Source organism: Pedobacter sp. R20-19, from assembly GCF_000708265.2.
In the GTDB taxonomy this organism is placed as follows: domain Bacteria; phylum Bacteroidota; class Bacteroidia; order Sphingobacteriales; family Sphingobacteriaceae; genus Pedobacter.
The window spans coordinates 230,685-288,355 of sequence record NZ_JCKI01000007.1 but is presented as its reverse complement, the minus strand read 5'-3'; the positions used below and the strand labels follow the sequence as shown (position 1 = coordinate 288,355).

Sequence of the window (57,671 nt, the reverse complement as noted above, 5' to 3'; positions counted from 1 at the left end):
TTGTGTAGACAATAAAAATAATATACAAACACATGAAATCATTAAAAGCCTGTATATGTAAATTAGCTTAGCTTTTAATAGTTTCACAACCATTAAAAAACAATATACAAACACATGAAAAAAATATTAGGGATTACCGTGTTAGCTGCTTTTATAGGTGGAGCAGCAGCGATTGGAGGTTATAAGCTCTTTGAGCGTAACCAAACTGGAAACACTATTTCAGAAAAACAAAATTTATATTTTGCAAATAATCCGCTGAAGGTAACTTCAGCCGGTGCAGCAGATTTTACACAAGCGGCAGCTGCTGTTGCCCCAGGTGTAGTTCACATTAAAACAACCTACTCAACATCGGGGAAAAGTGAGGGAAGTTCTTCTCCGTTTGATATGATGGAAGATTTCTTTGGAGGTGGCGGTCGCCAGATGCAACGTCAACCCAGAGCGGCATCAGGATCAGGTGTGATTATTAGTCAGGATGGTTATATTGTAACTAATAATCACGTGGTTGAAAATGCAGAGAAAGTTGAAGTGGTTTTAACTGATCGACGTAAAGTTGAGGCCAAGGTAATCGGTCGCGATCCTAATACAGATTTGGCATTAATTAAAGTAAATGCCACAGGTTTACCTGTTGTAAAAATGGGTAACTCTGATAATGTGCAGGTTGGAGAATGGGTTTTAGCTGTTGGTTTCCCGCTAGATTTACAGACTACAGTAACCGCAGGGATTGTGAGCGCGAAAAACCGTAGCATTGGTATTATAGGTAGAGAACAACAAGGAAACGAAATAACTGAAGAAGAATATAGAGAATATCAACGTACAGGTAAAAGACCTGAGCGTCCGGCAAATACCAGTATCGAATCTTTTATTCAAACAGATGCGGCGATTAATCCGGGTAACAGTGGTGGTGCATTGGTAAATGCTAACGGCGAATTGGTAGGTATCAATTCTGCTATTGCTTCTCAAAGTGGTTATAACCAAGGTTATGGTTTTGCTATTCCGGTTAACCTGGCACGTAAAATTGTAGATGATTTTATGAAATACGGTTCAGTTAAACGTGGCTATATTGGTGTAAACTTTGTTCCGCTAAGTGGTGATGAAAAACCAGAAGGAATTAAAACCAGCGAAGTAAGTGGCCTATATGTGAATGATGTTGTGGCAAAAGGTGCTGCAGAGGCTGCTGGTTTAAAATCTGGTGATGTAATTAAAAAAGTTGATGGCATAGTTATCAATGATTCTCCAGACTTACAGGAAAGAGTTGGTCGTTTAAATCCTGGTGATAAAGTTAAATTAACGGTATTAAGAGATGGTGCATTAAAGGATTATACTGTTACTTTAAAAGGAGAGGCAAGTATAAATCCTAATGCGAATACCGCTGCTACAAAATCAGCAGAGGTATCAAAACTTGGGGCAACGTTCGTGCCTGCAACTCCGGCTCAGAAATCTAAACTAGGAATTAATAGTGGGGTAGTAGTTACTTCTGTTACCACAGGAAAAGCTTTTGATAACATTGGTGTAGAGAAAGGTTTAATCATTACGAAAGTGAATGGACAGCCTGTAAACAGCGTAACTGATGTTCAGAAAGCCTTACCTCAAACTAGAAATGGTATGGTTTATATGTCAGGAGTAACCGGGCAAGGTACATTTAACTTTAGCTTTCCGGCGCAATAATCTGCCAGATTGATTAAATATAAAGCCGTTCTGAAATTGATTTTCAGAACGGCTTTTGTTTTTTACTAGCATTGTGCTTGATGGCTGATTAATTAAGGATCAATGCATTTAAAAGCTAATGATTTGATTTCTTCAGCAAGAAGCATGTTAATCTATAGCCCATAAATGAATTATGAATTCATAATGTCTTCTATTTCTGCTGCTTCTAATGGAATGTCTCCCATTAAGTCAATGTTTCCATTAGCCGTTATTAAGATATTGTTTTCTAAACGAATACCTAAACCTTCCTCAGGAATATAAATACCTGGCTCTACCGTTAAAATATTTCCTTCGGCAAATGGCGTGTATCTTCCTGCAAAATCATGTACGTCTATACCCAAATGATGAGAAGTTCCGTGCATAAAGTATTTTTTGTATGCAGGGTAAGAGGTGCTTTGATTTTTTACATCATCAATAGAGATTAATTTCAAATTAATCAATTGTTCGGTCATTAACTCGCCAACCACTTCATGGTAAGTGTTCCATACAGTACCTGTGCGTAATAATTTTGTAGCCTCCTTCATCACATGTAAAACAGCATTGTAAACATCTTTTTGCCTGGCGGTAAAACGGCCACTTACCGGAATTGAACGGCTCATATCTGCATTGTAGTTGGCATATTCCGCACCAAAATCAAAAAGAATAACATCGCCTGCGTTACAAGTTTGGTTATTATCATTGTAGTGCAGAATATTGGCATTGTGTCCGGATGCAATAATTGGGGTATAAGCATGGCCGGTTGCTCCCTGACGAATAAATTCATGAATAATTTCTGCTTCTATTTCATATTCCTTTACACCAGGCTTTGTGAACTTTAATACCCTAACAAAAGCATCCCGTGTAATTGCACAAGCTCTTTTGGTTAGCTCAATTTCAACATCAGATTTATGGGCTCTTAAGTTCCGCATAATTGGAGCAGAACGTTCGTAGTGATGTAAAGGATATTTAGAACGCATTTGATCAATAAACCTCAGGTCGCGATGTGGCACCGTATGGGCATAGCGATCATTTTCATTAGAATTGAGGTAAATATGATCTGCATAATGTACAATGCTGTGCAGTATATTATCAAAATCTTTGAGCCAGTAAATGCTGGTGATGCCAGATGCAGATTTCGCCTGGTCTTTTGTGTATTTGTATCCTTCCCAAACTTTGATATAATCATTGGTCTGTCTTAAAAACAGGACTTCTCTATACAAAGGATTAGGACAATCCGGATAAATGATCAGGATTGTTTGCTCCTGGTCAATTCCGGATAAATAAAATAAGTCTGGATTTTGCTTAAAGACGAAGTTTTGATCACCACTTCTAGGGAATTCATCATTGGCATTAAAAATAGCTAAAGAGTTGTTTTTTAAGTGTTTATTGAATTCTTTTCTGTTTAATATGAAAAGGGATTGATCAATTTGGGGATATTTCATAATTTGTGCCTTTATAATTATATAGGGATCAAATGTAATAAAATCCCTTTTTCTCCTGAAGTTTGGAACGGAGTTTGTGTAAATGTTTGAAAATTTAAAAATTTGTTTAATTTTGCGGTTACAAAAAATTAATCAATTAAATTGTTTAACCCTTAAAAAAGAAAAAAAGATTATGAATTATTCTACTTTAAAGAAAAGTGTTGCGCTTTCTTTAGTGGCATTAACAGGAGTTGCTTCTCTTGCTGTCGCTCAGGATGCTCCTGCAACTACTTCTTCAACCAAGGTATTTGGTGGAAGAGGACAGTACAGAACTTGGTCAATTGGTGTTAACGCTGGTGTATTAGCTCCAGTAGTTGCAATTGGCGGTTCTAATGACTTCAACAAATGGGACGTTAACTTAGGTTACGGTTTAAACATCCGTAAACAATTAGGTCACTCTTTCTCATTAGAGTTAGCTGGTGTACGTGGTAAAGTTTCAGGTTCAAATGATGCAACTGCTGGACCAGTAGCTTCAACTGCTAGCGAATTCGAAACTGAATTACAATATGCTGTAGATTTACGTGGTGTTGTTAACTTAGGTTCTATTGATTTCTTACGTCGTGAAAACGCTGTAGGTTTCTTCTTAACAGCTGGTGCTGGTTACTTAGCTTATGCTCCAAAAGTAACTACTGGTGGTCAAACTATTGACTGGAAAGGTAGTGCTATCGGACCAGTAGGTGATAGACACGAAGCTAAAGATTACGTAAAAGGTTTCTACATTCCAGTAGGTGCTGGTGTTAAATTCAAAGTTTCTGAGCGTGTTAACTTTAACTTAGGTTACACTATGAACTTTGTTGATGCTGATAACTTTGATGGAGTTTACGCAAAAGGTACTACTAAAGATAAATTCTCTTACGGTTATGCTGGTTTAGAGTTCTCTTTAGGTTCTTCTGCAAAACCAAGCTTAGAGTGGTCTAACCCATTAGCTACAATGTATGATGAATTAAAAGATCCAACTTTGCGTCAAGAAGTTGAAGCTTTGAAAAACCGTGTATCTAACGTAGAAAAATCTGTTGAAGATTTGAAAAAAGATACTGATGGTGATGGTGTTGCTGATCAATTCGACAAATGCCCAGGAACTCCTGCAGGTACTGCTGTTGATGGTTCAGGATGTCCACTTCCTAAATTCACTGCTGATTCAACTAACACTAACGTAACAGGTTTCGAAAAAATCGGTTTCGATTTTAACTCATCTGTATTAAAAACTGAATCTTATCCAACTTTAGATAAATTATCTTCAGTGTTACGTGAAAACGGTGGTAAAGTAACTGTAAACGGTTATGCTTCAAGCGAAGGTACTGCTGCATATAACATGAAATTATCTAAAGACAGAGCAAATTCTGTTAAAACTTACTTAGTAAACTCTGGTGTTAACGCTAGTCAAGTTGCTACTAAAGGTTTAGGCGAAGCTAATCCAATTGCTTCTAACGATACTGAAGAAGGTCGTATCCAAAACCGTCGTGTTGAAACTGCTAGAAACTAGTCTTTCAATATAAAGTTTAAAAAAAGTCCCGATGCAAATCGGGACTTTTTTTGTGCCTTTTAGTTTTTGATGTTAGGCTTTTTAATTAAGTTTGTGTCATGTACTTCTTCCGGAAAAAAGATCCAAACCGACCTGACAATATTAATATCAGGATTATGCATTTTATTAATGCACTGGCCATCATCATCTTCCTTGCAGGAATCATCTACAAGCTTATACAATGGCTTGCTAAATAAATCTATTTTATGAAACAAATTATTACAACAACCAATGCGCCTGCACCAATCGGGCCATATAGTCAGGCTGTAAAAGCAGGAAACTTTCTTTTTGTTTCTGGCCAGGTAGCCATCAACCCTGAGAACGGTGAATTAAATATCGGAAATATTGAGGATGAAACCCATCAGGTAATGCGGAATCTTAAAGCTGTTTTATTAGAAGCAGGCTTAAATTTTGATCATGTGGTTAAATCAACCATCTTCTTAAGTGATATGGGCACCTTTGCACAGGTAAACGAAATTTATGGTCAATATTTTACAGCAGATTTTCCTGCACGTGAAACGGTACAAGTATCGGTATTGCCTAAAAATGTAAATGTAGAAATCTCAGTTATTGCCATCGTAGAATAATTGGAAAAAGGCAAAAGCAAATTTTTTATAGCAGGTATTGTTCCCTATATCATATGGGGAACAATGTCTATCCCTCTACGTAACCTTAAGGGATTCCCTCCGCAGGAAATCTTATACTATAGAATATTTGCTTCTATCATTGTGGTATGGGCAAGCATATTGTTGTTTAGAAAAGAACAGCTGCAAAAAGATTTTGTGCATTTCAAAGTGCTGCCATCTGGCAAAAAAAAGAGACTATTACTCTTAACTATTCTCTCCGCTTTTTTAATTACCGGGAATTGGTTTACTTATATCTATGCAGTAAATAGTGTGAGTTTAAAAGCTGCGGCATTTGCTTATATGGTTTGCCCGCTTATTACTGCACTATGTGGTTTTGTTTTGTTAAAGGAACAACTTACAAAAATTAAAATCATAGCGCTTGCTATTGCGCTAATCAGCATCATTTTGCTGGCAACAGGTTCTTTATATGAAGTTTTATGGGCAATATTGATCGCTTCATTTTATGCGGTATATATTATCTTACTGAAGGTTATTAAGGATGTAGATAAATTTAACTTATTAGGGATTCAGCTTATTTTATCTGGTGCGATTATTTTACCAGGATACCTGATGAGTTCGGGACCATTTCCGATAGTAACATCCTTTTGGTTGCATATTTTTCTTATTGCAATAGTGTTTACCATTATTCCACTTTTTTTAAATGCTTATGCACTGGTAGGGATGCCCTCATCTGCATTGGGTATTTTAATCTATATTAATCCTATCGTTGCATTTGCTGTGGCATTTTTTTATTTCAAGGAGAATATAGATATCCATCAGCTTTTTGCTTATTTGCTTTTACTCTTATCGATTGTTATTTTTAATGCACATTTGTTAAAAGGCATGATCGCTAAAAAAGTATAAAAATTTTGTCGAATCCGATCTTAGATACACCTATTGAGTTTATAAAAGGCGTAGGGCCAAGTCGGGCAGATGTTTTGAAAAAAGACCTTGGTCTGTTCACTTTTCAGGATATGCTGTCGCACTATCCTTTTCGCTATATTGACCGTACAAAGTATTTTAAAATCAACCAGATTAATCCCGACTCCTCCTATATTCAAATTATTGGGCGGGTGATTAATAAAAAGGTAATTGGCGATAAACGAGCCAAACGGATTGTGGCAGCTTTTAAAGATGAAACCGGAATCATGGAACTGGTTTGGTTTCAGAGCTTAAAATGGGTGGATGAAAATATTATCGTAGGGACAGCTTATGTAGCCTTTGGCAAGCCAACACTGTTTAATGGAACATTCAGCATTTCACATCCTGAAATGGAACTGTATCAGCATAAAACTGTCGGCAGGGGTAACCTCACCTTACAACCCGTTTATCACTCTACAGAAAAGCTTAAAAAATTTACACTAGATTCTAAAGGTATCCAAAGGCTTATTGCCGGATTGCTGGATCAAGTGATTCCCCAGGTTCAGGAAAACTTACCAACCTATATTATCGATAAATATCAACTGACTGATAAAAGAAGGGCTTTGCTGAATATTCATTTCCCCAAAAACCAGCAGGAATTAAATGATGCGGAAAGAAGACTGAAGTTTGAAGAATTGTTTTTTATTCAGCTTCAGTTATTGCACAATAAGCAACTTCGCCAGTTGAAATTTAAAGGCGCCAGTTTCGGAAAAGTAGGAGAAAAGGTAAACCGGTTTTATAAGGAGTTTCTTCCATTCGAACTTACAAATGCTCAGAAAAGGGTAATTAAGGAAATTCGAATAGATACGCAAAGAGCCGTTCAAATGAACAGGTTGGTTCAGGGCGACGTTGGCAGTGGAAAAACTGCAGTTGCATTGATGAGTATGCTCCTGGCGAATGATAATGGTTATCAAGCCTGTATGATGGCGCCAACAGAAATTTTGGCCCGCCAACATTATGCGTCTATAATCGAATTGGTTACTGATGATTTGGTTAAGGTTGCCATCCTCACTGGAAATACAAAAAAGAAAGAGCGGATTATTTTACATGAGCAATTAGAAAATGGCGAAATCGATATCTTAATTGGTACGCATGCTTTAATTGAAGACAATGTTAAATTCAATAATTTAGGCTTGGTGGTCATAGATGAGCAGCATCGTTTTGGGGTGGAACAACGGGCTAAGTTGTGGCGAAAAAATATTATCCCGCCACATATTTTAGTGATGACTGCTACACCGATTCCTCGTACGCTGGCGATGACGTTATATGGTGATCTGGATGTTTCTGTGATTGATGAACTTCCAGCAGGAAGAAAGCCTATTGAAACACGTCACCTTTTTGAAGGGCAACGGCTCCGTATGTTTGGCTTTATGAAGCAGGAAATTGCTAAAGGCCGTCAGGTTTATATTGTTTACCCCTTAATTAAAGAAAGCGAGAAGCTTGATTTACTACATCTTGAGGCTGGAGTGGAGCAGCTCAGCTATCAGTTTCCCCGGCCAGATTATCAGATCAGTATTGTACATGGACAGATGCCTAATGCCGACAAGCAATTTGAAATGCAGCAATTTATTGATGGTAAAAGTCAGATCATGGTTGCTACAACAGTTATTGAAGTTGGGGTAAATGTTCCTAATGCCTCGGTAATGGTGATTGAAAATGCAGAGCGCTTCGGGCTTTCTCAACTACATCAGTTACGTGGTCGTGTAGGTCGCGGAGCGGAGCAATCTTTCTGTATTTTAATGAGTGGAAACAAGTTAAGTAAAGAAGGTAAGGTCCGTTTAGAAACCATGGTAAGAACCAATAATGGTTTCGAAATTTCAGAAATTGATTTACAACTTCGTGGCCCCGGCGATATTACAGGAACACAGCAGAGTGGGGTTCTTGATTTAAAATTAGCAGATTTGGCAACAGATCAGGCTATCCTGGCTGAAGCAAGAAATACGGTTATCGAACTTTTTGAAGCTGATCCAAAATTAGAAAAGCCAGAAAATACCATCCTGAAAACTCATTTGCAAAAGTTGGAGAGGGGCATTTCCTTTGATAAGATTAGTTAATAAATTATCACCAGTTATTCTATTCTTGGGCACTATTTTACATAATTAAGTTTCTGTGTATGATTAATTTGATCATTTTTTATCGTGATTCCCCATTCTTATTTCTTAGCAAAATAGTTACGATTTCTATCTCGGTTTTATATATAATATGTTTATCTTGCATTAAACCAAATATGAACTATTAGTCGGTAATTTGATGTAAATACCAACGTATTTATCTTCTTTCCTACCCAAAATACAGCTTAAAGCTGTCTGCAAATAAATCATATTGGTTGAATGATTATTGATATAATTCGATAGGGGGCCTTATTTTTTGGTAGTGTGATGTAAGTAATTATATCAGTTAGTTATAATAGCAAATAGCTTAATAACAAGTCATTCATAATAGATTGCGTTGTAACTAATCCCTAACCAAATAAATCAAATCCCATGAAAAAAAATCTATGGAAGAATTTTGCCAGAAAAAGCATGTTTCTTGCGTATGGTAGCTGTTTCGTTTTTTTACCATTTGTGACCTTTTCTGCTGAAGCATTGCCAGGAAAAAGATCTCTCTTTTATAAGCCTCAACTTCAGGATATTGTTGTGAAAGGGCAGGTTAATGATGCCAAAGGGCCTATTCCAGGCGTAAGTGTTAAATTAAAGGGAGGAACCGCAGCTACGGTAACAGACGGTGCCGGTAAATTTAGTATCAAAGTTCCTGAAGATGCCACCTTGATCTTTAGCTACGTAGGTTACACAGATCAGGAAGTGCAGGTTAAAAATCAAACCAGTATTACCGTTCGTTTATTAGAAAACAATCAAAACTTATCAGAGGTGATTGTTGTAGGATATGGAACACAAAAGAAAGCTGTTGTTTCCGGAGCCGTAGCATCCGTAAAAGGTACGGAACTTGCCAAATCATCATCTGTAAACTTATCAAACTCATTAGCCGGGCGTTTACCTGGTGTAACTGCTTTGCAGGGCAGTGGTGAGCCAGGATATGATGGGTCTACCATCCGTATTCGGGGGATTAATTCATTAGGAAATAATAATGCGCTTATCGTTATTGATGGGATTCCTAACCGGGCTGGTGGAATTGAACGGATTAACCCCAATGATATCGAAAGTGTATCTGTTTTGAAAGATGCATCTGCAGCTATTTATGGTTCACAGGCTGCAAATGGGGTAATTCTCATTACCACCAGGTTAGGAAAATCAGGAAAGCCACAGTTTTCTTATGATTTTAGCTATGGTTTGCAACAACCTACACGGATTCCAAAAATGGCCAATTCCACACAATATGCTGAGATATTAAATGAACTGAATATTTTCGGCTCTGATCTTAACCCAAATGAATGGTCGGCTGCCTGGAATAGTTTTAAATCAACAGGTACTTATCAATCTCCTTCAGGAAAAACCATCAATGCAACTTACAAACCTGATGAAATTCGAAAATTTGGTGATGGTTCAGATCCTTTGCGTTATCCTAATACCGATTGGTTTGATACTACTTTTCAAAAATGGTCTCCGCAACAAAGGCATAACGTTCAGATTAACGGCGGTACAGAAAACGTGAAATACCTGGTTTCATTAGGTTATCTTAATCAGGATGGTTACTATAAAAATTCTGCTACAGGTTATAAGCAATATGATATGCGCTTTAACCTGGAAGCTAAATTAAATAAATACATCACTACGACATTAGGCGTAACCGCACGAGAGGAAAACCGAAACTTTCCAACGGTTAGTGCAGGTGATATCTTTAGGTTTTTAATGCGGGGTAGACCTACAGAAATTGCCGTATGGCCTAACGGATTGCCAGGCAGAGATATTGAGTATGGCTATAATCCGGTGGTGTCTACTACAGATTTAACAGGATACAACAAAGATGTAAGGGATTACTTTCAGACTACAGGAAAGGTAGAAATCAAAATACCTGGAGTGGATGGTTTAAAAGTAACCGGAACTGCTGCGATTGATAAATATTCAGGAAGACAGAAAAACTGGCAATTGCCATGGACCCTTTACGATTGGGACAAGAAAACATTTGAGGCTGATGGGGTAACTCCTGTTTTAACCGGATCGGTTCGTTCTCAATATACTGACCCCAGATTAAGGGAAACTGCAGGTGGCCAGCTCGCTACTAACTTAACTGGAATGATTAACTATGATAAGAAAATAGGCGAGCATACCATTGGTTTAATGGCGGGTACAACACGAGAACAAGTTGCGAACGATGGTTTTACAGCTTTCAGGAGATATTTTCTTTCCTCAGCCATTGAGCAGTTATTAGGCGGTGATGAAAAGGAGCAGTCGTTAGGGAATAATCCTGGCGATCCAAATAATTTGTACAATAGGGCTCGTTTAAGTTATTTTGGAAGAGCAGGATATAATTACAAAGAAAAATACCTGGCAGAATTTCTATGGCGTGTAGATGGTTCTTATATATTTCCAACTAACAGGCGATTTGGTTTCTTCCCTGGTGTATCAGTAGGTTGGCGTTTATCAGAAGAAGACTTTTTTAAAAACAATGTGAGCTTCATTAATAACTTAAAAATAAGGGCTTCGTATGGTCAAATGGGGGCTGAGGCTTACTTCGGCGATGCCCTGCAAGAATACCAGTATCTGAGTTTAATGAATTTTGGAAGTTATATTTTTAATGATGCAGTTACCAAATCTATTTATGAAGGCAAAGTCCCAAATCTAGACTTTGGATGGGAGGTTGCGAATAATACCAATATTGGTTTAGATGCGTCTTTTTTAGATAATAAATTAGCGTTGGAGTTTGACTATTTCTATAACAAAAGAACAAATATTTTAATTAGTCGAGGTAGCTCCGTTCCAGAAAGTTCGGGTATTACGGATCAGTTGCCTCCTGTTAATTTAGGGAAAGTAAATAATAAAGGTTTCGAATTTAAATTAAGTTACAATGATCAGGTAGGTGATTTAAATTTTGGTGTAAGTGTAAATGGCGGTTATGCCAAAAACAAAATTATTTTTTGGGATGAAACACCAGGTGCTCCGGAATGGCAACGCACGACTGGGAGAGTAACCAATGCCTGGTTGGTATATGATTATGACGGCGTATTTAGAGATCAGGCAGAAATTAATGCGAATACGCTTAATTATAGTGCATTAACTAATAATCTGCGCCCGGGCGATATGAAATTTAAAGATATTAACGGAGATGGAAAAATTAATGCTGATGATAAAATTCGTTTAGATAAGAATGGAACGCCTACGTTTACCGGTGGTTTTAATTTAAACCTTCAATATAAAGGTTTCGACTTATCGATGCTTATTCAGGGTGCTACAGGTGGGATGCAAATTGTAGGTGTAACGGAATCTGGTGATATAGGGAATTTCTTAGAATGGTCTTATCAAAACCGTTGGAGTATTGATAACCCAAGTTCAGTAGATCCACGCTTATCAAACAGAGGATCTAGCTATTATACAGATAGCAACAATGCTTTAAACAATACCTATTGGTTAAGAAGCAATAATTACATCAGGCTTAAAAATGTGGAGCTGGGTTATACTTTACCAAACAAGCTGGTCGAAAAAATTGGATTAAATGCCGTAAGGGTGTATGCCAATGGACTTAACCTGGCTACCCTTGACAAGGTTAAAGTTTGGGATCCTGAATCAACGAATTCAAGTGGACAGTATTATCCTCAGGCAAGGGTAATTAACATGGGTATTAAAGCCTCTTTTTAGTTATACTGTTTATCAATAATCATGAAAAATATGAAAGCAATAATTCAATATAAAACTTTATATATATTAGTTTTGATCACCTTTTTTGCAATGTCTTGTAAAAAAGATTTTATGGATGTAACTCCGCCAGATAAAATATCTGCTGATCTGGTATGGAAAGATCCGGCGCTTGCCCAGGCCTTTGTTAATGATATCTACAATGGTTTAAGTAATGGTGGCTTTTCTGAGCAAATGCTGGCATCGGTATCAGATGAGGCACTGTTTACACACCCCACCCGTGGTATTGATCTGGTTAATAATGCAACCATAAATCCTTCTACATTAGGTTGGGTAGATGATACCTGGGGGTATAAACAAATGTATAATCGGATCAGAGCCTGTAATATCACTATTGAAAGAATTACTGGTGGAGATAACGGATTGAGTAGCCAAAGTTTAAAAGATCAGTTATTGGGTGAAGCTTACTTTTTGAGGGCTTATTTTTACCAACAACTATTACGTTATTATGGTTCTGTAGCCATTATTACAAAAACCTACGGTTTGAGTGATGATTTCAATGTTAAACGTAATACCTATGAAGAGTGTGTTAACTTCATTGTTAAGGATTGTGATGAAGCCAGTAAATTACTGACTGGAAAAACATTGGATAAGGGCCGTACAAATGCTTTAGCTGCTCTTGCGTTAAAATCCAGGGTATTAATCTATGCGGCAAGCGACCTTCATGACCGGGCAAAGATTACAGCAAAAATTAGTGGAATACCGGCCCAGAAATTAGATTTTCTATCCTATGCATCAGGTAATCAAACAGAGCGTTATCGTTTGGCACAAACAGCTGCCAAAGCAGTGTTGGATGCGGGTACAGGTTACAAACTAACACTTTCTGCACCGGCTACTGACGGACAGTTAAACTTTAAAAGTATTGCCATGGGTGGTGGTAGTAAGGCACCAGGTATTGATGCCTCTGCCGCTTCCGAGTTAATTTTTGGAAGGTATTTTATCACCTTGAGTAATAACAGGCATGCACAGCAGAATGGGCCTAACGGTTACCACAACTGGGCGGGCAATACCCCAATTGGTTTGTTGGTTGATGATTACGAAATGAGTGATGGAAGTAAATTTAGCTGGAACAATGCTGCACAAAAAGCAAACCCTTATCAAAATAGAGATCCACGCTTTTATGCCACAATCTTATATGATGGTGCTGGCTGGAAACCACGTGATAAAGCATCAGGTAATGTAGATCCGGCAAATCAGATTCAAACTGGCGTATACGATTTATTGAGTAATGGTAGTGTAACCGATTTTAAGGGTTTAGATACCAGAGCGAGTTCAATTGAAAACTGGAACGGTAGCTGGACGGGTTATTATTACCATAAATTTATTGATCCGGATCCAAACATTGTAGATGCATCTGCTCCTCAAACCATTCCATGGCCATTTTTCAGGTACACCGAAGCTGTATTTAATTATATTGAGGCTAGTATTGAACTTGGTGAACTAACCAATGCTACTACTTGGTTAAATAGAATCCGTTTTAGGGCTGGAATGCCTGCTGTAACCGCAACAAGTCAGGCAGATTTAAGAACGGCTTACCGTCATGAGCGCCGTATTGAAATGGCTTACGAGGAACAACGCTATCATGATACCCGCCGATGGTTAATTGCAGAAGAAACATTGGGTAGAAAAGTTACCTATATTAAAGTTACCGGCAAATTTAAGGCAGGTAAAACCATGTCTGCTCCTTACCATTATGATGCTACGGTATACGATTACGCTTATACTCCAATTACAGAAAATGCGCAGGAAAACCGCAGTTGGGACAATAAACTTTATTTCAGGCCATTTAGCCGCGATGAGGTAAATAAAAATAATTTACTTGAGCAAAATCCGGGATACTAGGAGTGTGATCTAAAATTTGACCCGATGGATGGTGTAATGCTATCCATCGGGTTTTTTGTTTGGGAAGGTGAAAAGGTTAGTGGTTTAGCGGATTAGGTATTTAGGCGGTAAGTTGGTGATTTGGTAAGAAGGCAAAATGGTTAGGAGTTTAGAGGGTTAGGCGTTTAGGTTTATAGGGGAGAGTTGTTAAGGTAGCGATCTGTATTAAATTAGTAATTAATACCGTTATTTGAATTTACATAATTAGAGATTTAATTGCCCGTCTCACTCATATTTACCTCACCTATTCTAAACTTATCCAACAACTCATCAGCTTTTCGCCTCACCAACTTACCAAATAATCCATCTTAAGTATTTATCTATTCCTATTATTAATTTTCAAAGCTTAATTTTGCAGATAAACTCTTTTAAGTGGCAAATTCAGATTCCAACTCCGTAATCGTTAAACAAGATCCATTCGCAGCGTTGCGGTATAAAGAATTTCGTTCCTTTTTAGGGATGAGGTTTTTCTTTACCCTTGCTTATCAAATGCAGGCGGTAGTGATCGGATATCATATTTATGATTTAACCCATGATCCGTTAAAGTTGGGGTTGGTTGGGTTATGCGAAGCCATACCGGCTATAGGAATAGCACTTTACGGTGGTTACATCGCAGATAAAAGTGAAAAGCGTGGCTTACTGATTAAAATATTCTCTGGCGTTTGGCTTGCATCGGTTTTAATGTTGATTATTACCAGCCAATACCTTCACCTTAAAGAGGATTTGATTGTGCTCGTGATGTATGGTCTTGTATTCTGCATTGGTATTGCACGAGGTTTTTTTGGCCCGGCAACATTTTCATTAATGGCGGAAATTGTACCTAAGAAATTGTACCCCAATTCAAGTACCTGGAGCAGTAGTACCTGGCAGTTAGCCACTATTATTGGTCCGTTAACAGGAGGTTTGGTTAATTGGTTATGGGGTATTACGGCTGCATATAGTGTAATTGTTATCCTGGTTTCTATCTCCTTAATTTGCATCTTCACATTAAAAAAACATCCTTCAAAATATATTCCAAAGGAAAATATTTTTCATAGTTTAAAAGAGGGAATCCAATTTGTGTTTAAAACCAAGATGATGGTTTGGGCGATGAGTCTTGATCTTTTCTCTGTGTTTTTTGGTGGTGCAGTAGCCCTGTTACCGATTTTTGCTAAAGATGTATTTCATTTAGGATCATTTGGTCTGGGGATGATGCGTGGTGCGGCATCTTCAGGGGCAGTAATTACCATGCTTCTGATGACCAGATTTTCGCCTATGGGAAAACCCTGGCGTAATTTGTTGATTGCTGTTACCGGATTTGGCCTCAGCATTATTTGTTACGGACTTTCAAGAAACTTCTACTTAACACTCTTTTTCTTGTTTTTAGAAGGCTCATTTGATAGCGTAAGCGTAATCATCCGTCAAACCATTATGCAGTTACTTACACCTGATGAGATGCGTGGAAGGGTTTCTGCGGTAAACAGTATGTTTATTGGTTCATCTAATGAAATTGGTGAATTTGAATCTGGTTTGTCAGCCAAGTTATTAACGCTGGTTCCTGCAGTTGTTTTTGGTGGCAGCATGACGATTGGAATCGCATTTATCACGTGGTTAAAAACGAAATCATTAACGAAGTTGAGTTTGCAGGATATTAATGAACAAACTGCAAATGCAGCTTAGTTTTTGAAAGACTGTATTATATCAAGACTTGTAATGTTGAGGGATAATTTATTTCATAAAAATCAATGTACGTTATGTTTTTATAATTAATTGACTTTTGGTTGTTTTGATAATCACGTCAATGGTAGTTACCTTAACTAATTCATGCCATATTTAATGAAATCCAATAATTATATTAGGGTATTTTGATCCATTTCCGTCATTGCGAGGTAAGAAGCAATCTTAATGCTATCGCTAGAGACAACTGATACCATGCTGAAGCACGAAGTATCTGCAAGCTATAAAATTTTGAACGATCAATTATCGAATGACATCATATCCGAGGTTTCTAAAATTTCAATTTTATTTTGTCCTGGCCGGACGGGCTCATTTTCTTTTGGCACCAAAAGAAACAAAAGTGCCGTCTCGCAATTTTTCTGTGGAAGTCAGTAGGTGGGCTTGATCAGTGCCATCCCGAAAAATTGACCATGCCGGTCTAAGAGCAGAACGAGGAAACAGTGGTTTGGCCTTGTAGGGAGACTAAGGCAATTGCTATGACTTCTCGCTATGTTGAGGGATAATTTATTTCAGCAGTTACGTCAATGATAGCTTGTCGAAACACTATTAAAGACGTTTTTCATAAGTCCTTCAACAGGCTCGGTATAACATTTCAAATTAATAATACAGCCTCTTGAAATCAATCGCAAAAAAAAATTAAAACTTTCTGTTCTTGCCCCAAACTAAGTAAGCGATTGATCCTATGAAAGGAGCGAACAGGATGATAATAAACCAAAGTACTTTAACAGGAAAAAGCATATTGGTATTTCTTGATAAGTGATATAAGGTTATGATTATAAATGCCAACCACAGTATTGCGGCAATAATAATAATGATTGCAATCTGATTGCTTTCTATTTGTGCTAATAACATGTAATGAAGATTTATTAAACTTCAACAATCCTTTCGCCAATTTGTTGGCGCCACATGGCCTGGTATAAACCGTTTTGTGCAATTAGTTCTTCATGTTTGCCTTGTTCAATGATATGGCCTTTCTCTAAAACGTAAATCACATCAGCATGTTTAATGGTTGATAACCGGTGGGCAATTAGAATGGTAATGTGATCTGTTAAAATTGAAACTGAACGAATCGTTTTAGTAATTTCTTCTTCTGTAATAGAATCCAATGAAGAGGTGGCTTCATCAAATACCAAAATATCAGGTTGGCGTAATAATGCTCTGGCGATTGATAAACGTTGCTTTTCACCACCGGAAACCTTCACTCCACCTTCACCAATTAATGAATCCAATCCTTTATCTGCCCTGGCCAGTAAAGTTTGGCAAGCCGCCTGATTTAACACCTTAAAGCATTCTTCATCAGTTGCCGTTGGGTTAACAAAAAGTAAATTCTCTCTGATTGTACCTGAAAAAAGTTGAGTGTCTTGTGTTACAAAACCAATTTTTTCTCGCAGGGCATCTAAATCAATGTTATTGCTTGGTGTGCCATTATATAAAATTTCGCCATCTTTTGGCTGATAGAGGCCTACCAACAATTTAACTAAAGTTGTTTTGCCAGAACCTGATGGCCCAACAAAAGCAATGGTTTGTCCGTTAAAAGTTTTGAATGAAATATTTTCTAAAGCATTTCTGTTAGCCGTTTGATGTTTGAAACCAACATTACTGAAGGTTAAATCTTTAATCTTATGGATAGAAATGGGATTATCAGGTTTTTTATCAATAGGTGTACTTAAAATATTTTTGAAATTTCCTAAAGAAACTTCAGCTTCACGCCAGGCTAAAATTACATTTCCCAATTCCTGCAATGGCCCGAAGAGGAAGAAAGAGTAAAATAAGAAAGTTAAATATTGTCCGGCAGTAATGGCGTTATCGAAGATAAGTAATAATAAAACCAAAATCATGGTGCTTCTTACTAAGTTTACTGTGGTACCTTGTACGAAACTCATGCTCCGCACATATTTTACTTTCTTAAGTTCCAGTCCTAAAATTTTGTACGTGGTTTTGTTTAATCTTTCAATTTCCTGATCGGCCAAGCCTAAACTTTTTACCAGCTCGATGTTTCTCAAAGATTCTGTAGTAGAACCTGCAAGCGCTGTGGTTTCGCCAACAATAGAGCGTTGAATGGTTTTAATTTTCCGACTTAAATACCAGCTTACAAAACTAATAATTGGAATGGCTGTAAAATAAACCAAAGTAACCTTATAACTGATGGAAACGGAATAAACGATTACAAAGATCATCCCGATTAAGCTTACAAATAAGATACTGATGAAAGATGTGATAAACTTTTCAGAATCTAAGCGGACTTTCTGTAAAATCCCCAGTGTTTCACCACTTCGCTGATCTTCAAAAACCTGGTAAGGCAGTTTCAAAGAATGCTGCAAACCATCGGCATACATTTTTGCGCCAACTTTTTGTACGATTACACTGGTAAAGTAATCCTGAAAGTTTTTGGCAATACGCGAAACCATAGCTGCCCCAATGGCTAAACCAATTAAGCCCAGTGAGCCCCAAAGGTATTGGGCATAGGTTAATTTATCTTTTTGGTTGATGAAGCGATCTAAAATTCTTCCGGTGATATATGGATCTAAAAGTGAAAAGCCAATATTGAAACCCGCCAGCAATAAAGCCAAAGTCACAATCCACTTGTGGTTTTTCAGGTAGTCTAATAATAATCCCATTAAAGTTTTGTTGTTTATTGTACAAACATAAAAAAAGGGAACGGATTAAAATCCATTCCCTTTTTTTATGACTTTTTAGAAAGATACAGGGTATCTTTCAATAACTAAAATCCGTATCTCAAACCGATTTGTGCTTGCCAAGGGTTACCTGATGGCGTTACAATACCAGTGTTGTTTACGCGGTAATTGTAATTAGAAGTTGCAGCGTCAAAGCCGGTAACAGCATATAATGCCTGCGTACCTAGAGTTTCTGTAATACCCCAGGTTTTCTTAAATAAATTGGCTACGTTAAACAAATCGCCAGAAATTTCAATGCTTTGTTTTTTACCGCGTCCGAATTTAATCTGATAAGCTAATCTTAAATCAATTGTGCCATAGAAACCATTTATACCGCCATTACGCTCAGCAAATGTACCTTCGTACTTAGTGATATAATCTTTCAAACTTTGGCTTGCAGCACCATTATCTAATAAGGTTTGTAAACCTGTTCTAAGTGCCGCAGGTACATTTGTATTTGATCTGTTAAAGATGTAAGCCAAATCGTTTGTTGCTACGAAATCACCATTGGTATTTCCACCAGATAGTAAACTATATCTTGTGCCGCCAATGCCCGAATAGCGAATACCGGCTTTAATTCCATAAAATGATGGTAAGGTTCCATAAACTACCACTTTGTTTCTAAATTGACCATTTGAATAAGTCATGTTGTTCAAATTTCTCGGATCATCTATAACTGGTAATGATAATGTAGCTGAGTTGGCCACATTACCATTGTATGATGTGTTATCTTTTGTATCATTCCAGGTAAAACTGGCCGAAATCTCTCCGTCTTTAAAGTATCTCCAGGTTCCATCTACAACAACCGCAAATTGATTTACCTTCCCTTTACTGTTCATTTCCAATACTCTACCAAACTGATTAGTTAAACGACCTCTTTTCCAATCGGTAGTTCCATTACCAGTGATGATACTGTTTGCAGGTACATAAACTCCCCTGTTTCCTTCATTTGATAATCTGAAAAAAGGATCGGCAACCATATTTCTGTCTACATACATATAATTATTCCGTGCCAATGTTGCATAACCCGTAATACCAACTCTTATTCTATCATTTATTAATTTGTTATAAGATAAGTTTGCTTTATATACTACTGGTATTTTAGCATCGTCAGCATAAGTATTAATAGTAGGGATTTGTTGTGCTGGTAGCGTTGGTGCTGAAGCAGTTCCGTTTCTGTAGCCAATAAAGTTAGGAGTAGGCACTCCTGTACCTGTAACATCAACAGTTGCAAAATGTTTACCATCAAATGTTAAGTTATTAATGGTTACATAATTGTTTACATCTGAGCCAAAAATTCCGGCGCCTAGACGAACGTAATCGGTATGGTTTTCGTTCACATCCCAATTAAACTGGATACGTGGTTGAATCAAAAATTGCTTTAATTTGTGATCTGTTCTTACACCGATGGCATCAAATAATTGCTGATTTAATGGTGACGTTGGGTACTTGCTATAATCCAAGCGTAAACCACCCGTAAAATCTAAACCTTTACCCAGTTTAGTTTGCATTTGGCCATAAATTGCAGTATTCCATAACTTGCCAACAACAGTTGGATCAGCAACTAAAGGAACTTCTCTATAATAACTGATTGGTATTAAATTATCGAAATTTTGTAGAGCAGTTGGATCGTTTGTTCCTGTACCTGATCTGTTAAAAGTAAAACGACCATTTACTTCACTGCCATACAATGATTTTGCATGGGTGTACATGATATCTACACCAAAAGTGTATTTAATTTTATCTGTGTTATAGTAAAAATTATCTACCAATTGCAACACATTATTGGTAAAACCTTCTTGTCCGAAGCGGTGTCCACCAATTTGAACAGCTGTTAATAAACTGCCAGTTGGGGTAGTAGATTGTAAGTTAGAAACAACCGCTCTTGGGATGGCAAAACCTAATTCGTCATTTTGCGTACTGGCTTGGTAGGTGTACAAATGCTGCAACTTTAATTCATTGGTAACTTTGCTGCTGATGGTAGAACGTAACGTAGCCAATAAGCTATTATCCACGTTTTTATCATTTCCATAACTTTCATAAAAGTTGATGGCCGTATTGTCAGCTAATCCCAATGGGTTTCTATCGTTGGTATAATTATCCCTAACCGTTAATAAATTTTTATCATCAATTTGCCAATCTAAACGAAGGAAACCGGCATCAGTTCCTCTTTTTTTATCAAAAGAACCATACTGAGGCGTATTGGCTACACCATATTTGTTTCTGGCAACAGCTAAAAAATTATTTAATGTGGTGTTCGTAATGTTGAAACGGGCTACATCCGCATCCGAGTTAATATCAGCAATAATTAATGGGCGAGAATCTCTCTGATGATCCCAAGCGGCAAAGTAATGTAATTTATCTTTTATGATTGGACCACCTAAGCTAAAACCATATTGGTAAGTAGAGAAATCGTTAACTCTTTTATTCCCTCTGATGTCATATTTGCTTGCCAAGAAATCAGCCCGGTTATAAGCAAATGCACTACCTGTAATTTCGTTCGTTCCTGATTTTGTTACCGCACTGATGGTACCACCACCTGAACGACCTAAACTTACGTCGTATTGGTTAGTTACCACTTTAAACTCTCGTACACTTTCTATCGAGATGGAATATGGCGCACCACTACGGCTGGTTGTACTGCCCGCTGATGTAGGGTTTTTTGCCGTCATACCATCAATAGTAAAGTTAGTGGAAGAGCCTAACTGACCGGAGATTCCACCTGGACCAGATAATGGAGATAAATCTGTTAAGCTGGAGAAATTACGTCCGTTTACTGGTAGTAAGTTCATTGTTTTTGATGAAATCTCTGTAGATGCCCCAAATTGCTGCACTTTATTTCTTAATGAAGACCCGTTAACTTCTACTCCACCTAAGTTTTGGGAAGTTTCTTGCATGTTAATGGCTACTGATACTGCATCGCCCTGGTTAAGCATAAAGCCTGTTCTATTTTGTTCAGAATAGCCAATGTAAGCTGCCTTAACGGTATAAGGACCACCTAAAGGCAATTCTTTAAAAGTGTATTCTCCTTGAGCATTAGTAGATGTTCTGGTGGTAAAACCAGTTGAGTTGTTTTTAATCTGTACGGAAACACCTGGAATGGGTTTCTTTAGATCATCCGTTACAATTCCTGAAATTGATGCTTGTGTGGTTTGTGCCATGGCCGAATTGGTGGCATAGCATAAAAACAGCATCACTGCAATAAGTAAATTTTTCATCATGATTAGTTCTGATTTTTTATGATGCAAAGGTGTTATTGTAGTGTTAAGCCGATTTAGGTTTTATGTTATGAAATGGTTTAGAAATTGTTCAATTTTTGAATAGATGTTAAATTAAAGATTTCTGATTGATTAATATTTTAGTTGAGGTTTACGGATATGTAGGAGGATATTTCGGTGGGTGTATCAAGAATGGGTGGTTGGATATTTCGGTTGGTGAGACACCAACCGATAGGGGAAGCAACATAAGCTATGCAGTAAGCCGTATCATACAGTAATAAAGTAGGTTTTATCGGCTGGTGAGACTCCAACGGATAGGTAAATGACTTAACATAATACAAGGCTTTGTCCCGCAGATCAGAGCAAATTTCGCAGATTTTGCTACTTGCTTCTGCGAAAATCTCCTGAGTCTGCGGGATGAATATTTCAGGAATAGTTATTATCTTTTTAAAACTAAAAGCAGCCAATAAACTAATATTGGCTGCTTTGTTAGCAATGTCGTCATGCTGAATTTATTTCAGCATCTTTTTGTTGCGACTTATATAAGATGTTTTTGTTAATAAGGCCCTGAAATAAATTCAGGGTGACGATCGTTCATGACCAGTGTGCAAAAATTAGGAAGAGATTTATTTATTCTTCAATATTTCAACTTTCTCATGTTCACTTGCTAACAATCTTCTCTCTATCGGTTGGTGTCCCACTAACCGAAACCTAATCAATCATACAACACCCAGTCTCAATTAATCTCTAAAATGAGTAAGTATTTTAAAATTATCAATCCCGGTTTCATAAAAACTAGCACTACTCCAAATATAATCTTCTACTGATTCGCATAGATTCCATTTCTCCTTAGTTGGATTTTCATGTATATAATCTAATTTCTGAATTAATATACCTTCAGAACTTAAGGGGATAGCCAAAGGGTCTCGTTTCCAAAACTGATAGCTACGATCTTCTTTTATTGATCTATATTTCTCAAGTAAATTTGGTGAATGAGTTATTAAATGTTTTCTAAATTGATGGGCGGTAAATTTTGTGAAACTTGCCGCAGGACTTTCTTTCCCATTTAGCTTTAACATATTCCAGATGAGATGAATATGATTAGGCATAATAACATAGCCATAAATCTCTATTAATTTCTGTTGAGTTAGATACTGAAGAGAATTAATAACAATCATCTTAAAATGATCATCTGCCAATAAGTGATCAAAATGGCATATAGTGTCTGTGTAGAAATATGGATAATTATAATCCATTTGTCCCTGTCTTTTGTGAAATATACTCATAATATTTTTTTAGGTTGCAGGGACGATAAAAGCAATATAGGATTTTTCAGGTTAATATTTTGGTTGGTGAGACACCAACCAATAGGGAAAAAATGTCGTCATGCTGAATTTATTTCAGCATCTTTTTGTTGCGACTTATATAAGATGTTTTTAATAAGGCCCTGAAATAAATTCAGGGTGACGATCGTTTATGACCAGTGTGCAAAAGTCAACATGGATTAAATGCACATTACTTCATCTCAGCAGTATACCTTATCGCTAAACTTCTAATATTTCGGTTGGTGAGACACCAACCGATAGGAATGATACGGGTATGGGGAACTCTTCCTCCCAGTCAACAGGAGCATCTCTTTAATATTTCGGTTGGCGAGACACCAACCGAAAGGGAAAAGTTTAATCTATTGGTTGGTGTCTCACCAACCAAAACAAAATGACTTAACAAAATGCAAGGCTTTGTCCCGCAGATCAAACCAAATTTCGCAGATTTTGCTACTTGCTTCTGCGGAAATTTCCTGAATCTGCGGGATAAATACCTCAGCAATAGTTATGCTCTTTTTAAAACAAAAAGCAGCCAATAAACTAATATTGGCTGCTTTTTCGCAATGTTGTCATGTTGAATTTATTTCAGCATCTTTTTGTTGCGACTTATACAAGTAGTTTTTGTTTGTTAATAGGCCCAAAAATAAATTCAGGGTGACTACCGTTCATGAACAGTGTAAAAAAAGTTTTCATTAACTAAAGGCATATTACTTTTTCTCAGCAGCATATTTATCGCTAAACTTCTTATCCAGTTGCTTGTGCAAATTATCTAGATTAATATCTCTGCCCTGAATAAAAGCTTGCTCTACTTTGTTTGTTCTCATATCCAAAGCATCGCCAGCAGAAATAAAGAAAGTAGCATCTTTTCCTGTTTCGATACTTCCAGTAGTTTTATCAACCCCCATTACCTTTGCGGCGTTTAAGGTAATGGTAGATAATGCCTTTTCTTTATCCAGTCCCCAGGCGGTAACCGTACCAGCCATGAAAGGCAGGTTGCGTTGTTGCCAGTAACCATCGATGCTTAAAGCTACATTTAAACCTGCGTTAGCCAAAATGGCTGCATTTTTATATGGCATGTTTACATCATCATCATTGTTGTTTGGTAGGGCATGCGGTTGTTTAACCACTAAACTGATGTTATTCTCTTTTAAGAAATCGATAATCAGATAGGCTTCATCAGCACCTGTGATTACGGGTGTAATGCCGTATTTCTTGGCAAAGTTTACTGCCGCTACAATATCCTTCTGACTATCAGCCGTGATAAATAATTTTTCCTCACCAGAAAAAACCCTTCTCATGGCTTCGAAACGAGTATTAATTACTTCAGGCTTACCCATGTCTGCATAAGCCTTTGCTTCAGCGAAGAAAGAATTTAACTGATTAATGGAATTTGCCGTTCTTTCTGCCAGTGCTTCAGGCGACATTTGCGGTCTGCCGAAGCCACCAAAACCACCTCTAAAACGTGGCGTAACTGGCCAGGTCATGTGCATGGCATCATCTTTTCTCAGGGCTGCATCCTCCCAGTTCCAGGCATCTAATTGTACTACGGATGAACTTCCAGAAATGATTCCGCCTTGCGGAGTGGGTTGCGCCATTAAAACACCATTGCTCCTTAAAGTTGCAGGCACTTTAGAATCGGTATTGTATGCCACAATAGCGCGGATGTGTGAATTGAAATCTCCTATTTCCTGAAAATCAAGGGTTGCTTTCACAGCTTCAATTTCTGTTAATCCTAAATTGGTGGTAGCAGCTATAAAACCGGGATATATATGTTTTCCAGTGGCAGAAATCTTAGTGACATCACCTTGTGGTATTTGCCCGTTGGCTGCAACAGAAACAATTTTTCCGTTACTAAAAATAATGGTTCCATTTTCGATGACGGTTCCATTGCCAACATGTACAGTTGCACCTGAAATAGTAATGGTTTTGCTTTGTTTTTTAGCTGGCGAAATGTTTGCCTGCGCAAAACACATCAGGCTTGTAGCCGAAAAAGTCAGACTTAATAAATAGGTTTTCATATTAGTGTGCATGTTCGTTCTCGGTTAGTTCTGCTGAATAATTTTCTAATGTTTCGCAATTGTATAAGCGTGGGGCATCACCTGTAGGGCGTTGCATTTTTCCGCCTTTACTTTTACTTTCCAGCATTTTCTGGATTAAACGTGCTTTTTCAGACTGTTGAGATTTAATGATCTGTGCATCTTTTTCAATGTCCCAGTAAGCAATCCCATCTACAAAGGTTTTTTCTGCTTTGGCATAAATAGAAAGTGGATTAGCCGTCCAGATCACCACATCTGCATCTTTGCCTACCTTTAAGCTGCCTACTTGATCATCAATATGAAGCATTTTTGCCGGGTTCAAGGTCACAAATTTCAAAGCATCTTCTTCCGGAACGTTACCGTATAAAACTGATTTTCCGGCTTCCTGATTTAAGTGACGTGCCATCTCTGCATCATCAGAGTTGAAAGCCGTGGTTACACCAACATTGTGCATAATTTTTCCATTGTAAGGAATAGCTTCTGCAACCTCATTTTTATAAGCCCACCAATCTGAGAAAGTAGAGCCTGCAATACCATGTGCCTTCATTTTGTCGGCCACTTTGTAACCTTCCAAAATATGCGTAAACGTGTTGATTTTGAATCCTAAACTATCGGCAACATGAATTAACATATTAATTTCGCTTTGTACGTAAGAGTGACAGGTAATAAAACGTTTGTTGTTCAATATTTCTACAATCGCATCCAATTCCAAATCTCTGCGAACGCTATTGCCTTTAACCGACATTGCTTTTGCGTACTCTTTAGCTCGGGTAAATTCATCAACGAAAGTTTGTTCTACACCCATCCGCGTAACCGGGAAACGGGCACCTGTACCGAAGTTACTTTGCTTTACGTTTTCACCCAAAGCGAACTTGATGAAGCCATCAGCACCGGCAAATTTTAATTCTTCAGGTGATTTACCCCAGCGAAGTTTAATTAATTGTGATTGACCACCAATCGGGTTTGCCGAGCCATGTAAAATATGTGAAGTGGTTACACCACCAGCCAGCTGGCGATAAATATTTACATCTTCAGAGTTGATGATGTCGGCAATGCGAACTTCTGCAGATACCGATTGGGCGCCTTCATTAATCCCGCCACTGCCAGCAATGTGTGAGTGTTCATCAATAATGCCCGCCGTGATGTGTTTGCCTGTGGCATCGATTACTTTTGCACCACCAGCAGAAAGATTTTTACCTACTGCCTTGATTTTTCCGTTTTCTAAAAGTACATCGGCATTTTGAAGAATACCGTCTTTTTCATTGGTCCAAACGGTACCATTCTTAATTAAAACAGTTTCTTGTTTAGGCAATGCTGTAGCACCAAAGGCTCCAAAAGGATAAATTACCGAACCGACAGCAAGGCTTGGTTTAGGCTCATCTTTCTTTGGCATCTCTTTGCCCGCCTCTTTATAAGTAGCCGTAAATTTCCCTGTTGATCCATCAGCCAATGCAGATTCACCTTTAATAGTAATTGGATTTGCAGAAGTAATGTATCCACTTAAACGAACATCGCCTTTAGGATTTTTCTTTAAATTGAAATTGATGCTGACCCAATCGCCATTTCTAGTGAAAGTGGCTGTAGTTTTAACACTGTCTGTACCAATTCTCTCTATGGCTGCGGTTGATCCACCGCCAGTTCCGGTTATTTTTAAGGTTAAGGCACCCACGCCATCAACATTCAGATTATAAGTTCCACGAACATCACTTACATCCATTTTATTCACAATAAAACGTTTGCCCTGTACCCAGTTTTCAAATATGATGTTTCCGTTTTTGAAAAGGTTATCTGATGAGATTAAAAAGTTGGCCACTTTGCCTTTTTCTAATGAGCCAACTTTATCGTTGATGCCTAAAAGTTCGGCAGGAACAGTGGTTACCGCTAGTAGCGCTTGTTTTTCAGTTAAGCCATTTTCTATCGCTGTGCGGATATTCGCCCAGAAATCACGGCTGTTTTCTAATCCAAATGCGGTTAAGGCAAATTTAACGCCCGCTTTTTCTAAAGCTGCCGGGTTAGTAGGTGCCAGTTCCCAGCCTTTCATTTGAGATAAAGTTAAATTTCTGGCTTCAGCAGGATCTTCCACATCATAAGCTTTAGGGAAAGCCAGTGGGATAATTAAACTTGCACCTGTTGCTTTTACCTCATTAATGCGTTGATATTCGTCTCCTCCGGATTTAATGATGTACTTTTTGCCAAATTCTTTTCCAATTTTATCTGCTCTTAGTACGTTTGCCCAACCATCTACCTCAAATAATTGTGGAAGGGTTTGCTGTTTAGCGAACTCATCTAAAGAAATGTTGTATTCTTCTTTTTGCTTGCTGTACCACTGCGAATCATAATAGGTTTGGCGCAGTAATGCAATTGAACCCATTAAAGAAGTTGGGTAATCATTTGATGATGTTCCTTTATTGAAAGAATAATTTGCTGCGGTTTGATCTTTTAAAATTAAGCTGTTGTCTGCATCTTCATTTAAGGTTACGGCTGCAGAAACACCTCTGGCAATCCCATCACGGTTGATGACGTTAACACTGCCGAAGCCTACTTTGCGTAATTCATCAGCCTTTTTGCTGTCAGCAGAAAAAACATTCTTAACATAAGTTTCAGGCCTGATGGCTTCATTCCATCCATAAGCCCCTTTTTTAGTCGAAACAAATATAGATTGTCGCTGTCCGCCGAAACCGCGAGCCTGGGCAGGTGCTTCTGTAATGCCATAGCTTGAAAAGGCATCAATTAATGAAGGATAAATAAATTTTCCTTTCAAATCTACAATCACGTATCCTTTTGGCACTGATAATCCGGCGCCTACAGCCTGAATGGTTTGGCCTTTAATTAAAAGTGTAGCATTTGTTAAAGTTTGGTTGGCATTAACTACGATTGTTGCGTTGGTAAAGGCAAACATTCCAGGCCTGGTATCGTATGAACCATTTACGGGAAAGGAGGTTTGCTGTGCAAATACGAATGTAGTAGAAAATACCAGCCCAATGGCGAGTAAAATTTTCTTCATAATAGTTTAGTTGGTTTATTTTGTTTAAAACTAATATAAATAAGCGTTGATTATGTTCAATAACCTATTTTTTACAATTAATGTCTATTTTTGAAGAAACATATTTGAATTAAAATGTATAGTATCTTAAAATCTGCGCACTCCGGATGGCGCTACATCGTATTAATTTTATTATTGGTGGCTGTTATCAATGCATTATCTGGCTGGTTAGGTAAAAAAACGTATACTGAAGGTAATCGTAAGTTGAATGTATTTACACTCATTAGTGCACACATCCAATTTTTATTAGGGTTAGTACTATTCTTTTTAAGTCCCTTAACTAAATTGCCAATGAGTGATACTATTGGTAGATATTTCAAAGCAGAGCACACTTCTATGATGCTTATTGCTATTATTTTAATTACAGTAGGTAATGCTAAATCAAAAAAAGTGACTGATGCTGTTGCAAAACACCGCACCATTGCTATTTTCTTTGGCCTGGCATTGGTTATTATTATCGTATCAATCTTAATGATGACTAAAAGTGTTCCGGGCAGATCATTTTTCGGGGTTTCTTAGTTGGTTTTAACCGCAAAGAGAGCAAGGTTTTCGCAAAGTGGCGCAAAGGTTTTTTACCACCGAGCGCACAAAGATTTTTACAGAGAACATAGAGGCGAAGTAAAAAACTTGGTGTAAGCTAAGCCTTTACTTCGTGATCTCTGTGGTTAAACATTTTAAACTTGGTGTTCCTTGTGGTTAAATGTTATCATGCTTAATGATCTTGGTGAACTTCATTGTTAAATCTATTTTTAATTTATTTTCATAAAAATTTCCATTTTTCAAAATTCTTTATATTTTTGCTCCTCATGATCAGCAATATACATACATGGCTTTGGCAAAGTAATTCGAAAACGGATTGCGCTGGCTGCGTATGAGAAAAATATAGTTTATCAACCTAAACCTTAAAAGAACCATTAAAGCCCGGCGTAGAACCACACGCCGGGCTTTTACTTTTTAAAAAAAATATAAAGAGGAGATTGCTTCCTTGTATTTCCTCACAATGAAAAAAGAACATGTATAAAATTAATACCACTTATAAAAAAATGCTTGCTGATACCACAACGCCTGTGAGCATTTATTTGCGCTTACGCGATGTATATCCGAATAGTATATTACTAGAAAGTTCTGATTATCATAGTCGGGAGAACTCAATGAGTTTTGTTTGTGCAGATCCAGTGGCCGGAATCATTTTGAAAGGATCAAGGTTAGAAACTTATTTTCCTGATGGATCTGTTGAAATAAAGGAAAGTAAAAACCTCATCGAGGAAATAGCCGATTTTAAGGATAAATTTAAAGAAACAGATTTGCCTGAGATTAAATTTATTTCAAGTGGTTTATTCGGTTATTTTACGTGGAATGCGGTGCAGCATTTTGAAGATATTAAATTCGTTTCTGAAACTCCGGAGAGAGAAGAGATTCCGGAAATGCAGTATCATTTGTATCGCTATCTAATTGCAATTGATCATTTTAAAAATGAAATTACACTCTTCAAAAATACTTTTGAAGGGGAGGAGGAGAGCGGTCTTGAAAAAATGGAATACCTCATCCAAAATAAAAATTACCCTGAATATAAGTTTCAGATCAGAGGTGAAGAATCATCTAACTTAACTGATGAGGGCTTTATGAGTTTAGTTGAAAAACTTCAAAAGCATATTTTTCGGGGGGATGTATTTCAAATTGTTCCTTCCCGTGCATTTAAGCAAGCTTTCTCTGGAGATGAATTTAATGTTTACCGCTGCCTGCGTTCCATCAATCCATCGCCTTATTTATTTTATTTTGATTATGGCAATTTCAAGCTTTTTGGCTCATCACCTGAAGCACAAATTACCATCAAAAACAATGCTGCAAATATTTTTCCAATTGCCGGTACCTTTAAACGGAGTGGAAACGATATTGAAGATGCGGAACAAGCGAGAAAATTAGAGCAGGATCCAAAAGAAAGTGCAGAACATGTGATGCTGGTTGATTTAGCTCGGAACGATTTGAGCAGGCATTGTAACCGGGTAGAGGTAAAATCATTTAAGGAAGTTCAATATTATTCACATTTAATTCACTTGGTGAGTAAGGTAACCGGGCAATTGCAGGAAAATGTGAGTGCATTTAAGGTTGTTGCAGATACGTATCCGGCCGGAACATTAAGTGGTGCCCCAAAATACAAGGCCATGCAACTCATTGATGAAAATGAGAAATTAGGACGGAATTTTTATGCTGGTGCCATTGGGTTTATGGGTTTTAAAGAAGATTTTAACCATGCCATTATGATCAGAACTTTTATGAGCAAAAACAATGAACTACATTACCGCGCAGGTGCTGGCATTGTAGCTGATTCTGTTCCTGAAATGGAAATGCAGGAAGTGAATAATAAAATTGCAGCATTGCGTAAAGCGGTGCAGATGGCAGAGGGGATTTAACTGAAGGAGAAAATGATAAGTTCACCAGAAAGCTGTAAAAACATAGATGAGATCCGATCTGTAATTGATGCTATCGATTTACAGGTTATTCAATTGATTGGAAAAAGATTTAAATATGTAAAGGCTGCTTCTAAATTTAAATTAAACGAAGAGGCTGTTAAAGCTCCTGAAAGATTTAAAAATATGCTTTTAAAAAGACGGGATTGGGCAAGGATAGAAGGTTTGAATCCTGATGTTATAGAAAAAGTATACAGAGATCTGGTAAACTATTTTATCAGTGAGGAAATAAAAAATTGGAATACCGAAAATGGAAACAAATAATAAAGTTCTGGTAATTGATAACTACGATAGTTTCACTTACAATCTGGTTCACTTAATTAACGAAGTTGGTTATGAAGCCGAAGTTTGGAGAAACGATAAATTCGATTTAGCAGATGTAGATAAATATAATAAAATTTTACTTTCACCAGGTCCGGGAATCCCAGAAGAGGCGGGTTTATTACTCGATGTAATTAAAACCTATGCACCTACGAAAAGTATTTTTGGCGTCTGTTTAGGGCAGCAGGCTATAGCTGAGGCCTTTGGTGGTACACTGTTAAACTTGGGCAGACCAATGCATGGTATAGCAACACCTGTAACGGTTGTAGATGGTGATGAACCTTTATTTTGGGAATGTCCGCAAACGATTAATGTTGGCCGCTACCACAGTTGGGTGGTAAACAAAGAAAACTTTCCGTCGTGTTTAAAAATTACGGCGAGAGACCATAAAAGTGAAATAATGGCGTTAAGACATGAAACACTAGATGTTCGTGGGGTGCAGTTTCATCCGGAAAGTGTGTTAACTGAACATGGCAAACAAATGCTGGAGAATTGGTTAACTTCTTAAACATATCTTCATTGTGAAGCACGAAGCAATGACAACGAATAGATAATCATGAATATTTTAGATAAAATCGTATTAAGAAAAAAAGAAGAGGTTGCTGATGCAAAGCAATTGATTTCTATACAGGATTTGGAGAAAGCGGATCACTTTAAAAGAACGCCTTATTCTTTTAAAGATTTTTTGCTGGCTGAAGATCGAACAGGTATTATTTCAGAATTTAAGCGTCGCTCACCATCCAAAGGTTTAATTAATGGTACCGCTGATGTGGCCGAGGTAACAAAGGCCTACAATGAAGCTGGAGCTTCTGCACTTTCTGTGCTAACTGATGTAGATTTCTTCGGAGGTAAAACCGATGATATTTTAGCGGCCAGGGCTGCGAATAATATCCCCATCTTACGAAAGGATTTTATGATTGATGAATATCAGATTTTGGAAGCCAAAGCCTGGGGCGCAGATATCATACTTTTAATTGCTGCCATTTTAACCCCAAAACAAATTAATGATTTCGGCAAATTTGCACATGATCTGGGTTTAAACGTGTTATTGGAAGTGCATAATCTTGAAGAATTGGAAAGAAGTATTTCTCCTAATCTGGATGCCATTGGTGTAAATAACCGCAACCTGGCAGATTTTACTGTTAATATTCAAACTTCTTTTAATTTGGTGAATGAAATTCCTTCGGAGTTTTTGAAAATTTCTGAAAGTGCTATCAGCGATCCAAAAATAATTAAAGACTTAAAGAACGCTGGCTTTAACGGCTTTTTAATTGGTGAAAACTTTATGAAAACGAATGATCCGGGAGCAGCAATAAAGGATTTTGTAGCGCAAATTTAAAAATCTTCATCGGATGAATACTAGTAAGTGCGCTATATTCATCCGATGAAGATGACGCAAACAATCGCTAAAGCTTGTTGTTAATTTAGAGAACCTCGGTTCAAATTAACCAACAAATTTTTATGCAATATCTTGACTATATTTTCGGTTACCCTATTCCTGTTTTTGTTAAGAATTTAATTGTTGGTATTGTTGCCATATTATTGGGCATACTCATCAAATTCATTATTCACAAAATCTTTATTTTACTTTCACGCTGGTGGGATTCTATTATTATAAAATCGACAATTAAGCATCTGCGTAATCCCATCGCTGTTTTTATACCGCTGTTGTGCCTTAATTCTTCGCTGGATTTAATGATAATGCCCACTTCGCTACGGATACATATAGATAAAACCTTAGAAATAGCATTAACGGCAACCTTTGCGCTCATACTGATCAGGTTGATTAATGTACTTGAAGACTTTTTGTTTTTAAAATACGATCTTAACAAGGAGAATAATTTAAAGGAAAGAAAGATTCGTACGCAATTACAATTTATCAGGAAATTTATTGTTTCGCTAATCATTATCGTCACCGCTGCTATTATTTTATTGAGTTTTGAAAGTATGCGTAAAATAGGTGCAGGCTTACTTACCGGGGTGGGTATTGGTGGAATTATTATTGGTTTTGCTGCTCAGAAGTCACTGGGAAATTTGCTGGCAGGTTTCCAGATTGCCTTTACTCAACCCATACGCATTGATGATGTGTTAATTGTAGAAGGCGAATGGGGGAGAGTAGAAGAAATCACACTCACTTATGTTGTGGTGAGTATCTGGGATCAGCGAAGGTTGATTTTACCCATTACCTATTTTATAGAAAAACCTTTTCAAAACTGGACCCGTGTATCAGCAGATTTGCTTGGAACGGTTTTTCTATATATGGATTATACCATTCCAATTGAACCACTACGGCAAGAACTGACCAGGCTTTTAACCAGCAATCCGCTGTGGGATAAAAGGGTAAATGTGGTGCAGGTAACGGATACCAATAAAGATGGTTCCATCGAAATCAGGTTTTTAATGAGTGCATCAAATTCCTCAAGGGCTTTCGATTTGCGCTGTAACGTAAGGGAAGCGATGATTACTTTCATTCAAAATAATTACCCGGAAAGCCTTCCGAAAACAAGGTTGGAGTACAAAGATAAATTTGCAGGTTTGTAATTTTACCATCTAAGACACCTTTGGATAACGAAGATGTCTTAGGTAGTAAAAATTATTTGAACATGCTTTTCAGTTTATCTGGTTGCTTACTTATATCTCCATTTTACTTTAGAAATATTTGACAGCTTTTAATTTATACCTAAGAAACCTTTGCGTTAACTTAGGTGGTAAAAAATTATTTAAACATTCCTTTCAATTTTGCTAATTTTTCCTGCAAATCACCATCAGCATCTTTTTTTTCTTGCTTTGGTTTGAAAGTTGATTTTCCTGCCTGAGGCTTAAAATCTTGTTTTGGCTTTTGCTCTTTAGACTTCGGACTCCTGACTTCAGACTTTTGACCAACCTCAGTTTTCATCGATAAGGAAATGCGTTTGCGGGCTGTATCAACCTCCATTACAGTTACTTCTACTTTTTGATGAACTTTAACAATATCATTTGGATTAGCCACAAAACGATTCGCTAATTGACTGGTATGCACCAAGCCATCCTGGTGGACGCCAATATCTACAAATGCGCCGAAATTAGTAATGTTGGTTACAATTCCCGGTAACTTCATGCCCACTCTTAAATCGGCAATTTCATTTACCCCTTCAGTAAAGCTGAAAGCCTCAAACTGCTCTCTTGGGTCGCGACCTGGTTTAGCCAATTCCTTTAAGATATCATTCAAGGTGGGTAAACCGATTTCATCCGTAACATATTGTTGTGGCTTAATCTGCTTTTGCAATTGCGGATCTTTCATTAATGCCGAAACCGAAGTACCTAAATCTTTAGCCATTTGATCTACAACCGCATAACGTTCAGGGTGAACACCACTAGTATCTAAAACATTTTCGGCGTTGCGAATACGTAAGAAACCCGCTGCTTGTTCATAAGCTTTATCGCCCAAACGGGGAACTTTTTTCAAGCTTGCCCGGTTTTTAAAAGCACCATTTGTGTTCCTATAATCTACAATATTTTGCGCCAGTGTTGGTCCGAGGCCAGAAACATAAGCCAGAATTTGTTTTGATGCTGTATTTAATTCCACGCCAACAGCATTCACTGCACTAATTACGGTATCATCTAAGCTGGCTTGCAGCTTGCTCTGGTCTACATCATGCTGATACTGGCCTACACCAATTGATTTTGGATCGATCTTTACCAATTCAGCTAATGGATCCATCAAGCGGCGACCAATAGAAACCGCTCCCCGAACGGTAATGTCTTGGGTAGGGAACTCTTCTCTTGCCACTTCTGATGCAGAGTAAATAGATGCACCGCTTTCATTGACCATTACAATGGTAGCATTTGGGATATTTAAACCACGAATAAATGATTCTGTTTCTCTACCTGCCGTTCCATTACCGATAGCAATGGCTTCAATATGATGTTTTTCGCAAAGCTGTTTGATGGTGGCTTCTGCATTTTTTACATTGCCTTGTCCGGTGTGCGGATAAATGGCCGTGTTTTCTAAAAGCTGACCTTGTTTATCCAAACACACTACCTTACAGCCGGTACGAAAACCTGGGTCGATGGCCAATACATTTTTTTGTCCCATTGGGGCAGCCAACAAAAGTTGACGTGCATTTTCCGCAAAAACTTTAATGGCTTCTTCATCGGCTTTTTGTTTAGTTAGCACCCGAAGTTCAGTTTCCATGGCTGGTTCCAGCAATCTTTTATAACCATCTTCTAATGCTTGCTGAACTTGTTTCGATGCGGTATTTTTGCCAGTTACAAATTGATTCTCCAGGATAACTAAAGCATCTTCAGCTGGAGGTAAAGCATCTAACCTTAAAATTGACTCTTTTTCTCCCCGGCGCATGGCTAACACCCGATGTGAAGCAGCAGTTTTAACAGGTTCATTCCATTCGAAATAATCTTTGTATTTAATGCCTTCCTCTTCTTTCCCTTTAATCACTTCTGCTTTAAATACCGCTTTTTCCTGAAAATAAGAACGCATTTTAGTTCTGGCTTCCACATTTTCCGAAATCATTTCAGCTATAATATCTCTTGCTCCGGCCAGGGCTTCATCCAGTGTATTTACACCTTTTTCCGCATCAATAAATTTGTTGGCTTCAGCATCCAGATCGAAATGTTCCTGATCAAAAATTTGCAAAGCCAAAGGTTCCAAACCTTTTTCTCTGGCCACTGAAGCACGAGTTTTGCGCTTCGGTTTAAAAGGAAGATAGATGTCTTCTAAAAGTGAAATGGTTTCTGCTTCATTAATTTTTTTCTCCAGTTCCGGTGTTAGCTTTCCAAGTTCCGTCATTGATTTTAAAATCGCTTCACGGCGCTTATCCAGATCACGTAATTGCAATGCCCTGTCACGGATAGCGGCAACTTCAACTTCATCCAAGCTTCCTGTTAATTCTTTCCGGTATCGGGAAATGAAAGGTACAGTGGCACCTTCATCTAATAAATTTAACGTAGCGGTTACTTGTTTTTCTGCGATTTTTAATTCAGCAGCTATTATTTTATGATGAGCTAACATATTCTTTTTTAAAATTTAAAGGGAGCAAAGCTAGTCAGGATTTGCGGGATTTAAGGATTTTTAAGATCAAGTTTTCCACCGAAAAGTGTGGGAAAATTTTTAGAATACTTATCTTTTTTGATTTAAAAAGCAACTGAAATACATCATCATAGTTGGTCTCGTTTTTTAGAGATCTTTCTTACGATTGTTTTTAGGCCGGTATGATAAGAATATTTTGGCGTACAGTTTCAGGTAACTTAATGGAAAAAATGGTCTGTGAGACACAGACCATTAATGATTTAATACAATAAAAATATAGTAGGCTTTTTATGAAGGTCTATTTCTTCTTTCCGCCAGTTGTAAACGCTTTGAGTTTTAATATATTCATCTTCTGAAGTTAAATTGCTTGCTACGCAAACCTGTGTATTTGGTTTACAGCTTTTTAATACCTCTTCAAATAATTGATTATTGCGAAAGGGTGTTTCGATAAAGATTTGCGTTTGCTTATAGCGACTGGCAGATAAATCTAAATCTTTAATGCGCTTGGTGCGTTGTTCTTTATCAATTGGTAAATATCCCCAGAAAGCAAAACTCTGGCCGTTAAAACCCGAAGCCATTAAAGCCAATAGAATTGAGCTTGGACCAACCAATGGCACCACTTTAATTCCACGTTTATGTGCTTCGGCCACAATATCTGCGCCCGGGTCTGCAATGCCTGGGCAACCTGCTTCACTCATCAGGCCAACATCTTTCCCTGCAACGAGCTCTACAAAAAACTGGCCTAAATCGGTACGGTTATGTTTTCCGTAATCATGAACGATTAAATCTTTTTGAGGTGTTTTTAAGCCAGCTTCTTTTAAAAACCGACGGGCCGTTTTACTATTTTCAACAATATAAGTGTCAATTTGGTTAATGGTGTCAACCAAAAAAGGAGTAAAGGTTTTATGTGCTGCCTCTTCTGCCAGAGGAACAGGAATAAGATATAATGTGCCGTTTTGCATAGCACAAAAATACTTACAATAAATAGGATTTAAGTTCTAAAATTTGCGATGCCTGCCGTATAATCTTTTTTATAAACAATGGTGTAGCAAATTTTATTTCAAAATGACTGGTTTTCAGCACAATTATGTCAGGTGTAAAACGTTAAATAAGTGTTAAATATGGTCTTAATATTCATATTTCAAAGAAAATAGGGAAACTATGCTAGCATATTAAACCATGAGCGTTTTTGGTGCTCTAATTGATACACACAAGTTAGGTTATTAAATAAACACACAAATGAAAACACTGAAAAAATCGGCAATTGTGCTGGGGCTTTTCACGCTCCTCGCCGGAACCACCACCTTAGTCAGGGCACAGGACTATCAAAATGATTACCAGAATGAGGGTTACAGCACTGGTAACGTTTCTTTGCAAACCTTTTACGATGAACTTACACCTTATGGAACCTGGATTCAGGATCCGCAATATGGTTATGTATGGCGTCCGGATGTAGATCAAAATGAATTCCGTCCATATTATACCAATGGACGCTGGGCGATGACAGAATATGGTAATACCTGGGTTTCCAATTATGATTGGGGATGGGCACCTTTCCACTATGGCCGCTGGGTAATTAACAGCTATCGCCAGTGGATTTGGTTACCTGATACCAATTGGGGGCCGGCATGGGTAGATTGGAGAAGTGGTGATGGCTATTATGGCTGGGCACCTATGGCACCTAGCATTAATATTAATTTAAGCTTTGGACGTAGGTATTCAGTACCAGAATTTTGCTGGAACTTTATTCCACAACGCAATATCTATATAAATACTTTTCCGAGATATGATTATGGCAGAAATAACGTGTACATCCGTAACACTACCATCATTAATAATACTTATGTTTATAATAGAAGAAGTTATTACGGTGGTCCAAGGGTGGAAGACATCAGACGTGCCACTAATCGTGACGTAACTGTTTATCGCTTTGATCAAAGCAGCAGACCAGGAGCTAGTAGAATTGGTGGCAGGGAAGTGTCGATTTACAGACCAAGACCAGAGCGTAATGCTGTAGATAACCGCAACGCTGCACCAAGAAGATTTGAACAAGGAAATGCAGGAATTGGTCGTGGCGGAAGAAATGAAGGATTGGTTAATCGCGATCAACGTGGTGGAACGAACAATGACCAAAATGGGAATAACCGTGTTGGGGTAAACAATGATAATCGCAATGTAAGGCCAAACAGAGGTAATGATGCTGGCCAGGGCAATACGGTTAATCAACCCAATAGAGGTGAAGCTTATGATCGAAATGCCAATGGCAGAATCGGGCGTGGAAATACTAATGGAATTGATCAAAGAAATGCGCAGGAAAACATAAGCAGAGGTCAAGTTCAACAGCAAACAGATCAAATCCGTCAGCAACGTGCGCAACAAGATCGCATGAATATGGATCAGCAACGTGCTCAACGTGATATTCAGGTTCAGCAACAACGCGGTCAGCTTGAACAGCAGCAGCGTTCACAACAAATGGAACAACAAAGAGCTCAACGCAATGAGCAAATGCAGCAACAACGTTCACAGCAGGTAGAACAGCAAAGAAATCAGCAGTTACAGGCGCAGCAACAAGAAAGGGCTCAACGTAATGAGCAGATGCAGCAACAACGTTCACAGCAGATGGAACAGCAAAGAGCTCAGCGTAATGAGCAAATGCAGCAACAACGTAATCAACAGATGGAACAACAACGTTCGCAGCAAATGCAACAAAGACAGGAGCAAAGAAGAACAGAGTCTGCTCCGCAACAACAACAACAACAAAGAGGAGGTGGTGAAAGAAGTGGTGGTGAAGGAGGAAGACCATCCAGAGGAGGTAGAGGATAAAATTATAAGGTCCCGATTTTCATCGGGACCTTTTTTATACTTACTGGCCGGCTGCTAATTTTAGATTACTCAAGTCAGTACCTTTATAGGTAGTTTCTGCATTAGGAAATCGATTTTCCGGGTCTAACAAAAAAGTTTCTATTCCAAGTTCAAGGCCAAATTTAATTTCCGAATCGGCATCATCGCCAATAATTAAAATTTCTGCTTTATTTAATTTATGTTGGTCTATCAGTTTTTGAAAGGCCTCTTTTTTATTAGAAACGGTTACATCTACCACACATACTTCTTCAAAATCATTGGCAATTCCAAGCATTTTTACCTTCGAGGTTTGCTGCTTGTAAAAGCCAGCCGTTACTATAAATTTTCTTCCCTTTAATGCTTTTATCAAATGATAATCATCTGAAGGTTTTAAGGGTTTGGTTACTTCCCTTGAATTTAAAAATGCAATAATATTTTCCATGGCTTCGGGCCTGAAACCGTATTTCTCTGCCACCTTTTGGAATGGAGTGCGTAGCATTTCGTTTTTTGCCGCCTGATATTGTGCTGCGGAAATGCCCAGATGCTGCTCGTCCAGAAATTGGTACAAAGCACTCATCAACTGTTCTTCGTTAGGTTTGGTAAAGTATATGGTATTGTCCAGGTCTATAAAAAATATCTGCTTCATTGTGGATTGGTTTTTGTAAGATAAAAAAAATAAAACACCTTATCGTTAAATATGTTTAATTAGATAAATAACTAAAACCATGAAAAAAGAGACGAAAATCATAGTAGGCGTGTTAGCAGGAGCAGCATTAGGCGCAACAATCGCATTGGCATTATCTTCAGATTCTTCTAACGATCTTAAAGGTAAATTATCAGACTTTTTTGCTGATCTATTAGATGCTTCAAAAGATAAATTAGCAGGTTTAGCCGATAGAGCATCAGATGTGGCTGACAAGGTGAAAGATAAAATATCAGAAGTAAAAGCTTAATATTAAAATGCCGGATATTCCGGCATTTTCTTTTTGTATTTCTAACCACACCTTAATGAAGATTGCCTTTCATGGTGCTGCCCGTACGGTTACAGGTAGTAAACACCTCATTACATTAGATAATAATACCCAAATACTATTAGATTGCGGCCTGTTCCAGGGAATGGGGCATGTAACTGAAAGGCTAAATGACTTTTTTGGTTTCGATGTTAAATCAGTTAATTATGTAATTCTATCTCATGCACATATAGACCATTGTGGCTTATTACCTAAACTGGTAGCAGATGGCTTTAATGGAAAGATTTTCTGTACGGCTGCTACAATGGATTTAGGACGAATTTTAATGATGGATTCTGCTAAAATTCAAATGCAGGATGCTGAATTTTCTAATCGCCATCGCCGGGAAGGGGAAGAAATGGAAGAAGCACTTTATACGGATGAAGATGTTGCGAAAACATTAAGCCTGATGAAGATTGTAGACTACGAAGAGGATTTTGAAATTGATGAAAACATTCGCCTCCGATTAACTGATGATGGTCATATCTTAGGCAGTGCAGCCGTTCATTTAACCATTAAAGAAAATGGCAAATCTACACGTATAACCTTTTCTGGTGATGTGGGCCGCTATGGCGATTTGTTGCTAAAAAGTCCGCAACATTTTGATCAGGCAGACTATATTTTAATGGAATCTACCTATGGCGATTCTTTACACAAAGACCTCGATCCAATTGAAAATATGCTCCTGGAAATTATCCAGAACACCTGCGAGGTTAAAAAAGGAAAAGTGATTATTCCTGCTTTTGCTGTAGGAAGAACGCAGGAATTGCTTTATGCATTAAATGGTCTGGAATTAAAAGGTAAGTTACCAGATGTTCCCTATTATGTAGATAGTCCACTATCCTCAAAAGCGACTGAAATTTTAAGGAATCATCCAGAAGTTTATAATAATGGTGTAAAGGAGATTTTAAAAGTAGATCATGATATTTTTGGTTTCAAAGGATTGCGGTTTATTGAAAGTGTAGAGGAATCTAAAGCCTTAAATGAAGACCCAAGACCTTGCGTGATTATTTCTGCTTCGGGTATGGCTGATGCGGGACGTGTAAAGCACCACATCAGAAACAATATAGGAAACCATAAAAACACCATTTTGATGGTAGGCTACTGTGAGCCCAATTCATTGGGTGGACAATTAATTGCAGGTAAAAAAGTAGTAGAAATTTTCAAGGATGAGTATGATGTGAAAGCAGAAATTCAATCCATTAAATCGATGAGTGCGCATGGCGATTACGATGATTTATTGAAATTTCTTTCCTGTCAGGACCCTGCAAAAGTGAAGCAATTGTTTCTGGTTCATGGAGAATATGAAGTGCAACAAAGCTTTGCAGCGCGTTTAAAAGATCATGGGTTTAAGCATGTAGCCATTCCGGAGTATCACCAGGAATTTGATTTATAGGCTGACTTTTCAAGTTCTACCAAAATGAGAAGGGATTATTAGATACATTTTTCTAAATTATTTATTAATTCAGGCAAGTATATATAGTCAAATATACTTGCCTAAATAATTTTATTGATACAAATTAATTACGAAAATATCTTTTTATATATTTCACTATAAAATATATTACAACTACGAAAATAATTGTAATGGCTATCTTAAGCGCTAAGATCTGCCATATAAAATGCGTTGTTTCCAGGTCTTTCATAACATTTTGATATATTATTTTACTTTAGTAGCTACAAATTCACCCGATCGATTATTTATATCAATGGTAAATGTTATTCTCATACTATATATCCGTCCAATGTCTTCTAAAATAAAATTCATACTTAAATATCCTAGTACTTCTAATCTTGTAATATTATCTGCATTTACATTTTGGCTAAAATCACTTTGACTCCAGTCCATAAAAGGCGCTAAACCCCAAATTCCAGAAGTAACGTTTTCAACTTTATAGATTGAGTTTTCCGTATTGCTTAGTTTAACATTAACGTCAATACCGGAAATGCCATCTACATTATATCTAATTCTTCCTGTTTTTTCTGCTACTATATTTTTTGATATTTCTTCGCGAATCTTATTTACATAATCGTTAAGCTCTTTAACTGAAGAGAACTTTTTAGCTTTTGTTTTATCTATATTGTTATTTGTAACAAATGTATCTCCATCATTTATATTAACACTTCCATTTCCTGCACCAGGTACAGGCCCGCTAGGACCTGATCCAGAACATACTGGTATACATGTCATGCCTAAAAGCTCGGTTTTACAGAATCTATCTTTATCTTGAGGCCCATTGCCTCCGCCTGGTCCAGCACAAACCGTTCCATATCTTGGCGTACATATGGATGTACAGCCCGTTGCCACGGAAAGTTTATTTACACTAGCTGTTTTTTCACTCCCTTTTTGATTTAATTTTTCTCTAATGGCTGTATTTGTTTCTTTTTGATCAAGAGAAAAATTTTCCTTTTGTTTACCATTCTCTATACGAAAGAGTGAAATGGTTTTTCTATTCAGCTCCCTATATTCAATAAAACCTGTAAAACTAGATTTTTTTGTATCAAGGGAGATGTTGTTATTGTTTGACTTGTAGCTTCTTACAAAGCTTTCATCAGGGATATAAGTAATAATTTTTGATTCTATTGTCTTTCCTATTTTATCTTGGTATATCATAAGTCTAGAAAATGAATTCTCTATCCGGATATCATCAATCTGCCCATTTGTAAAACCAAGATTATACAACATAACTGATCTATGTTTATTTGCAACGGGAACTTCTACTACACTGTATTCGGAAATGGTATTGATTTGACCTTTTTCCCACATTATAGTATCCTCAGTGTTCTCATTAAAATCCCCCTCGGAAAATAATAAACTACTTTTAAAATAAGTTTTTTTATTTTCAATATAATATTCTTTTGCTTTACTGACGGTAAATTCATTATTTGTAGTTGTCTCTTCATCCTTTCTGCAGCCATATATCCCTACGCAAAGGATCAGAAACAGGATAATCAATTTTAAATTAGCTTTTTTCATAAGTTTTTAGTTTTTAAAGATGTGATAAAATAGTTTGAGAATATTTTTTTATTACAAATTTTGTATTTTTAAATAATATACAAATATAGCAAATTAGATTATTTAGTTTTATTCTAAATAATTTAATGTAAAAAATATATGTTTATTAAATAAGGCAGGGATTTACTCGGAATACAAATTATTTCGATCATTCTTGAAGTATGTTTGATCTTAAATATCATAAAGGAATCAGTATTTATAATTTAATTTCCTCTCGCCTTTCTTCCTATCTTTGTATCATGGATGTTTTTGGTCAGGCACTTACTGATATTTATAAAACCGGCGAAGCCGATACACTTTGGTTACACAATTCTTATGGCGAACCGGAAGAAATGCCACTCGAATTTTTCTTTCGTGATGATGAAGAAATGCCGGTTTTAGAGTTACAAGCACTGCATATGTGTACTGGAAAAGTTTTAGATATTGGTGCAGGGGTAGGGAGTCATGCTTTACTCTTACAGGCTTTTAATATTGATATAACCGCTATTGATGTATCAGCAGCTGCGGTTGATATTATGAAAGATCGTGGCGTAGAAAAAGCCATGCTTCAGGATGTCTTCACTTACCACGAAAAGTTTGATACCATCTTAATGTTAATGAATGGCATTGGCTTAACCGGAACACTTTCTGGCTTTAAAGATTTCCTGATCAAAATAAAAGACCTGCTCAATCCGGGCGGACAAGTGATTTTCGATTCATCTGATATTTCGTATTTATATGAAGGTTTGGCTAAGCCGCTTTATCATTATTTTGGTGAGGTTTCCTATCAATATGAATATCAAGGCAAAAAAGGCGGTTGGTTTAATTGGGTTTATATCGATGAAGAAACGATCAAAGCCATTGCAAAGGAAACTGGCTGGAATTGTGAAATGATTTTTGATGATGGTGAAGACCAGTACCTGGTGAAATTAACATTAGCATAAATTCGTCAAGGCGAAGCACGAAGCAATCTTAATCGCAAATGAGATTACTTTGTACCTGATAATAAAGATCTGACAAATTTAAAAACTAAACATGGTTTGCCTGCCACCAACTTTCTGCCCAAAGTTCTGGATATTATAAGTTAGGGTTAACATACCGTATCTGCCTAAATTATTGGTTTGATAATCCACTACACTGTTTCCTGTAATTTCAATAGACCGACGCACATTGCTCTGCAATATGTCATTCACTGCAAGTTTCAGCTGAAGCTTATCATTCTTCATAAAAAGATAGGTGATGGCTGCATTCCAAAGTTTGATGTTGTTGTTATAGCCTGCAATTTGTTGCGTATTTGCAGTCAGGGCAAAATTGGTTTCAAGAACAATTTTTTTAGGATATCTGATAATGAGTTCAGAAGTACTGTTTTGTGTGTTGTAGCTTAAGTTAGTGTAGAAATTATCCTGGTAACGACTGCGGTTTAAATTAATAGAATACGATTGGTTGATTTCTACCAAATCATTCAGATTAAGGCGAATGCTTCCATTTGGCCCTACATAAAATACATTAGCATTACTTCTGATATTATTTACAATAACTGGCATGTGATTAAAATTAGCCCAGAAACCTAAGCCTAGCTTTAAGCTTGTTTTATTGAATTTGAAATCTTTGGCGCCATTGGCCCCTCCATTAAAACTATATATCCCACTTGCATTAATCGGGGTTACCGTTTGTATACCATTGCTGATGTTTACGGTGTTTACAATTCCGTTTTTAGTAAAGTTTCCATAACCGTATACATTATAATTGATTAGGTGTTGTGGATCGTATTTGTACATATTTAAACTTAAATTTTGTGTTCGGGCAGGTAATAAATTTGGATTACCATTGCGGATATACAAGGCATTTGTATTATCTGCTACGGGCTGTAAATAGCTTACATTAGGTTCTGTAAACTGTGCCGAATAATTGATGCGGAATATTTTATACTTTAATTGAAATGTTGGCCAAATGAAATGATAGCGTTGGTTAAGGTAGTTTGAATTGCTAAAACGGTTGTTAAGGGAAATATAATTGTGTACCACTCCAGGCTGCAAATTAAAATCTTTGGTGATTTTATAATTCAAGCTCACATTTGTGTTTGTTTTAAAGCCTGTTTGTTCAACCATTTGGCTTAGATTCGGAATAACAATATCATATAACTGATTGGCCTGGTTTTTATAAAAAGTGCTAAGCGCATTCTCATTATTGATGATATTGCCACTTAAATCAATCTTAAAGCTAAGTTTTTTACTAATGGGTTCGCTGTAATTCGTATAAATATACGTTCTGAAATTTTCGATTTGATTGTTTCTCAATTGATCTATTTCAGTTGTAGAAGGCGTTAAAAAGATGATATTCCTACTTTGATTATAGTTTAAATTAGGGTTGGGTTTGGTGGATATATCAAATCCGATATTAAATGATCTTCCAGCTTTCTTAAAATCTTTACTTAGATCGGCTACCAGCTGATATTTATTGTTAGATGAATTGATGTTATTTAAGTTTTGAAGGGTATTGAGCAATTGTCCCGCAGCATTGGTATTGGTTGAATAATTTCTGCTTACGGAATTATTGGAGTTCAATACCAGAAAAGGCTCAATGGTTAACTGGGTTAGTGAGTCTATCTGCCAATCAATTTTCCCGGCAATATTATGTTTTAATGTTAGTGAACCGGTATTTTCATTTGCATTGGTTACTAACCTATCCTCTCCCAGGGTTTGGTTGGTATTGGTTAGTCTCTCCAGTAAATTATCATTTCTGCCGAAGAAATACTGTGTGTTTATCTTTATTCCTTTTTTAGTTAATGTATTAAAGTTGAAACCTCCTCCAGATGACTTTTGAATTCCGCTGTAACTTCCGCCAAAGCTAATTCCGTTAAATTCAAAATATCCACCAGAGCTCATCATCATAGAATTTACACCGCTTCGGTTGAAACCGCCAATTCTTTGCACATCATTTGGATTAAAACCAGGTTGATTGATATTATTTCCGTAGGCCAATACACTTACCTGTGTAGTATCTCTGAAAAAGTTTATCAGGCCACCAGCTTGATATAGGTTTTTAGTGCCTCCACCCGCATATAATTTTCCAAAGGCACCTTTTTTAATAGCTTTTTTAAGTTTCATGTTGATGACCTGAGGAATTTCAGCAGCCGTTAAATCAGGATTACGTCTTTTTGCCTGTTTATCATCAACTACCTGAACTTTGTCTATAATATTAGCAGGCAAATTCTTGGTCGCAATTTGCTGGTCTCCACCAAAAAATTCCTTTCCATCCACCAGAATTTTACTAACTGTTTTACCATTCACCATGATGGAGCCATCAGCAGCGATTTGTATACCCGGCAATTTTTTTAATAGATCTTCCACCACAGCCGATGGAAGTGTTTTAAATGATTCTGCATTAAATTCAATAGTATCCTTCCGGACAATAACAGGAGGTCTTTCTGCGGTAATTATCACTTCATTGAGGTCGTTAGATTTTGTGGAGAGATAAAGTGTGCCCAAATCTAAAATGGGTTTATCTGCGGTAAGTTCTACATCCTTTCTGTAAGTTCTATATTGCCAGGCTGTTATAACCAAGCGATATTTTATTCCGGTTGCCAGGCCATTGATTTTAAAAACGCCATGATCATCAGAAAGTTTATAAGTTGTTAAAATGCTGTCTCCAACTTTATAAACGGAAATAGTAGCATAATTTAGTGTGTTTTTATGATTAGCACTATCTACTAAAATGCCAGTTATGCTTCCATTTTTCTGTGCAAAGAGATTAAAAAAAGTAAAACATAAAATTGCAGAAAGTAAGAATTTCTTCATATTAATAGCTGATTAGGAAGTCTGAAATTATAAATGGTACTCTTGCCTTTTTAAAAAATGTGATGAATGTCTTATAAAATGTGATGGACATATCATGTCAGCATTTTTGCGTTCAAAGATTGAATTGAACACAAGCAACAAAACAACTATAGGTTTAGTTAAACTTAGGATTATTCCTGAACAGATTTCAAATGATGCAAGAAAGTTACAGACAGGCTATGGGAATTTTCTTCTACAGGTTAAGTTTTCGGTTTAGAAAAGATTCGTAATCGGCTTAGTTTTCGAAATTGAACGAAGAGATAGAAAAATAAAACTGAATATATGCATTTTCTTATTCCATGATCCTTTGATTGAAACAAACAATCAACTTAAATAAATCACGGTACTCGGTTAGTGGTAAGGTTTCAGCTTTGTCGAAAATATCATGATAAGCTGCAGGGCCTCCCTGTGTGTAGATGAAGAAAGCTGGAACACCTTTTTCGGTAAAAAAATAATGATCACTGTTGGCTGCTTTCCCTCTGGAGTTAATTTTACTGATTAATTTTTTTTCCTGATTAACTTTGTTTAATAAAGAAAATGCTTTGGGGTAAACACTTGCATTTACAACCGTCATTCCGCTTTCACCCGTTCCAACTAAATCCAGGTTAATTAGAAATTTAATTTTGCTTAAAGGAATCAATGGATTTTCAACGAAGTATCTTGATCCGAGCAAACCGGCTTCTTCACCTGCAAAACAGATAAACCCAATAGAGTAGGGCTGAGGATGCGTTTTATAATATTTTGCCAGGCTTAACAAAGTGGCCACACCTGCAGCATTATCATTCGCGCCAGGGAAATAGGTTTCTGCACCCATTCCGCCTAAGTGATCATAGTGTGCGGTGATCATTAATACTGAATCTGGTTGTTTGGTTCCCTTTATCCAACCGCAAATATTGGCTGCCATAAAGTTTTCTACAAATTTGTTTTCTATATCAATGCTGATCTCACGTGGTATTTCTTTGAAGTTTTTACGGTTGATCTCAACGGTTGTTTCATTAGCAATTGCTGTAGCAACAGACCATGTTAACTTATCTTTTAATTGAACATGCAGGTTTGGATTTGCTACGAAATTTAAACTGTCAATTTTTAGCAAACTCCCTTTTTGTTTGATACCAGTACTTTCATTGTTAATGATAAAGTCTTTACCTGGAATCAATTTTTTACCGTTAATGGCTACAAACATTTTACCAGGAAAAGTATTTACCGGATAAGCAAATTCCTGCTTAAAGTCTGTTCCCATAGGTAGCAAGCCTATTTTTTTATATTCTGCTGATAAGAAATCTGAAGCTTTCTTCATGCCATCTTGAGTATAGCCACGCCCCCAAAAAGTAGCAGATGCTAAGGTATTAACCATTTTACGCACATAAAGAGAATCCTGTGCGAAGCAGGCGATGTTGGAAAGAATTAATAATAGCGTGAAGATCTTTTTCATAAAAAAAAACATGACAGGTAAAGCTAAGCGGAAATTCTTATTAAATGATAAAAACGTTAAATATCCTTTTAAATGCTAAACAAAATCATGCAAAAAGCCATTTAATTTTTAAATCAAATGGCTTTTATAAATAGGGTTTTGGTAAATGCTACTTGGCTAAATAGGGTTGTAATGACGCTTTAATTTTTTCTTTATTTTGAGCTGAAGTCCATTTATCTGTAATCGATTGATCACCTAATGTAAATAGTGCTTCATATAATAATTTATCATTTACTTTGGTTTTAACTTTGAAATCCGTTGGTGAGGCTTTTGTTAAATCCGTCCACACTTCGCGAACATCTGCCCAATACGATTTTTGGCTATCCCACCATTTTTGCGCATATTCAAATTTATTTGGGTCAATTTTAGTAAATTCTTCATATCCTTTTTCTACCGCTAGTAACTGATCACCTTTTGGCGTGCGCAAAACTTTTTTATTGTCTTGCTCAAACATCCAGCCCTCTTTTGTAATATAAATTCTGCTGCCACGGTTCAAAACATTATAGTCATTCCGAACGGTTGATTCCCTTCTTGGAAGTGGAGAATCTGTTTCGCTTTGCCAGGCATCATGACCGCCAACATGGCTCCAGGTTCCATAACCCTGGTACCGTGGACTATCATCAACCTGGTAAACTTTCTGTGTCCATTTTCCTTTCACCTCAGCAGGTGTTAAAGTAGTTTTCTTCCAGGCATTATCCTGTGTATAATGCATTATATCAGTATCCTCATAGGTCCAGTCCTGCCGCCAGTGTTTAATTACTGTAGAATCATTAATGGCTAACATGTGTTGAATCACAATTCGTTTAGGTTCATCAACAATAATTTCTGCCCACTCATTTCCATGGCTGCGGTAAGGTTTACTAAACTGATATTCAGGGTTTGGAGAAGTAACTTCGGCATAGTTAAAATTCACTTTATAGAAACCTGCTAATGACTTAATCGCTTTTCTATCTTGCTCAAATTTATCCTGAGCATGGGTATTAGCCGTTACCAGTACAATGAATACTGTTAAGAGATTCAGAATTTTCATTTTATATTTTAGGTTAAGGTTTACGAATCCGCAACTGCGGGATTTTTCTTTTTTTTCTTTTTTCCCCACCAGATGATGAAACCTGTAATGGGTAAACTTGCGGCAATTAAACTGGCAAAAAAGGCCAGGGTTTTTCCAGGTAAGCCGAGTATTGCACCCACGTGGATATCGTAATTCATTCCAATGAGTGCTTCGCCGGCATTTTTATCGCTTTGCTTTTTGCGATGCAACAATTTTCCCGTATACTGATCGAACTGTAAGACATCAAAATTCCAGTAGGTTTCACTGCCGTGATATCCGGTGGCATAAATGGTTGCTGTTCCACCTCCTGCCGGAGACATGCCGATTCGATCGAAATCTTTAAAAGTTTGTTTTGCTTTTTTAAAAGCGATATCGAACGGATTTGCTTTGATTTTTTTTGTAGAATCTGACTTCACATCAGCCTGTACCGGAGGGGTGATGCTTCTTGATGCAACCACATATACCGTAGTTTGGAACCATTTAAAAGCCCAAACCATACCGGTTAGGGCCAGCGCCAGGCATATGATCATCACATAAAAACCCAGTACGTTATGTAAATCATAATTTACCCGTTTAAATTTTGCACGCCATTTAATTTTGAAACTTTTATCAAAATTTGATTTTTTAAGGTTTTTAGGCCACCACATTACTATTCCGGAAATCAGTAAGAATACAAAAATGATGGTAGCCCAACCAATAATCTGCTGACCAATAGGATGATTGATCAGAAAACTCCAATGGAGCATTTTAACAATGGCAAAGAATTCATATTTGTGATCGGCAACCATTGTTACCTTTCCGGTATAAGGATTAATCAGTACCAGATCGTAATAGTCTATAGAATCGAAATACCAGAAAGCTTTTGGGTCCCCTGCTTTAAAAGTGCCAAATTCCCAGGCACGATCTGCTTCTTGGTAAGTAGAAATAAAGGAAATTTGTTTGTTGCTACCTAAAGCTTTCTCCGCTGTTTGTTTTAAAACACTAAGTGGAACAGTTTGCCTGTTAGCAGGAACATCAACAAAAATTTCTTTCCGATGAATCCATTCAGTGATTTCTTTTTGAAATGCAAAGATACATCCAGTTATGCCCAGGTGGAAAACGACCAGTCCCGATGCGATGCCAAGCCATAAGTGTAGCCAATCACTGATTTTTCGAATCCGGGATTTTGTTGGTTTCCTCTGTACTGGTTTGGTTGGTGCCATCAATATTTTAATAAATTAACCCATTGCAGGTTTTATGCTGCTAATGGGTTGTAAATGTTGCATTCGTTTTTAATTGATCTGAGTAGTATAAGTAACCAGGTGCCAAACTTTTTCATAATCTTTTCCATTCAGCTTTCCGGCAGTTTTATCTTCCGTAAATGCTTCAATGAAATAATTTCCTTTTGCTTCTGGCTTAAAGATGAATTTTCCGTCAGCATCAGTTTCTGTAGGGATAACTTTTCTTTCGGGATTAACCAGTGTTAATTTTTGTTTGGCAAAAGGTTTTTTGTCGTAAATAAGCTGATTAGTAGATGATTCGCCTACTTTAAGCACAGATTGATCTGGCCTGATGGTTAATGCTGCATTGGCCGGAAAACCATTGTTTAGTTTCTTGGTGCCTATAGCAACATCAGCAAATGCATAATACATCAATTTGCCTTTTTCGTAAATATCGGCTACTTCGTGTACCACCGATAATTTATAAGTGCCATTTTGATCTGGAGTGAAGCTGGCTTTATAGAAATGTAAATCTGGTGAAGCCGTTAATACTTTTGTTGTTCCGTTAGGTGCAATCAACACCAGTTTAAAATCCTTTAAATTACTGAACCATTTTGCTGTTGAATCAGGCTCGTTAGCTTCGTATTCCCCAAAAAAGATTTTTACTTCCTGGGATTGACCTTTTTTTCCTGTGGATGCAGTTTCAATCCATATGGCATGTGAAAATACATTTGATAGGTTAAAGGCTAAGAAAAAAAGTAATAGTGATAATTTCGTTTTCATCGTATTTCGGTTTTAGGTAAAAGCAAGCAGAAACTATCTGACCAATTTCTACTTGCTGATTGATTAAAATTTATAGGCTATACTTACTCTGTAATTTCTTGGTGCTTCTGCCTGGTAGTAATAGGCGTTTAAATATTGGTAATAGGAACCACTGTATAAATATTTATCCAGAATGTTAAATACATTTCCGGTGATTTTAAATTTCGAGCGTTCATAAAACAATCCGCCATCTAATTTAAAGTAATTGGGTAATTTTTGTAAACCCACGCTCCAGGTATCGGTTGCACGGCCAGCAAGGTAAGTAAAGCCAGCAGAAATTCCTGAGCCTTTTAGTGCGCCATCTTGTAAGGTATAAGTTAACCAACCGTTTGAAACGTGTTTGGCAAAACCCGGAACAACGTCTCCCACATTAATGCCTGCAACGCCTGGTGTAACCTCAGTTACTTTAGAATCTGTGTAGGCATAATTGGCAATTAACGTCAAACCATCTGTAAGTTTACCTCTTAGATCAAACTCAACACCCTGAGATCTTTTCTCGCCTAAAACAACACTGAAGTTTGTTCCAGGTGTATTTGTAGGATCAGCTGTTAGCTCATTTTGTTTAAGAATGCGATAAACCGAAAGGGTAGTATTCCATTTGCCGTCAAACCAATCTTTCTTAATACCAATTTCATTATTCGTACCGGTAATCGGTTGTACCTTACCACCATCGCGGATTAAGCCACTTTGTGGGGTGAAGGCTTCATCATAAACAGCATATACTGCTGTATTTTTATCAATGGATACACTTAAGCCCACTCTAGGAGTTACTTTTTTAGCCGAATAAGCTTCGCCGCCCCATGCTGATTGATTTACATAAGTATAGCGACCAGCCAATGTTAAACGTACTTTATTATTGAAAAAACCTAGCTCATCTTGTGCATAACCACTTAAATATTTTGAATCCATTAACCCACCAGCGTTGATGGCTCTTTGTGTTAATGGAGTTGTGCGATCAAATGCCGGATAACCATTTAAAGGAAAACCATAGTTTGGATTATTTAAATCAAATGGAGCCGTAGGTAAATCTAAATTATGCGATTGACCCCAATCAGCCATGTAATTCTTTTTTCCACCATCAAAACCTGCCAAAATGCGGTGGTTAATGCCACCGGTTTTTACCTTTCCATTGATGAATAATTGAGCCAGTTTCATGCTGCTTTCCGCATCCCAAATGGCCACATTTCTAATGACTGTACCATTGGCATTCACGGCAGATGGCCAAGAACTGTAGCCTACCTGGTTATACTTAAAATATGCTGCCTGTGCCGTTAATTTCCAGTTATCATCAAAATTGTGCTGTAGGTTTAAAAATAAACTCTGGTCATTAATACGCGTTGGAGGTATTCCAGGCTGTGTCATGGTTCGCTCCCTAGGATAGGTTGCATAACCATTTGGCGAGAAAATATAGTATGATCCCACCTCAGTCATCTTCGCATTTTGAAAAGTATATTCTGCCGTAATTTTGGTGCGGTTTGTTATCTGATAACTCAATACCGGAGCAATACTGTAGCGATCGTTTTGCTCATAAGGCCTGAAAGATCTTTTATTTTGTACTGCACCATTTAATCTGAATAACAGTTTTCCGTCATTCGTTAACTTGCGGTCGAAATCAATTGCGGTGCGGTATAAATCGTAACTTCCTAATGTAAAGGAAACCTCACCACGGTTAAAACCTGTAGGTTTTTTAGTCACTACATTATACATGCCACTTGGATCACCATTTCCTAGCATAAAACCTGCCGGGCCTTTAACAAAATAAATATGATCAACAAAGCTCATATCTTCAGTTAATGGTCCCCAAAATGATGATACTACATTAAAGCCATTTCTCATGGCCTGAATTTGTGAACCACGCATGGTAATATTGGTATACATATCACCCCAATGTTCTATTCGGGTAGCACCACTTACATTTCTAATTAAACCATCGCTCATGCTGATGATTTGCTGGTCTTTGATTACCTGATCACTTACGGTTTGTATGTTTTGAGGGGCTTCTAAAAGTGGCTCATTTAAACGTAAGGAAGCAGAAGGTAAACCTATCTTGTATCTATTGTTTTTACCAGCAACGGTAACTTCTTCCAAAGCCTGATCGGTTTCTACCAATGTAAAGTTAACCACCTTACTATCTCCGGCGGTTATCGTTATGGATTGTTCTGATGCTTTGATGCCTACGGCAGAGGCCACAATCGTATATGTTCCTGGTTTTACCCGGTGAATGGTAAAGTTACCGGCATCATCTGAAGTGGTACCCTGACCTTTATCCTTCAAGCCTATGGTAATAAAAGGTGCAGGGCGACCGTTTGAGGTGCTTACTTTTCCCTTAATGGTGGCAACTTGTTGCGCAAAAGTAATCAGACTGATCATCAGCATCGCTGCTGTTAGTGTTAATAATCTCATTTTAAGGATGGAATTAAAATTTATAAGTGAGGTTTGCTACTAAATTTCTAGGCATTTGAGGTTCGATGGTGGTCCAGCCTTTATAATATCGCTTATTGGTAATATTGTCCAGTTTAACCCCAAGTCTATACCTGCTTTTATTATAGAAAACAGTGGTATTTAAAACAGTAAATGCCGGAAGGGTAAAGGTTCCTGTAGCTGAATTATTTGTGATCACGTTATCACTATTATAATTACCGCCAAAACCAAGACCCAGGCCATTTAAACTTCCGGTGGTAAGGGTATAGCTAATCCAGCCGTTGATCATATTTTTCGGTCCTGCATCAACAGGTCTTCTGCCTTCTACTGATGGAGCAGCTTTGGTTAACTTACTATCTATATGGCTATAACCTGCAACTAAATTCAAGCCCTCAATAGGATTGGCATTTAAGCTGATTTCTACACCTTTATTCCTTTGTGTTCCATCCTGAACGCTAATGTTATAATTGGTTCCGTTTCTGTTGATGGATTCAGCCCTTATAATGTTATCTACTTTGATGTCGAAATAACTGGCAGTAATATTTAGTTTGTTGCGAAATAAATCAGCCTTAACACCTCCTTCAATCTGATTGGCTTGCTGAGGCTTAAACGTGCCATTAATATCTGCCAATGGCTGAATAACAGGAGCAAGGTTTTTAAAACCGTTCATGTAATTGGCAAACAATGCCACCTGATCTTTTACAATATTATAAGTTAAGCCAAATTTAGGAGAAAGCGCCGTTTGTAAATATTTACCAGTTGATACACCAGTTGCAATATTATAAGTTCCCTTATTGTCAAATCGATCAACCCTTAAGCTAAGCATAGCACCTAACTCATCAGTGATGTTCACTACATCAGATACATAAGCACTATATACTTTATTTAATGTTGATGTTTTCGCCGGGCCAGAAGCTGCGGCGATTTTAGCTTCTACAGCACTACGGGTAATACTCGCATAGTTTGCAGGTGTACCTATGCTATTTACTAAATCAAACAATACATATGGAGAATTGCTGTTATTGGTTTTTTGAGATAAATAATCCAAGCCGATGATTACCCGGTTTCTAATCCCTCCGATTTTAAAATCTCCAATAAAATTTTGCTGAATATTGGCTCCGTTACTGGTTGAATTCTGGATGTTGATATACCTGGAAAGTACATCATCAGTGGCACCGAGATACATTACGTACTGGTAAAATCCGTCAGATTTACGTGTGTTTTGAGAGAAATTTGTTTGTGCGGTCCACGCATCAGAAATTTTATAAGTTACCTGGCCGCGTACATTGGTAGTAGGTGTTTTAACAGTTAAATCATTACTGGTGTAAGACTTACCAAAATCAAAATTTAATTCATCAGGGGTGCGGGCAATTAATGGTCTGCTTCTATTTAGAAAAACCATTAAAGGGTTAGTGCCTTCATAGCTATAGAAATCGGCAGCTAAATTTAATTTTAATTTATCATTAACCCTGTACTCTAAAGCAGGAGAGAGGAAAGTAGATTTGTTAAAACCGGCATCTTGCCAGCTATTTTGCTTGTTGTATGCTGCATTAACCCTAAATAAGAGGTTCTTAGCTTTGTTAACGGGGCCATAAACATCAGCAGTTAACCTGTTTAACCCGAAACTTCCGGTGTAATAAGAAACAGACCCGCCTGTGGTATCTACAGGTTTCTTGGTTACTACATTAATTAAACCCCCAAAGTTGGTGAGTGCGCCACCGTATAAAGCGCCTGAGGGTCCTTTTATCACTTCAACAGTTTCGATATTTGCGGGATCCAGATCACCGTTGGTTTGCCCGGCAATACCATCAATCATAGATACTTGTGTTACAAAACCGCGTAGGTTATAATAAGCTGCACCATCGCCACTCCGGCCGGTTGAGGTCCATAGTTTATCGAGCCCCGGAGAATTTTTTAAGACAGCGCTAAAATCTGTGGCAATTTGTTCTTCCATTAATTCCTTTGATATGGTTACATAAACCTGAGGGTTTTCCAGGTTCTTCAAAGGCAGCTTAGCTACGTAATTGCTGGGTTTGGTAGCAAATTTATTTCGTTTATTACTACTAATATTAACCTCTTTAAGTTGATCTGCATTTTCTTTCAGCACAAAATTTACCGTAAGTGATTGGCCTGATGAGACTGAAATACTTTTTTCTTCTGAAATTAAACCAACCCCGGAGGTGCGAATAATATAAGTTCCTGGTTTAACCCGATCTAAAGTATAAGTTCCGTCTTCTGCAGTGGTATTTCCGATACCTTTGCCTTTAAGGCCAACAGAAATGAAAGGTGCAGGTTTGCCATCTGAGGTGGTCACTATCCCTTTGATGGTTGATGTTTGCTGAGCGAAGGCAATTGAAGTAAAAAATAAGAGTAGAAATATTGAACTAAATAGTCTAAGTTTAAACATGTTGATTTATTTGGATTAATTCTAAACAACCGCAAAATAACGGTAGAATTTTTTATAATCCAAATAATTAGTAATAATTCTAAATAAGAGGTTTTTTGTATAGGTGTGGTTATCTGTTAAATAATTGATAATGAATGGTTAATGTCATTTTTTATTGAAAAAATTTAACATTTAAGTTGTTCGGAGATGGTGAGACAGATATGGGTTTTCTGATTGATCTTTGATAAGAATAGAAAACCTATATCATGTAACAAGACTATTTAATTGCTACTACGCGCAAACTAAGTGATCTTTCTGTGTCATTAGCAGGTGAAACTACCCCTCCGGCAATAATATCGTAGTGATAGGCCGCAGTAAAGGTACTGCTTTCAGAAACTGCCTTGATTGTGCCAGAACTTGTTTCTTTTAAATCCAGTGTAAACGTTCCTGGGTCTATTGCGATAAAACCACTTGCACTTTTATAAGCTTTTGCGGTGGTATAGCTACTGGTGCTACCCGTTTTTGCCAAATCCATAGCGGAAGCATCGGGAGATAAATTAATAAAGCGAATGTATGCTTTATCTGTTGATGATACAGTTAAATCATCTGTTAAGGCTAACACATCCAGCGCTGAGGTTTTATTAATTAAGTAAAAGGATTGATAAGTGCTGGCATTTAGGTTAACCGATTTCGTTAACACACTTTCGATAGAACTTTCGGTCGTAAATTTTAAAGTATAAGCACCCGAGGTTTTAGTGGTGTAGGCTGTTGATCCGGCAAATGGGAGGGCTGCTGTATTTAGCGCTGTTCCATCCAAATATACATTGTATGTACTAAGTGTAGGTGAAATATTGATTACCCTTAAACTTGATAATGTCGAATCAACAGCTTCTGTTTTTTTACAGGAAATAAATCCCATAGAAATGATAAGTGTTAGGAAAGAGTAATAACTAAGCTGTTTTAGAGTAAACATTTTCATAAGTTTTTAAATTTTTAATTAATAAATGTAGTCTGAAGTTAAACGTTTACCGGTTGGCAAGCGCTACAATAGCACAAATATTGTGTTTTAATATCATCAGTGATTGTTAAATCTTGTTAAGGAATGTTAAATGTGTTTACTTAACCTTTCAGAAATCTTAACATTAAATACCAATAGCATTCATACTTTTGTTAAGCACTAAAGTTCTTCAAATGATTAAAGACAGATCCAGATTAACTAGTATCAGTTTAGATGTATTAAAAGTTGCCTCTTATGGCAGGCTCATCAAAAGACATGTTTAACCGTATAATATTTTTGTGAAATTTGTAAAAAATTCAAAAAATATTGTGGAACTCAATTATTATTTAAACCTTTGCACCTCAATAGAGTTATAGCCGTTTTAATACGCAAGAAATGATTAAACAATTTTTACATAAACTTTCTGCTTTCTCCGCGCAACTGGCGTTCGGAAAGAGTTTGTTTATTAATCGTTTCCAACCCGTATTTTATTATCCCACAAGCCGGCAAAATTTCACGCCACGTATTTAGTACTCCCACTAAGCGTAATGAGGAATTGATCCTCTCTAAAAACCCAATTAACAAGAATACTTATAATTTTTCGTTAGAAAACGAATGGATATTAACGAATTTATAGTGCAGGTTGCACTTCCTGAACATCGTGTATTTGCAGAAGAAATTGTAACCGAGATGGCCGAATCTGCGAAGGCACGCGGTACAGGTATTGCAAAACGTTCTCCAGATTATGTTGCTGGTAAAATGATCGAAGGTAAAGCGGTTATCGCTTTCCATAAAGATGGTACATGGGCTGGCTTTTGCTATATTGAAACCTGGAGCCATGGTCAGTTTGTGGCTAACTCCGGATTAATCGTTTCTCCTAAATTTAGAAAGGC

General features: G+C 37.2%; 39 protein-coding genes (1 of these 39 only partly in view). 20 read left to right on the top strand and 19 right to left on the bottom strand.

Annotated features, from left to right (window positions below; genetic code table 11):
* Positions 1 to 114: 114 nt before the first annotated feature.
* Entirely contained in the window at positions 115 to 1,665 is a 1,551-nt protein-coding gene (locus AN34_RS16550) for a trypsin-like peptidase domain-containing protein (protein ID WP_029287156.1), read from the top strand.
* Between the two features lie 170 nt (positions 1,666 to 1,835).
* Here the strand turns inward: AN34_RS16550 and AN34_RS16545 are convergent, their stop codons facing one another.
* Positions 1,836 to 3,125 carry an aminopeptidase P family protein gene (locus tag AN34_RS16545; protein ID WP_029287154.1) on the bottom strand — a complete coding sequence of 430 codons (1,290 nt, stop codon included), beginning with the start codon at positions 3,123 to 3,125 and terminating at the stop codon, positions 1,836 to 1,838.
* A gap of 172 nt (positions 3,126 to 3,297) precedes the next feature.
* Here AN34_RS16545 and AN34_RS16540 point away from each other — a divergent pair, with 172 nt between their 5' ends.
* The 8 genes from AN34_RS16540 to AN34_RS16505 all read left to right on the top strand — a co-directional run bounded on the left by AN34_RS16540 (position 3,298) and on the right by AN34_RS16505 (position 15,580).
* Positions 3,298 to 4,647 (top strand): OmpA family protein, encoded by a 1,350-nt coding sequence (locus AN34_RS16540; protein ID WP_029287152.1) that lies wholly within the window; start codon positions 3,298 to 3,300, stop codon positions 4,645 to 4,647.
* Between the two features lie 98 nt (positions 4,648 to 4,745).
* A complete protein-coding gene (locus AN34_RS22155; RefSeq protein ID WP_308424134.1) occupies positions 4,746 to 4,883 on the top strand; it encodes a DUF6728 family protein in 138 nt (45 codons plus the stop codon).
* Positions 4,884 to 4,892: 9 nt separating this feature from the next.
* Positions 4,893 to 5,273 (top strand): RidA family protein, encoded by a 381-nt coding sequence (locus AN34_RS16530; protein WP_029287149.1) that lies wholly within the window; start codon positions 4,893 to 4,895, stop codon positions 5,271 to 5,273.
* On the top strand, positions 5,274 to 6,176 hold the full coding sequence (locus AN34_RS16525) for an EamA family transporter (protein ID WP_029287147.1): 903 nt from the start codon (positions 5,274 to 5,276) through the stop codon (positions 6,174 to 6,176).
* 5 nt (positions 6,177 to 6,181) lie between these two features.
* Positions 6,182 to 8,287 carry an ATP-dependent DNA helicase RecG gene (gene recG, locus AN34_RS16520; RefSeq protein WP_029287145.1) on the top strand — a complete coding sequence of 702 codons (2,106 nt, stop codon included), beginning with the start codon at positions 6,182 to 6,184 and terminating at the stop codon, positions 8,285 to 8,287.
* Between the two features lie 429 nt (positions 8,288 to 8,716).
* On the top strand, positions 8,717 to 11,983 hold the full coding sequence (locus AN34_RS16515) for a TonB-dependent receptor (protein ID WP_082468445.1): 3,267 nt from the start codon (positions 8,717 to 8,719) through the stop codon (positions 11,981 to 11,983).
* 30 nt (positions 11,984 to 12,013) lie between these two features.
* Positions 12,014 to 13,882 carry a RagB/SusD family nutrient uptake outer membrane protein gene (locus tag AN34_RS16510; RefSeq protein WP_029287141.1) on the top strand — a complete coding sequence of 623 codons (1,869 nt, stop codon included), beginning with the start codon at positions 12,014 to 12,016 and terminating at the stop codon, positions 13,880 to 13,882.
* 411 nt (positions 13,883 to 14,293) lie between these two features.
* Positions 14,294 to 15,580, top strand: coding sequence for an MFS transporter (locus AN34_RS16505; RefSeq protein WP_029287139.1), 1,287 nt, complete (start codon positions 14,294 to 14,296; stop codon positions 15,578 to 15,580).
* Between the two features lie 693 nt (positions 15,581 to 16,273).
* On the opposite strand, the gene AN34_RS22020 is transcribed toward AN34_RS16505, so the two are convergent.
* From AN34_RS22020 to AN34_RS16475, 6 genes are all read right to left on the bottom strand, one after another.
* Positions 16,274 to 16,489, bottom strand: coding sequence for a PLDc N-terminal domain-containing protein (locus AN34_RS22020; protein WP_029287137.1), 216 nt, complete (start codon positions 16,487 to 16,489; stop codon positions 16,274 to 16,276).
* 14 nt (positions 16,490 to 16,503) lie between these two features.
* A complete protein-coding gene (locus tag AN34_RS16495; protein WP_029287135.1) occupies positions 16,504 to 18,255 on the bottom strand; it encodes an ABC transporter ATP-binding protein in 1,752 nt (583 codons plus the stop codon).
* 104 nt (positions 18,256 to 18,359) lie between these two features.
* Complete coding sequence (locus AN34_RS16490; RefSeq protein ID WP_029287133.1) at positions 18,360 to 21,533, bottom strand: TonB-dependent receptor; 3,174 nt, start codon at positions 21,531 to 21,533, stop codon at positions 18,360 to 18,362.
* A gap of 737 nt (positions 21,534 to 22,270) precedes the next feature.
* Positions 22,271 to 22,816, bottom strand: coding sequence for a transposase (locus tag AN34_RS16485; RefSeq protein WP_082468444.1), 546 nt, complete (start codon positions 22,814 to 22,816; stop codon positions 22,271 to 22,273).
* A 746-nt stretch (positions 22,817 to 23,562) separates the two neighbouring features.
* On the bottom strand, positions 23,563 to 24,873 hold the full coding sequence (locus AN34_RS16480; protein WP_036677414.1) for an amidohydrolase family protein: 1,311 nt from the start codon (positions 24,871 to 24,873) through the stop codon (positions 23,563 to 23,565).
* A gap of 1 nt (position 24,874) precedes the next feature.
* Positions 24,875 to 27,895: an amidohydrolase family protein gene (locus tag AN34_RS16475; RefSeq protein ID WP_029287127.1), complete on the bottom strand. Its 3,021-nt coding sequence runs from the start codon at positions 27,893 to 27,895 to the stop codon at positions 24,875 to 24,877.
* Positions 27,896 to 28,009: 114 nt separating this feature from the next.
* Here AN34_RS16475 and AN34_RS16470 point away from each other — a divergent pair, with 114 nt between their 5' ends.
* The 6 genes from AN34_RS16470 to AN34_RS16445 all read left to right on the top strand — a co-directional run bounded on the left by AN34_RS16470 (position 28,010) and on the right by AN34_RS16445 (position 33,264).
* Positions 28,010 to 28,453, top strand: a complete 444-nt coding sequence (locus tag AN34_RS16470) for a hypothetical protein (RefSeq protein ID WP_029287125.1) — start codon at positions 28,010 to 28,012, stop codon at positions 28,451 to 28,453.
* 494 nt (positions 28,454 to 28,947) lie between these two features.
* Entirely contained in the window at positions 28,948 to 30,345 is a 1,398-nt protein-coding gene (locus AN34_RS16465) for an anthranilate synthase component I family protein (protein WP_029287123.1), read from the top strand.
* Between the two features lie 12 nt (positions 30,346 to 30,357).
* Positions 30,358 to 30,666, top strand: coding sequence for an isochorismate lyase (locus AN34_RS16460; RefSeq protein ID WP_029287121.1), 309 nt, complete (start codon positions 30,358 to 30,360; stop codon positions 30,664 to 30,666).
* On the top strand, positions 30,653 to 31,231 hold the full coding sequence (locus tag AN34_RS16455; RefSeq protein ID WP_029287119.1) for an aminodeoxychorismate/anthranilate synthase component II: 579 nt from the start codon (positions 30,653 to 30,655) through the stop codon (positions 31,229 to 31,231). Before AN34_RS16460 ends, AN34_RS16455 begins: the two co-directional genes overlap by 14 nt.
* A 48-nt stretch (positions 31,232 to 31,279) precedes the next feature.
* The gene (gene trpC, locus AN34_RS16450) at positions 31,280 to 32,062 is read left to right on the top strand and encodes an indole-3-glycerol phosphate synthase TrpC (RefSeq protein ID WP_029287117.1); all 783 of its coding nucleotides are present in this window, start codon (positions 31,280 to 31,282) and stop codon (positions 32,060 to 32,062) included.
* Between the two features lie 122 nt (positions 32,063 to 32,184).
* Positions 32,185 to 33,264: a mechanosensitive ion channel family protein gene (locus AN34_RS16445; protein ID WP_029287115.1), complete on the top strand. Its 1,080-nt coding sequence runs from the start codon at positions 32,185 to 32,187 to the stop codon at positions 33,262 to 33,264.
* Positions 33,265 to 33,439: 175 nt separating this feature from the next.
* Here AN34_RS16445 and AN34_RS16440 read toward each other — a convergent pair whose 3' ends face one another.
* On the bottom strand, positions 33,440 to 35,731 hold the full coding sequence (locus AN34_RS16440) for a Tex family protein (RefSeq protein ID WP_029287113.1): 2,292 nt from the start codon (positions 35,729 to 35,731) through the stop codon (positions 33,440 to 33,442).
* A gap of 278 nt (positions 35,732 to 36,009) precedes the next feature.
* Positions 36,010 to 36,711: an SAM-dependent methyltransferase gene (locus AN34_RS16435; RefSeq protein WP_029287111.1), complete on the bottom strand. Its 702-nt coding sequence runs from the start codon at positions 36,709 to 36,711 to the stop codon at positions 36,010 to 36,012.
* Between the two features lie 277 nt (positions 36,712 to 36,988).
* On the opposite strand from AN34_RS16435, the gene AN34_RS16430 reads away from it, so the two are divergent.
* Positions 36,989 to 38,572 (top strand): DUF6600 domain-containing protein, encoded by a 1,584-nt coding sequence (locus tag AN34_RS16430; protein ID WP_029287109.1) that lies wholly within the window; start codon positions 36,989 to 36,991, stop codon positions 38,570 to 38,572.
* A 40-nt stretch (positions 38,573 to 38,612) separates the two neighbouring features.
* On the opposite strand, the gene AN34_RS16425 is transcribed toward AN34_RS16430, so the two are convergent.
* Positions 38,613 to 39,236 (bottom strand): HAD family hydrolase, encoded by a 624-nt coding sequence (locus AN34_RS16425; RefSeq protein ID WP_051666688.1) that lies wholly within the window; start codon positions 39,234 to 39,236, stop codon positions 38,613 to 38,615.
* A 79-nt stretch (positions 39,237 to 39,315) separates the two neighbouring features.
* On the opposite strand from AN34_RS16425, the gene AN34_RS16420 reads away from it, so the two are divergent.
* A complete protein-coding gene (locus tag AN34_RS16420) occupies positions 39,316 to 39,543 on the top strand; it encodes a YtxH domain-containing protein (protein WP_029287105.1) in 228 nt (75 codons plus the stop codon).
* 55 nt (positions 39,544 to 39,598) lie between these two features.
* Positions 39,599 to 40,996 carry an MBL fold metallo-hydrolase RNA specificity domain-containing protein gene (locus AN34_RS16415; RefSeq protein ID WP_029287103.1) on the top strand — a complete coding sequence of 466 codons (1,398 nt, stop codon included), beginning with the start codon at positions 39,599 to 39,601 and terminating at the stop codon, positions 40,994 to 40,996.
* Positions 40,997 to 41,260: 264 nt separating this feature from the next.
* On the opposite strand, the gene AN34_RS16410 is transcribed toward AN34_RS16415, so the two are convergent.
* Complete coding sequence (locus tag AN34_RS16410; protein ID WP_029287101.1) at positions 41,261 to 42,577, bottom strand: hypothetical protein; 1,317 nt, start codon at positions 42,575 to 42,577, stop codon at positions 41,261 to 41,263.
* 200 nt (positions 42,578 to 42,777) lie between these two features.
* Here AN34_RS16410 and AN34_RS16405 point away from each other — a divergent pair, with 200 nt between their 5' ends.
* On the top strand, positions 42,778 to 43,539 hold the full coding sequence (locus tag AN34_RS16405) for a class I SAM-dependent methyltransferase (RefSeq protein WP_369818098.1): 762 nt from the start codon (positions 42,778 to 42,780) through the stop codon (positions 43,537 to 43,539).
* A 78-nt stretch (positions 43,540 to 43,617) separates the two neighbouring features.
* Here the strand turns inward: AN34_RS16405 and AN34_RS16400 are convergent, their stop codons facing one another.
* From AN34_RS16400 to AN34_RS16365, 8 genes are all read right to left on the bottom strand, one after another.
* Positions 43,618 to 46,392, bottom strand: a complete 2,775-nt coding sequence (locus AN34_RS16400; RefSeq protein WP_029287097.1) for an outer membrane beta-barrel protein — start codon at positions 46,390 to 46,392, stop codon at positions 43,618 to 43,620.
* 331 nt (positions 46,393 to 46,723) lie between these two features.
* Complete coding sequence (locus tag AN34_RS16395) at positions 46,724 to 47,863, bottom strand: M28 family metallopeptidase (RefSeq protein ID WP_029287095.1); 1,140 nt, start codon at positions 47,861 to 47,863, stop codon at positions 46,724 to 46,726.
* A 148-nt stretch (positions 47,864 to 48,011) separates the two neighbouring features.
* Positions 48,012 to 48,932: a DUF6607 family protein gene (locus AN34_RS16390; protein ID WP_036677442.1), complete on the bottom strand. Its 921-nt coding sequence runs from the start codon at positions 48,930 to 48,932 to the stop codon at positions 48,012 to 48,014.
* 20 nt (positions 48,933 to 48,952) lie between these two features.
* Positions 48,953 to 50,155 carry a PepSY domain-containing protein gene (locus tag AN34_RS16385; RefSeq protein WP_029287091.1) on the bottom strand — a complete coding sequence of 401 codons (1,203 nt, stop codon included), beginning with the start codon at positions 50,153 to 50,155 and terminating at the stop codon, positions 48,953 to 48,955.
* A gap of 69 nt (positions 50,156 to 50,224) precedes the next feature.
* On the bottom strand, positions 50,225 to 50,935 hold the full coding sequence (locus AN34_RS16380) for a DUF4198 domain-containing protein (RefSeq protein WP_029287089.1): 711 nt from the start codon (positions 50,933 to 50,935) through the stop codon (positions 50,225 to 50,227).
* 63 nt (positions 50,936 to 50,998) lie between these two features.
* Positions 50,999 to 53,377, bottom strand: coding sequence for a TonB-dependent receptor (locus tag AN34_RS16375; RefSeq protein ID WP_029287087.1), 2,379 nt, complete (start codon positions 53,375 to 53,377; stop codon positions 50,999 to 51,001).
* A 13-nt stretch (positions 53,378 to 53,390) separates the two neighbouring features.
* Positions 53,391 to 55,802 (bottom strand): TonB-dependent receptor, encoded by a 2,412-nt coding sequence (locus AN34_RS16370; RefSeq protein ID WP_029287085.1) that lies wholly within the window; start codon positions 55,800 to 55,802, stop codon positions 53,391 to 53,393.
* A 256-nt stretch (positions 55,803 to 56,058) separates the two neighbouring features.
* Positions 56,059 to 56,754: a DUF4397 domain-containing protein gene (locus AN34_RS16365; protein ID WP_197285547.1), complete on the bottom strand. Its 696-nt coding sequence runs from the start codon at positions 56,752 to 56,754 to the stop codon at positions 56,059 to 56,061.
* Positions 56,755 to 57,393: 639 nt separating this feature from the next.
* Between AN34_RS16365 and AN34_RS16360 the strand changes: the two genes are divergently transcribed.
* Positions 57,394 to 57,671 carry the 5' portion of an N-acetyltransferase gene (locus tag AN34_RS16360; protein ID WP_029287080.1) on the top strand. It continues 424 nt past the right edge of the window, so the window shows 278 of its 702 coding nt (coding positions 1-278); its start codon is at positions 57,394 to 57,396; its stop codon lies off the right edge, out of view.

Coding starts and splice junctions, on each gene's coding strand:
- AN34_RS16550 (WP_029287156.1), top strand. CDS start 115: ATGAAAAAAATATTAGGGATTACCGTGTTAGCTGCTTTTATAGGTGGA.
- AN34_RS16545 (WP_029287154.1), bottom strand. CDS start 3,125: ATGAAATATCCCCAAATTGATCAATCCCTTTTCATATTAAACAGAAAA.
- AN34_RS16540 (WP_029287152.1), top strand. CDS start 3,298: ATGAATTATTCTACTTTAAAGAAAAGTGTTGCGCTTTCTTTAGTGGCA.
- AN34_RS22155 (WP_308424134.1), top strand. CDS start 4,746: ATGTACTTCTTCCGGAAAAAAGATCCAAACCGACCTGACAATATTAAT.
- AN34_RS16530 (WP_029287149.1), top strand. CDS start 4,893: ATGAAACAAATTATTACAACAACCAATGCGCCTGCACCAATCGGGCCA.
- AN34_RS16515 (WP_082468445.1), top strand. CDS start 8,717: ATGAAAAAAAATCTATGGAAGAATTTTGCCAGAAAAAGCATGTTTCTT.
- AN34_RS16510 (WP_029287141.1), top strand. CDS start 12,014: ATGAAAGCAATAATTCAATATAAAACTTTATATATATTAGTTTTGATC.
- AN34_RS22020 (WP_029287137.1), bottom strand. CDS start 16,489: ATGTTATTAGCACAAATAGAAAGCAATCAGATTGCAATCATTATTATT.
- AN34_RS16495 (WP_029287135.1), bottom strand. CDS start 18,255: ATGGGATTATTATTAGACTACCTGAAAAACCACAAGTGGATTGTGACT.
- AN34_RS16490 (WP_029287133.1), bottom strand. CDS start 21,533: ATGATGAAAAATTTACTTATTGCAGTGATGCTGTTTTTATGCTATGCC.
- AN34_RS16485 (WP_082468444.1), bottom strand. CDS start 22,816: ATGAGTATATTTCACAAAAGACAGGGACAAATGGATTATAATTATCCA.
- AN34_RS16480 (WP_036677414.1), bottom strand. CDS start 24,873: ATGAAAACCTATTTATTAAGTCTGACTTTTTCGGCTACAAGCCTGATG.
- AN34_RS16475 (WP_029287127.1), bottom strand. CDS start 27,895: ATGAAGAAAATTTTACTCGCCATTGGGCTGGTATTTTCTACTACATTC.
- AN34_RS16470 (WP_029287125.1), top strand. CDS start 28,010: ATGTATAGTATCTTAAAATCTGCGCACTCCGGATGGCGCTACATCGTA.
- AN34_RS16465 (WP_029287123.1), top strand. CDS start 28,948: ATGTATAAAATTAATACCACTTATAAAAAAATGCTTGCTGATACCACA.
- AN34_RS16460 (WP_029287121.1), top strand. CDS start 30,358: ATGATAAGTTCACCAGAAAGCTGTAAAAACATAGATGAGATCCGATCT.
- AN34_RS16455 (WP_029287119.1), top strand. CDS start 30,653: ATGGAAACAAATAATAAAGTTCTGGTAATTGATAACTACGATAGTTTC.
- trpC (WP_029287117.1), top strand. CDS start 31,280: ATGAATATTTTAGATAAAATCGTATTAAGAAAAAAAGAAGAGGTTGCT.
- AN34_RS16445 (WP_029287115.1), top strand. CDS start 32,185: ATGCAATATCTTGACTATATTTTCGGTTACCCTATTCCTGTTTTTGTT.
- AN34_RS16440 (WP_029287113.1), bottom strand. CDS start 35,731: ATGTTAGCTCATCATAAAATAATAGCTGCTGAATTAAAAATCGCAGAA.
- AN34_RS16435 (WP_029287111.1), bottom strand. CDS start 36,711: ATGCAAAACGGCACATTATATCTTATTCCTGTTCCTCTGGCAGAAGAG.
- AN34_RS16430 (WP_029287109.1), top strand. CDS start 36,989: ATGAAAACACTGAAAAAATCGGCAATTGTGCTGGGGCTTTTCACGCTC.
- AN34_RS16425 (WP_051666688.1), bottom strand. CDS start 39,236: ATGAAGCAGATATTTTTTATAGACCTGGACAATACCATATACTTTACC.
- AN34_RS16420 (WP_029287105.1), top strand. CDS start 39,316: ATGAAAAAAGAGACGAAAATCATAGTAGGCGTGTTAGCAGGAGCAGCA.
- AN34_RS16415 (WP_029287103.1), top strand. CDS start 39,599: ATGAAGATTGCCTTTCATGGTGCTGCCCGTACGGTTACAGGTAGTAAA.
- AN34_RS16410 (WP_029287101.1), bottom strand. CDS start 42,577: ATGAAAAAAGCTAATTTAAAATTGATTATCCTGTTTCTGATCCTTTGC.
- AN34_RS16405 (WP_369818098.1), top strand. CDS start 42,778: ATGTTTGATCTTAAATATCATAAAGGAATCAGTATTTATAATTTAATT.
- AN34_RS16400 (WP_029287097.1), bottom strand. CDS start 46,392: ATGAAGAAATTCTTACTTTCTGCAATTTTATGTTTTACTTTTTTTAAT.
- AN34_RS16395 (WP_029287095.1), bottom strand. CDS start 47,863: ATGAAAAAGATCTTCACGCTATTATTAATTCTTTCCAACATCGCCTGC.
- AN34_RS16390 (WP_036677442.1), bottom strand. CDS start 48,932: ATGAAAATTCTGAATCTCTTAACAGTATTCATTGTACTGGTAACGGCT.
- AN34_RS16385 (WP_029287091.1), bottom strand. CDS start 50,155: ATGGCACCAACCAAACCAGTACAGAGGAAACCAACAAAATCCCGGATT.
- AN34_RS16380 (WP_029287089.1), bottom strand. CDS start 50,935: ATGAAAACGAAATTATCACTATTACTTTTTTTCTTAGCCTTTAACCTA.
- AN34_RS16375 (WP_029287087.1), bottom strand. CDS start 53,377: ATGAGATTATTAACACTAACAGCAGCGATGCTGATGATCAGTCTGATT.
- AN34_RS16370 (WP_029287085.1), bottom strand. CDS start 55,802: ATGTTTAAACTTAGACTATTTAGTTCAATATTTCTACTCTTATTTTTT.
- AN34_RS16365 (WP_197285547.1), bottom strand. CDS start 56,754: ATGTTTACTCTAAAACAGCTTAGTTATTACTCTTTCCTAACACTTATC.